Source organism: Pseudomonas sp. MNR3A, assembly GCF_009650575.1.
Taxonomy (GTDB): domain Bacteria; phylum Pseudomonadota; class Gammaproteobacteria; order Pseudomonadales; family Pseudomonadaceae; genus Aquipseudomonas; species Aquipseudomonas machongensis.
On record NZ_VZZS01000008.1, the window covers coordinates 341,026 to 397,473 of the forward strand.

At 63.1% G+C, this 56,448-nt stretch carries 48 protein-coding genes and 1 pseudogene (1 of these 49 only partly in view); 17 read left to right on the forward strand and 32 right to left on the reverse strand.

Translation table 11 applies throughout. The features are described from left to right. From F6X62_RS06840 to tssB, 19 genes and pseudogenes are all read right to left on the reverse strand, one after another. Positions 1 to 614, reverse strand: the 5' portion of a protein-coding gene (locus F6X62_RS06840; RefSeq protein WP_153773040.1) for a DsbA family protein. 73 nt of this gene lie to the left of the window's left edge; 614 of the gene's 687 nt are visible here — the first part of the coding sequence; its start codon is at positions 612 to 614; the stop codon falls past the left edge of the window. Beyond that, on the reverse strand, positions 599 to 853 hold the full coding sequence (locus F6X62_RS25600) for a hypothetical protein (protein ID WP_153773041.1): 255 nt from the start codon (positions 851 to 853) through the stop codon (positions 599 to 601). The genes F6X62_RS06840 and F6X62_RS25600 overlap by 16 nt, the downstream gene beginning before the upstream one ends. 9 nt (positions 854 to 862) lie before the next feature. Then, positions 863 to 1,164 (reverse strand): annotated as a pseudogene (locus F6X62_RS25605) (conjugative transfer ATPase); the annotation flags it as partial. A gap of 272 nt (positions 1,165 to 1,436) precedes the next feature. Continuing rightward, complete coding sequence (locus tag F6X62_RS06850) at positions 1,437 to 1,922, reverse strand: autoinducer binding domain-containing protein (RefSeq protein WP_153773042.1); 486 nt, start codon at positions 1,920 to 1,922, stop codon at positions 1,437 to 1,439. 608 nt (positions 1,923 to 2,530) lie between these two features. Beyond that, positions 2,531 to 2,788: a PAAR domain-containing protein gene (locus F6X62_RS06855; protein ID WP_153773043.1), complete on the reverse strand. Its 258-nt coding sequence runs from the start codon at positions 2,786 to 2,788 to the stop codon at positions 2,531 to 2,533. Further along, positions 2,785 to 3,678, reverse strand: a complete 894-nt coding sequence (locus F6X62_RS06860; protein WP_153773044.1) for a hypothetical protein — start codon at positions 3,676 to 3,678, stop codon at positions 2,785 to 2,787. Before F6X62_RS06860 ends, F6X62_RS06855 begins: the two co-directional genes overlap by 4 nt. A gap of 1 nt (position 3,679) precedes the next feature. Further along, positions 3,680 to 6,670 (reverse strand): T6SS effector BTH_I2691 family protein, encoded by a 2,991-nt coding sequence (locus F6X62_RS06865; protein ID WP_153773045.1) that lies wholly within the window; start codon positions 6,668 to 6,670, stop codon positions 3,680 to 3,682. After that, a complete protein-coding gene (locus F6X62_RS06870; protein WP_232233456.1) occupies positions 6,663 to 7,586 on the reverse strand; it encodes a DUF4123 domain-containing protein in 924 nt (307 codons plus the stop codon). The genes F6X62_RS06865 and F6X62_RS06870 overlap by 8 nt, the downstream gene beginning before the upstream one ends. Continuing rightward, on the reverse strand, positions 7,583 to 9,751 hold the full coding sequence (locus tag F6X62_RS06875; protein ID WP_153773046.1) for a type VI secretion system Vgr family protein: 2,169 nt from the start codon (positions 9,749 to 9,751) through the stop codon (positions 7,583 to 7,585). The genes F6X62_RS06870 and F6X62_RS06875 overlap by 4 nt, the downstream gene beginning before the upstream one ends. Before the next feature lie 74 nt (positions 9,752 to 9,825). Then, a complete protein-coding gene (locus tag F6X62_RS06880) occupies positions 9,826 to 10,341 on the reverse strand; it encodes an Hcp family type VI secretion system effector (protein ID WP_153773047.1) in 516 nt (171 codons plus the stop codon). 132 nt (positions 10,342 to 10,473) lie between these two features. Continuing rightward, positions 10,474 to 11,322, reverse strand: a complete 849-nt coding sequence (gene icmH, locus F6X62_RS06885) for a type IVB secretion system protein IcmH/DotU (RefSeq protein WP_153773048.1) — start codon at positions 11,320 to 11,322, stop codon at positions 10,474 to 10,476. A 1-nt stretch (position 11,323) separates the two neighbouring features. Then, the gene (gene tssK / locus F6X62_RS06890) at positions 11,324 to 12,661 is read right to left on the reverse strand and encodes a type VI secretion system baseplate subunit TssK (RefSeq protein WP_153773049.1); all 1,338 of its coding nucleotides are present in this window, start codon (positions 12,659 to 12,661) and stop codon (positions 11,324 to 11,326) included. Positions 12,662 to 12,707: 46 nt separating this feature from the next. Further along, positions 12,708 to 13,502, reverse strand: a complete 795-nt coding sequence (tssJ, locus tag F6X62_RS06895) for a type VI secretion system lipoprotein TssJ (protein WP_153773050.1) — start codon at positions 13,500 to 13,502, stop codon at positions 12,708 to 12,710. Continuing rightward, positions 13,499 to 14,056 carry an FHA domain-containing protein gene (locus tag F6X62_RS06900; RefSeq protein ID WP_153773051.1) on the reverse strand — a complete coding sequence of 186 codons (558 nt, stop codon included), beginning with the start codon at positions 14,054 to 14,056 and terminating at the stop codon, positions 13,499 to 13,501. Before F6X62_RS06900 ends, tssJ begins: the two co-directional genes overlap by 4 nt. Next, complete coding sequence (gene tssG / locus F6X62_RS06905) at positions 14,053 to 15,069, reverse strand: type VI secretion system baseplate subunit TssG (protein WP_153773052.1); 1,017 nt, start codon at positions 15,067 to 15,069, stop codon at positions 14,053 to 14,055. Before tssG ends, F6X62_RS06900 begins: the two co-directional genes overlap by 4 nt. Continuing rightward, positions 15,033 to 16,799: a type VI secretion system baseplate subunit TssF gene (gene tssF / locus F6X62_RS06910; protein WP_153773053.1), complete on the reverse strand. Its 1,767-nt coding sequence runs from the start codon at positions 16,797 to 16,799 to the stop codon at positions 15,033 to 15,035. Before tssF ends, tssG begins: the two co-directional genes overlap by 37 nt. A 3-nt stretch (positions 16,800 to 16,802) precedes the next feature. Beyond that, entirely contained in the window at positions 16,803 to 17,213 is a 411-nt protein-coding gene (gene tssE / locus F6X62_RS06915) for a type VI secretion system baseplate subunit TssE (RefSeq protein WP_153773054.1), read from the reverse strand. Then, a complete protein-coding gene (tssC, locus tag F6X62_RS06920) occupies positions 17,210 to 18,700 on the reverse strand; it encodes a type VI secretion system contractile sheath large subunit (RefSeq protein WP_153773055.1) in 1,491 nt (496 codons plus the stop codon). Before tssC ends, tssE begins: the two co-directional genes overlap by 4 nt. A gap of 16 nt (positions 18,701 to 18,716) precedes the next feature. Further along, a complete protein-coding gene (tssB, locus tag F6X62_RS06925) occupies positions 18,717 to 19,220 on the reverse strand; it encodes a type VI secretion system contractile sheath small subunit (RefSeq protein WP_153773056.1) in 504 nt (167 codons plus the stop codon). Positions 19,221 to 19,580: 360 nt separating this feature from the next. Between tssB and vasI the strand changes: the two genes are divergently transcribed. Genes vasI through tssM form a run of 3 tightly spaced genes read left to right on the forward strand, consistent with a single transcriptional unit; the run spans position 19,581 to position 25,215 of the window. Next, positions 19,581 to 20,156, forward strand: a complete 576-nt coding sequence (vasI, locus tag F6X62_RS06930; protein ID WP_232233457.1) for a type VI secretion system-associated protein VasI — start codon at positions 19,581 to 19,583, stop codon at positions 20,154 to 20,156. After that, on the forward strand, positions 20,144 to 21,607 hold the full coding sequence (tssA, locus tag F6X62_RS06935; RefSeq protein WP_153773058.1) for a type VI secretion system protein TssA: 1,464 nt from the start codon (positions 20,144 to 20,146) through the stop codon (positions 21,605 to 21,607). Before vasI ends, tssA begins: the two co-directional genes overlap by 13 nt. After that, positions 21,607 to 25,215, forward strand: a complete 3,609-nt coding sequence (gene tssM / locus F6X62_RS06940; protein ID WP_153773059.1) for a type VI secretion system membrane subunit TssM — start codon at positions 21,607 to 21,609, stop codon at positions 25,213 to 25,215. Before tssA ends, tssM begins: the two co-directional genes overlap by 1 nt. 142 nt (positions 25,216 to 25,357) lie before the next feature. On the opposite strand, the gene F6X62_RS06945 is transcribed toward tssM, so the two are convergent. Together F6X62_RS06945 and F6X62_RS06950 are read right to left on the reverse strand one after the other, a co-directional pair. Next, positions 25,358 to 25,579, reverse strand: a complete 222-nt coding sequence (locus F6X62_RS06945) for a hypothetical protein (protein ID WP_178117527.1) — start codon at positions 25,577 to 25,579, stop codon at positions 25,358 to 25,360. Positions 25,580 to 25,601: 22 nt separating this feature from the next. Next, complete coding sequence (locus tag F6X62_RS06950) at positions 25,602 to 26,069, reverse strand: hypothetical protein (RefSeq protein WP_256673957.1); 468 nt, start codon at positions 26,067 to 26,069, stop codon at positions 25,602 to 25,604. Positions 26,070 to 26,215: 146 nt separating this feature from the next. Here F6X62_RS06950 and F6X62_RS06955 point away from each other — a divergent pair, with 146 nt between their 5' ends. Further along, on the forward strand, positions 26,216 to 27,292 hold the full coding sequence (locus tag F6X62_RS06955; protein WP_065864301.1) for a sigma-54-dependent Fis family transcriptional regulator: 1,077 nt from the start codon (positions 26,216 to 26,218) through the stop codon (positions 27,290 to 27,292). Here F6X62_RS06955 and F6X62_RS06960 read toward each other — a convergent pair. The 7 genes from F6X62_RS06960 to F6X62_RS06990 all read right to left on the reverse strand — a co-directional run bounded on the left by F6X62_RS06960 (position 27,270) and on the right by F6X62_RS06990 (position 36,235). Beyond that, on the reverse strand, positions 27,270 to 28,394 hold the full coding sequence (locus F6X62_RS06960; protein ID WP_054892722.1) for an LLM class flavin-dependent oxidoreductase: 1,125 nt from the start codon (positions 28,392 to 28,394) through the stop codon (positions 27,270 to 27,272). The two genes, F6X62_RS06955 and F6X62_RS06960, sit on opposite strands and share 23 nt — an antisense overlap. A gap of 1 nt (position 28,395) precedes the next feature. Then, a complete protein-coding gene (locus F6X62_RS06965; RefSeq protein WP_153773061.1) occupies positions 28,396 to 29,391 on the reverse strand; it encodes an LLM class flavin-dependent oxidoreductase in 996 nt (331 codons plus the stop codon). 36 nt (positions 29,392 to 29,427) lie between these two features. Then, on the reverse strand, positions 29,428 to 30,459 hold the full coding sequence (locus F6X62_RS06970) for an LLM class flavin-dependent oxidoreductase (RefSeq protein ID WP_153773062.1): 1,032 nt from the start codon (positions 30,457 to 30,459) through the stop codon (positions 29,428 to 29,430). Next, positions 30,456 to 31,469, reverse strand: coding sequence for an LLM class flavin-dependent oxidoreductase (locus tag F6X62_RS06975; protein WP_153773063.1), 1,014 nt, complete (start codon positions 31,467 to 31,469; stop codon positions 30,456 to 30,458). Before F6X62_RS06975 ends, F6X62_RS06970 begins: the two co-directional genes overlap by 4 nt. Continuing rightward, positions 31,466 to 32,404 (reverse strand): 5'/3'-nucleotidase SurE, encoded by a 939-nt coding sequence (surE, locus tag F6X62_RS06980; protein WP_153773064.1) that lies wholly within the window; start codon positions 32,402 to 32,404, stop codon positions 31,466 to 31,468. The genes F6X62_RS06975 and surE overlap by 4 nt, the downstream gene beginning before the upstream one ends. Then, positions 32,401 to 33,738 (reverse strand): LLM class flavin-dependent oxidoreductase, encoded by a 1,338-nt coding sequence (locus tag F6X62_RS06985; protein ID WP_054892727.1) that lies wholly within the window; start codon positions 33,736 to 33,738, stop codon positions 32,401 to 32,403. Before F6X62_RS06985 ends, surE begins: the two co-directional genes overlap by 4 nt. A 61-nt stretch (positions 33,739 to 33,799) precedes the next feature. Then, positions 33,800 to 36,235 carry a TonB-dependent siderophore receptor gene (locus tag F6X62_RS06990; protein ID WP_153773065.1) on the reverse strand — a complete coding sequence of 812 codons (2,436 nt, stop codon included), beginning with the start codon at positions 36,233 to 36,235 and terminating at the stop codon, positions 33,800 to 33,802. A 362-nt stretch (positions 36,236 to 36,597) separates the two neighbouring features. On the opposite strand from F6X62_RS06990, the gene F6X62_RS06995 reads away from it, so the two are divergent. Next, positions 36,598 to 37,596: a P1 family peptidase gene (locus F6X62_RS06995; protein ID WP_153773066.1), complete on the forward strand. Its 999-nt coding sequence runs from the start codon at positions 36,598 to 36,600 to the stop codon at positions 37,594 to 37,596. 52 nt (positions 37,597 to 37,648) lie between these two features. Here the strand turns inward: F6X62_RS06995 and F6X62_RS07000 are convergent, their stop codons facing one another. Next, a complete protein-coding gene (locus tag F6X62_RS07000; protein ID WP_153773067.1) occupies positions 37,649 to 39,013 on the reverse strand; it encodes a tetratricopeptide repeat protein in 1,365 nt (454 codons plus the stop codon). 300 nt (positions 39,014 to 39,313) lie between these two features. On the opposite strand from F6X62_RS07000, the gene F6X62_RS07005 reads away from it, so the two are divergent. The 9 genes from F6X62_RS07005 (at position 39,314) to F6X62_RS07045 (ending at position 50,773) form a co-directional block, all read left to right on the forward strand. Then, entirely contained in the window at positions 39,314 to 40,930 is a 1,617-nt protein-coding gene (locus tag F6X62_RS07005; RefSeq protein WP_153773068.1) for an ABC transporter substrate-binding protein, read from the forward strand. Next, the gene (locus tag F6X62_RS07010) at positions 40,927 to 41,919 is read left to right on the forward strand and encodes an ABC transporter permease (protein ID WP_153773069.1); all 993 of its coding nucleotides are present in this window, start codon (positions 40,927 to 40,929) and stop codon (positions 41,917 to 41,919) included. Before F6X62_RS07005 ends, F6X62_RS07010 begins: the two co-directional genes overlap by 4 nt. Next, positions 41,916 to 42,764, forward strand: coding sequence for an ABC transporter permease (locus F6X62_RS07015; RefSeq protein ID WP_153773070.1), 849 nt, complete (start codon positions 41,916 to 41,918; stop codon positions 42,762 to 42,764). The genes F6X62_RS07010 and F6X62_RS07015 overlap by 4 nt, the downstream gene beginning before the upstream one ends. Continuing rightward, positions 42,761 to 44,380, forward strand: coding sequence for an ABC transporter ATP-binding protein (locus F6X62_RS07020; protein WP_153773071.1), 1,620 nt, complete (start codon positions 42,761 to 42,763; stop codon positions 44,378 to 44,380). The genes F6X62_RS07015 and F6X62_RS07020 overlap by 4 nt, the downstream gene beginning before the upstream one ends. Positions 44,381 to 44,388: 8 nt before the next feature. Beyond that, positions 44,389 to 45,600 (forward strand): LLM class flavin-dependent oxidoreductase, encoded by a 1,212-nt coding sequence (locus F6X62_RS07025; RefSeq protein WP_153773072.1) that lies wholly within the window; start codon positions 44,389 to 44,391, stop codon positions 45,598 to 45,600. Beyond that, positions 45,593 to 46,471 (forward strand): alpha/beta fold hydrolase, encoded by an 879-nt coding sequence (locus F6X62_RS07030; protein ID WP_153773073.1) that lies wholly within the window; start codon positions 45,593 to 45,595, stop codon positions 46,469 to 46,471. Before F6X62_RS07025 ends, F6X62_RS07030 begins: the two co-directional genes overlap by 8 nt. Positions 46,472 to 46,554: 83 nt before the next feature. Continuing rightward, the gene (locus F6X62_RS07035; protein ID WP_153773074.1) at positions 46,555 to 47,064 is read left to right on the forward strand and encodes a sigma-70 family RNA polymerase sigma factor; all 510 of its coding nucleotides are present in this window, start codon (positions 46,555 to 46,557) and stop codon (positions 47,062 to 47,064) included. After that, positions 47,061 to 48,002, forward strand: a complete 942-nt coding sequence (locus F6X62_RS07040) for a DUF4880 domain-containing protein (RefSeq protein ID WP_153773075.1) — start codon at positions 47,061 to 47,063, stop codon at positions 48,000 to 48,002. The genes F6X62_RS07035 and F6X62_RS07040 overlap by 4 nt, the downstream gene beginning before the upstream one ends. Positions 48,003 to 48,097: 95 nt before the next feature. Further along, positions 48,098 to 50,773: a TonB-dependent receptor gene (locus F6X62_RS07045; protein WP_153773076.1), complete on the forward strand. Its 2,676-nt coding sequence runs from the start codon at positions 48,098 to 48,100 to the stop codon at positions 50,771 to 50,773. Between the two features lie 33 nt (positions 50,774 to 50,806). On the opposite strand, the gene F6X62_RS07050 is transcribed toward F6X62_RS07045, so the two are convergent. Both F6X62_RS07050 and F6X62_RS07055 read right to left on the reverse strand, forming a co-directional pair. After that, the gene (locus F6X62_RS07050; protein WP_112897971.1) at positions 50,807 to 51,295 is read right to left on the reverse strand and encodes a DUF1097 domain-containing protein; all 489 of its coding nucleotides are present in this window, start codon (positions 51,293 to 51,295) and stop codon (positions 50,807 to 50,809) included. Positions 51,296 to 51,445: 150 nt separating this feature from the next. Continuing rightward, positions 51,446 to 52,903 (reverse strand): PLP-dependent aminotransferase family protein, encoded by a 1,458-nt coding sequence (locus F6X62_RS07055; RefSeq protein ID WP_153773077.1) that lies wholly within the window; start codon positions 52,901 to 52,903, stop codon positions 51,446 to 51,448. 93 nt (positions 52,904 to 52,996) lie between these two features. Here F6X62_RS07055 and F6X62_RS07060 point away from each other — a divergent pair, with 93 nt between their 5' ends. The 3 genes from F6X62_RS07060 to F6X62_RS07070 all read left to right on the forward strand — a co-directional run bounded on the left by F6X62_RS07060 (position 52,997) and on the right by F6X62_RS07070 (position 55,146). Continuing rightward, positions 52,997 to 53,428: a GNAT family N-acetyltransferase gene (locus F6X62_RS07060; RefSeq protein ID WP_153773078.1), complete on the forward strand. Its 432-nt coding sequence runs from the start codon at positions 52,997 to 52,999 to the stop codon at positions 53,426 to 53,428. Between the two features lie 90 nt (positions 53,429 to 53,518). After that, on the forward strand, positions 53,519 to 54,136 hold the full coding sequence (locus F6X62_RS07065; protein WP_153773079.1) for an FMN-dependent NADH-azoreductase: 618 nt from the start codon (positions 53,519 to 53,521) through the stop codon (positions 54,134 to 54,136). Continuing rightward, positions 54,133 to 55,146: a hypothetical protein gene (locus tag F6X62_RS07070; protein WP_218572547.1), complete on the forward strand. Its 1,014-nt coding sequence runs from the start codon at positions 54,133 to 54,135 to the stop codon at positions 55,144 to 55,146. The genes F6X62_RS07065 and F6X62_RS07070 overlap by 4 nt, the downstream gene beginning before the upstream one ends. 15 nt (positions 55,147 to 55,161) lie before the next feature. On the opposite strand, the gene F6X62_RS07075 is transcribed toward F6X62_RS07070, so the two are convergent. Beyond that, complete coding sequence (locus F6X62_RS07075; protein WP_153773080.1) at positions 55,162 to 56,283, reverse strand: mechanosensitive ion channel family protein; 1,122 nt, start codon at positions 56,281 to 56,283, stop codon at positions 55,162 to 55,164. Positions 56,284 to 56,448 lie beyond the last annotated feature (165 nt).

Consider the following 56,448-nt stretch of genomic DNA (forward strand, 5'->3'; position numbering starts at 1 on the left):
ATTGCCGAAAGCAGGGCATCGGGCTCGACGGTACCGCGCAAGGTCAGGATCCGCTGGCTGTGATTGTCGATCAGGCGCAGGGCAGGGGTGACATTCAATCCGTAGCGCTGCGCATCCCTTTTGTGCGCTTGCACCACCTGAGTTACTTCCTGACCGTCCAGACAGGCCTGCAGGGCGGCGGAGTGCTTGGGGTACTTCGTGCCGCTGGGCAGGCCAAGGCCATTGCCCTGGGTGTGCAGGAACACCCACACCACCGCGCCCCAGAACGCTTCGCGCCCCTCCAGTTGACCTACGCACTCGGCCAGCGCGGCCTCGTGGCTGGCGGCAGGCTCGTGCTGGGGGAGTGGCAGATGATGCCAGGCCAGGTTGACGTGATCGTTGGTCACGACCCAGCGCTGCAACTGGGGCAGGTACACCTGGCAATGGGGGCATTCCAGGTCGGCGTAGAGCGCCACGGTAAAGCGGGCCTCGGGATTGCCGTAGATCCAGGGTGGGCCGTCGGGCTTGTCGGTCATCTGCGCGTGAAACGGCTGCCACAGCAGTACCACAAGGACGATCAGGGCACACCAGCCCAGTGCCCATTGGGTGTTGGTCTTGCTCATCCGTTTGAGCATGGTGCCTCTCCTGGCAGGTCGAAGTGCAGAGGTTCGGTGCCGCGGGCCTGGTCGATCTGCTGGGTCATGCGTATAGCCGCGTCCAGCTCACAGAGCCCGTGTTGCTGCATCAAGGTATGACGTGTGGCTTTTTCCTTGGGTTCCGTAGTTGCAAGGGCGAGATAAAGGCAGGGTGAAGAGGTGCGCAACAGCAGCTCCATCGACTTACGCAGCGCATTGCGAACGTCTCCGGTCAGCACGCTGCGCTACTCGACTGAACAGCTATGAGCGGCATCGAGGATGCACTGTCGAATCAGACTGCGGTCGGTTCGGCTTCAGTTCGCCGAGAGATTTGCGCTGCTTGCCGCCCTCGGCCAGTCCAACCAAGCTATCGGCGTCGAGGGTCTGCACTTGACCACGGGTGGGCGACCATTCGTCGGGCGTCGGCGAAGAGGCCAGGGAGGCGCCGGCACCTGCTGACAGTTTGACCCGTTCATGCTCAAGCCCAGACGCCAGTGAAGTCGCCGAACAGGCCGAACGAGTTGCCTGCTTCGACGATGAACAGCCGGGGGATCGATCGCGGTGAGGCCAGGCACCTTATTACGGCGCTTGAAACAGAGAACGCAGCGTTGCTCGGAGAGGCCGCCGCCGGAGCGTTGGGTAAAGAGCTTACAACGAGTTTCTTGCGTTCCTGAGCTGCTCGGCACGTTGATGAGGATTGCACATAGCAATAGGGCTTCGTGTTCACCCCTCATCTCAAGTCCAGGTGACGAGCGTCGTTGCCCGCCTTGGGAGACGTTGTGGTTTCCTGTCGCCGTTACCTTGCTTGTGTATGCGCTGTCTTCAAACGCACCCGCGATTAGGCTTGAGCGCTGCATCACTTTGCGATGCCGTGCGGTGGAGGAATTCAGCCAGCCACAGCGCTGTTGCTGCGTTCTGATAATGCTCTGCAGTAGACACGCTGACGTGAGGCCGCAATAGCGCCAGGCAGCTGTGGGCAGCGCCTTCATGCAAAGGCTGTAGCCAGCCGTGACGAAGACCGAGACGCTGGGCCTGGGCCCACAGCGAGGGCGCTGTAGCGAAGGCCTTGGGCTCCCATATCAACGGGATGTTTGAGCCCTGCAGGTGATGGGGTCGCAAATCCAGCGCGGCCTGAATAATCGCTTCCGAGCCCGATAACAAATTGCCTGCGGTGGCCGCATGCGTGCAGCTTGCAAAGCTGAAACTGTAGTAGCGGAACCCCAGTTGGCCAACGAGCGCGGGCAGCGCTTCGAGTAGCGTCGGGAGGTGGCCCAGGCGTTGCCAGTCCTCCGCTGTTCGGTCGAGCATCGAACCTCCTTGTAGGATTGCTCCTGATTGGCGCTACTGCGGGCAGTGGGTGGAACCGCAGCCCAAATTCCTAGGGTATCGCTCAACTATAGTGTGGAAACATGCGCTGCGAAGTAAACATAACGTTTACTTCCGTTTTTCGGTTTTTCCTGATTTCTTTTTTGACGGCTCGGCATTGGGGCGTCTCGGTGCCTCGCAAGCGGTAGACCTTTGGTGCATAAAACAGCGGCGCGTCTTCGTTGGTCTCCCAGTCTTGTTTGCTTGAGCGCATGGATGAATGTCCGCAGAAGCCGAGTCCTCTGACACTAGGCTCTGTATGAAAAGCCTTGAGACGAAGGTCAGGCAAGGCGAAAACAGCCGAGGAACGGCCGGGGTCGCGCTCGACTTCGCGGGCTGTAAATGAGCATTCCGACCGGGCTGGCGCACCAGGCTGTTTTCAACGCAGCATCACCGAGTATCAAGGTTTTTCATACAGAGCCTAGCCTGTGAAAACTCCCCACGAGTGGGTGCGGATGCCTCGAGCATCGGCGACACGGCGCGGGTGTGGCATACAATCCGGTGGGCAGGCGAAATGCAGGGCCGATTGGCCTGATATCCGCTCCCTAAAGCTAGTCAACAAGCCAACTTGAATCCCCCTCGACCAGAGTCCCACCGTGACTGGTAGTGTCTCCTTCCCTGGCTGCTGGTTGGCCCTCGATGAGCGTGCAGTTTGCGCCGCTTTCGATCACAGCCCCGCAACTGATCCGGTCGCCTACGCGTGCGACGGCTCTGCCATCCACGAATGTTGCGCTTGCGCCGGTTTCTACCGTCCCTGCGCCATGAAGTGGGCAGTCATGAGCGTGGCCGACGAGGACGATGGGTTTCATTTGCGCTTCCTTTTGTATGGCTGCGCAGGTGCTTCCTCGAACGCCTCTGGCGGTGGCGGCGCAGCCCGGACGTTGAACAGCCGGCAGACGCCATACCAGCAGATGGCGACTGTAAGGTTGTAGGGGAACAGCACGGCCCAGAATGGCAGTTGCCAGTTTTTCTTGCCTTGGAGTTCACCGGGCTCCCCGGTTCGCCAGGGGGCGTAATGACGCCAGGCTTCTGCCGGGGTCAGGCAGATGGCGTGCAGTGGCCGGTGCCACCAGTTAGGTTCACCAGGTGGTGGTAGTTTATCTGGGCCGTGGTCCATGAAATGGCGCAGGTATTCCCAGACTTCAGCGACGTACCTGATGTCGGGGTCGGTGGGTTCATTGCTGTCGACCCACAGACAGTCCTTCTGGTGGAGGCTGCCGTCTGCTCGGCGGGGAGCGAAGGCGAGTGCATAGCTGGTGGTGAAGGATGAGCCGCCGGATTCGGTGCGTTTGAAAAGGCCACCGCCAGTGTTGTGCCACTCAAAGACTAATGTCTTGCTCAAGCGTTTGTAATAGATTTTTTGGGTGGAGCGATTAAAACAAAAGCTTGATAAGCCTTTGATGAACCATATTCTGTAAATAAGGAATGGAAAGAAGATAAAAGGCGCAAGTATCATTCCGATTAAGAGTAAGGGGTCGCGAGAAAGGTTGGTCCACGTGCCGCCGGAAAGTAAGAATGGGTAAAATCCGATTATTAAGCTGGCTGTGATTGCGCAATACAGCTTTCCCATAAATACTGAGTCGGAAACCCAAGGATTTATTAGGCATAATGTAGTTTTTGATGTGCGTGATACCTGTCCTTTAATGGCGGGTTTGTAGTTGGAGTCTGAAGATGGATCGAACACCCAGAAAGTTGACATGTTATCGCTCGAGTTGAAAAATTGAAGTGGTCGTGGTGTCTTCTTCTAATCCTTGATTACTGCTGTAGGATAGGGATAGTGAGACTTGGTTACGGTGTGGGAGTGTCTTTTTGATATGCAAGATTAAGCCGGCTTTTGTGATATAGCTGGTAGGGGAGATTGGATATACGTCAACTCCCTTGTCGTCTCGAAGAATGCTTAAGCTTCCCGACCACTCGCTGACTCCTATCGCAAAGCCAGGGAGTAATACTGCGAACTCAGCGACTGGCTGAGGTGTTACTACTGAGTTGCTAGTGATGGCTGTCCAGTTTGGTGGTGCCCAATTGTTGTCCTGATGCCACTTGGTGTCTATGCCGGTTAGACCAAGTGAAAGAGCTTGCTCTGCCGAAATTAGCTTTGGTTCATAATGCTCAACATGCCAGGCTCTGATTTCTGCTTGCAATGAGGGGAATTCTGGAAGCTTTTTCTCATTGTCCAAAATTATATTAGGATGAGCTTCGCCATCGTTTATACGATTGCCAAAAACGCTGCGTGCTACCCAAAGCTCAATCGGGCGATGAAGGCGTTCGTGTGCCTTGGCATGAAAATACATGCCTCCAGCAATGATCGCTGCGCCTGCGAGCACCAATGCAGCTGCGGCCCATCCGGCGAAAGGAATTATCGACGTAGCCCCTGCCACTGCTAGCCCGGCCTCCAGCACGACGACTGAGCCAATAGCCATGCTTACTCCGCCGGCTAGCGTATATCGGGCTGCAGTTAAATCGCCGTTATCGGACTGACGTTCCGCTTTAACTAAATCAGAAAACAGTCCAAACGCTATTGCAGGGTATCCCGCTAGTCGCGCGAAAAGATTACTTCCCAAGAATTTCACAAGGCCGTTGCCAAATGCCATCCCCGGCGCTGTCGGACTCAATCTCAGCATCACGGCCTTCTGCGTCGCCCGGACGCTAACCAACGTCGCCGCAGCCGCGCCGATCACACCAAATATTGACGATGCAAACCCCAGTGTGTACTCCGGGGCAGAACTCTTCTGCAGGCTGTTATAAGCTGTTTTCAGTGAAATCACGTTGAACCACAGCATCCCTGCGTTCAACGCTCCGCCACTACCCGACGTAAGCAACCCAATAAAGTTGGGTTTCATATGCGCAGTGGTGGTCAACTCGATCGCTACCGTGCGGCTGCCCGAGATGCGCAGTTGCTTCATCTCTTCAACCTGGGCCATGCCCTTGTTCAAGTACTGTTCTACGGCTTGGCTGAACGGGTTATCCCGAATGGCCTGATCGGTGATCTGGTAGCGCGCCGCCAACAATCCCAATACCTTCTCGGCATTGGCTTCACGCGCTGCCGCCAGCACTTGCTGGCGCAGACCATGGCTGGTGTCCCAGCGGGTAGTGCCACGCAGCCGCTTGAGCACCACGGTGCTGACCGACTGTGCGGTGAGTTCGGTGATGCCGGCGCTTGCCGGGAAGCGGTCGGCCAATCCTTCGATTACGTTGTCGGCGGCGCCCAACAGGCCGCCGACCGCATCGGCTTTGTCCTTGAACGGGTTGAACGGTGCCAGGGCGGTGTACAGCGGGCTGTCGTGCTGATCGAGCCACTGCTCCAGGCGCCTGAACCGTGGGTCCTGATCTTCGCTCCCGGGGGTTGGCTGGCTCATGGGCAGAATCAGCAACGCCAGGATGATTTCCAGCCCGCGGGCGGAAGTGCGATCGTCGCGGTCATAGCAGGCCAGGGCGGCAGCCAGGCTATAAGGGTCATCGATGTGCTCGGCCTCTGCAGTGGCCAGCCAGGTGTCGTGATCATGGCTGGCTTGCAGTGCCAGGTCACGCAGGTGCGCCATGCGCTGATCAAGCGCATCGCGCTCGTCGAGGAACCGCAGGTATTTTTCAGTATCGATGCGCAGGCCCAGGCGTGCCCCGTTGGCGGAGTAATCTTCGTGGGTGAGGGCCAGGTAGCGTGCCGCGGCGGGTGAGTGGGCAGGGTTGTCGCGGGTTGGCTTCAACCTAAAACCGACCAACTGCGGCGAAGGCGCATCTGCCGGGTACAGGCTCTCCAACGTCTTGTTCAGCAGCATGGCCACCAAGTTGCGATGGTGAAAGTCGCGGCTCTGAGGGCTCACTTGCTCCACGTCCAGCTTGAAGCAGGACGGTAACCGCTGTTGCTCTGGGCTTTGCGCGGGTTGTGTGTGTTCCAGTTGCTCGGCAGGCATCAGGTCGCGCAATTGGTGCTGGTACGCCGAAACCGACAGGCTCAGGTCCAGGGCCATGCCTTCGGCGTCAGCGAGTGCCACCACCACCGGTACTTTTGGCTGCGACCACGGATAATGCCGAGCCGCTGCGCTGAGCGTGCCGACCGGCAAGGTATCGGCGACTGGGTGGCTGCTCCAGGTCAGGGGCATGCGCCGATTGGCCTGTTTGAAGTCTTCGACCCAGTTCTGCAATGCGCTGAGGGGCAATATATGGGGCTGGGAGGAGGGGGCCTGATTGCCGGCCACCAGCTCGGCCATGTCCAGCAGGCGCATGTGCCGTTTACGCAGGGCGGGCGAAGCGCTGATGCGGGCGGTGGTAGCGTTGGTCCACAAGTGGGGGCTGTAACCGATCCACACTTCCCTGGCTGACTCCTGGCAGGTATCTGCCCAAACCCAAGCCATGGTTTTGCCGGAACGATAGCGGTTGCGGCGGTGGTATTTCTCTAATCCCTGGTAGCCCAACTCTTTGTAATTCCCTTCTCCGTCGTATTCATGAATGACAAGCTTTTCGCCCAGAGAGCCTTTCATGAACACGTAGACGTATCCTGGGCGCAGGGCCCGCAGCGTATAGGCGCAATGCCGTAGCGGGGGCAGGCCCTGCTCCAGCTTGAAGCCTGCATCGGTATACAGGTAGGCAGGAGTGTCGGCGGCACGGGGCACGATCGCGTAGCGCACCGGCAGGATTGGAACGCGCGGGCTGCAGGCGGGGCCGGCAGTGGCACTGCTAACCGAAGCGTCAGTCATGAAGGGGCTCCTTGCTGTCAATCAGCGCTTGCAGTTGCCGAAGGCGCCCTTGGGGCGATTCTTCGAGGTTGGTGTAGATCTCCCCGGCCTGGTCATCGCTGATGATGGACATGTGTTTGGCCGTCATCCGGATGAACTGGCCGGCAACGTCCTCGTCACGAAAATTGAGCGCTTTGAGTTGCGGGAGCAGGGTTTCTATCCAGCGGCGGATTTCGGGCAAGGTACGGGTCGTGTAGGTCGGCATGGCCAATACCTCGTGTGCCAATGAGAGGACGAAGTGCTCGTGCAGGCCTGCCTGCAGCCGCTCCAGTTCATGTGCGCCAAGGGTCAATGCCGGGTCGGATATCGAGCGTGCAGCCGTCGGTCGGCGTTCGAGCGCCTGCCACTGGTGGGCGGGGCCCCAGTTGGTTCGCCATGCCAGCCGAGAGATGGGCCCCAGCCAGAGCTCGCGGTTGCGTTCATCCAGCGCACCCAGCCAGGCTGAGAGATGATCGGGTTTGAGATGAAACAGGGCGGCGCCCTGGTCCGGGAGCGTGACTTGCACAAGGCTGGTGAGGTGGCCAATCAGCACTTCGAGGTCAACTTCAGCGTCCAGCGCGATGGCACCGCCGATGGGCATCCAGGTCTCCATGGCATAGGTGCGGAGCTCAGGTGCTTTTGAGGTGTTTACCAGCAGAGGGCCGAAATCGTGCTGGTTATCTAGCGCGCTGCGCTTCCATGGCCATGCGTGCGGGGTATTTCGGCTGATGTTATGGATGAGGTCGAGTACCGAAGGGGCATAGGCGGGCATCCATTCGCCTTCCTGGGGAATGGGGCGATACGCCCAGTCTTCGAGTGTACTGGTCATGAGCAGCAAAAATTGGCAGTCGCAGGCGACATTGCCGTTGCCGTGTGGCTGCAGAAGCGCGGTGCTCATTGGCTTGGCCTTTTGATGCAGCGGCAATCGGGCAAGGGGCACGTGCCATCTGCGCGGCGTCCGCATAGGCGCTCGAGCGGTTTGCCGCTGACGAAGTCGCTGGCGATGGAGAAGGGATTTGTGTTGCCGCCTGGCGATTTGATTAGTTGTCCGTTGATATGGATGGTCGAGCCGTCCAGGGTGATGCCTGTCTCGTCAATTCGGAAGGAGCCACCAGGCCCTTGAATGAGCACAGTTTCCGTTGAACGCAGATCGTAGCGACGGGTGCGTCTGCGAATTTCAAGACTGGCCTCCAGCTCGGCGTGCCCTTCAACTTGCTGCTCCAGGTTGCCGCCGATGCGGGTGTGATGATTGGCAGTGATCTGTTGGTGGCAATGATTGCCGATGGTTTCAACACGGTCCTTGGCAACGGTGATTGTCTGGTTACGACCGACTTTCAGAAAAGCGTCATTGCCAATTGTGGCTCGCTCGTCGTTACCGACGGTCTTGTCGCGATGGTTGCCGATCAGGATGGACTCGTCGTTTTCGACCTGCTCCTTGCGGTCGTTGCCAATCTGTGTCGTCTCATCGTGCTTGACCACATTGTTCTGATCCCTCTCGGCATGAATGAACACCTCCTGCCGCCCCAACTCATCCTCGAAGCGCAGCTCGTTGAAACCATCCCCCTTGTGGGTCTGGCTCTTGATAGTCATGCGGGTCTTGTTGTCGGGCAGGTCGTACGGTGGCAGTTGATCGCCACAGTAAGTGCGCCCGGTAATCATGGGTTGGTCGGGGTCACCGTTGACGTACTGGATGATCACATCCTGACCGATCCGCGGAATGGCCATCGAGCCCCAACTACCACCGGCCCATCCCTGAGAGACGCGTACCCAGCAGGAGCTGAACTCGTTGTTCTCGCTCTCGCGATCCCAAGGGAAACTGACCTTGACCCGCCCCCACTCATCGCAATAGATCTCTTCGCCTTTCGGCCCGACCACGGTAGCCATATGCGGGCCGTCGATCCGCGGCTTTGCCAGAGGGGCAGGGCGCCATTCGGTGCGGCCGGGGATCAGCACGGCGGTCTGCTCGTACCGTGTGGTTTGATCGATACTGGTGGCCTCTTCCTGCAGGCTGGTGAGCTGGGTGCCTTCGTGAATGACCGTATTCACTCGCCAGTGCGCATTGAGGTCGGCTCGTGGGTGTCCGGTCAGCGTGAAGCTCAAGCCCGGTTGCAGGCGTACGTCATCACCTTCGACTTGCGCCAGTCGGACATCGTGACGCAGGGCCGTGATGCGGTTTTCAGTGAACGGTTTACCTACGACATCGCGCTTGTAGCGGCCTGGATAGTCGAAGTACTCGTACTCGCTGGACTGATGCTCCAGGAAGGGGCCAGAGGCGCGGTGTTCCTGGCGGTAGGCCGGGTTGGTGAAGGTGTGGTCGCGTTGCACCTGGCGTGCCGTGCGCACCTGTTCGCTGTAGTTCAAGCGGCGCAGACAGGGAATTGGCTGGTCGCCACCGCTGCTGGATTGATAGAGGACGGTGTTGGGATCTACCGGCTCATCGTCTTCGTAGAAACCTTCGTCTTCATCCTCGGCCTTGATGGCGCCATGACTGATCAACCCCAGCGATTGCAACCGATCAGTGATGATCAGCTTGTGCAGCTTTTCACTGTGGGCGAAGCGATAGACGAAGCCTTCTTCAGCAGCAAGGCGAGCGATGAACGCGAGGTCTGTCTCGCCGGCCTGAACACAGAATTCACGGACCTGGTGGTCCATGCTGCTGCGCAGTTCGTACTGGGCGATGCCCTGACGCTTGAGCATCAGTTCAAGAATTTGCGGCACGGTCTTTTGTTGGAAGATACGCCAGTTCGAACGCAAGTCGGCGCGGGCCAGTTGTGGCTCGACCAGCGCGTGATAGTAAGTGCGGTAGAAGCCGCTTTCAGCTTGGCTGAAACGGCTGACCAGGCCGTGCACGTAGCGCACGGGACGTTCGCCATTCCAGATGGTGAACAGCACCGGCTTGTCGAGCAACTGGCCGAAGTCAATGTCGTTTTCGTAGCTGATCAGCTGAAGTTCGAGCGTGAACGGCTGGCTGATACCTTCCTTGAGTGTGAACGAAACCACTTCGAATTCTGCTTTGCCCACGAGTGGCTGGAAGCTGTAACGCAAGTCAGATTGGCTAGGCATAGAAAATCCTTGTCCGCCGTCTGAATGAACGCAAAGCCCGGACAGGCATCACCTGCCCGGAGCATTCGCATGGATCAGGCGGCAGGCGCACGCCAGTCATCAGAGCCTTCGGTATTGGCCACATCGTGTGACCAGGTGATTTTCCGGTAGGCCAGCGCAACCTCGATCAGCTGCGTATAGTTTTCGTTCTCCTTGTCCTGGGCGTGCGGGAGCTCCGTGTTGATACTGACGATGGTCGCGTCTTCGAGTTTGGTGGTGAAGAAGTGCTCCTGTTTGCCCTCCACCGAGGTGCGATACCAGTTGATCTCAACGGTGGTCAGCATCTCACCGGTGGCCAGCGCCTGATACATCAGCGGCGTGGCCTTGTTCAGCGCGCTGGTGAAAATCAGCGGCTTGTGTACTCGTTGCCCGCTGGGTTGGCCGCTCTGGGGATCGGTAGGCGTGGTTACCTCGTGCTTGATTTCCTGCACCAGAATTTCATCTTCATGGCCTTGCTGGAAAACGTTGCCGACTGAATCAGCGGTGAATGCGCCAGCGGTGATGTTGCCTTGGGTTTTACCAATGATCTTGATGTAAGCGGGTGTTGGCATGGCAGTATCTCCTGCATCCATGTGGATAAAGCACGCGCACCTAGGTGGCGTGGCCATCGGGTACGATGGGCTTGTCAACGAGGCAGATGCCTCGCCAATTCGTTGAATTCCGTTGCCACGGGTGTCGGCGATCTACTGCTGCAAGATGCCGTTGAGCGACGCCAGCACCTCGGTGGTAATCAGGTGCAGGCGGTAGCTGTAGATGCCGTAGGCCACCGCCATGACTGCGGCGCAAATCACCAACGGGCTCCACCACGGCCATTGCCGGTTCATGCGGAAATTTCGCGGGGCGACGTTGGTGTAGGGATCACTGATCGATTCCGGTACGGGGCCGCGCAGCTCGCGGATGATTCCGTGAAGCTGGTGAATGAGCCCGTTGAGCGATTCTTCGCCTTTGGGCGCGACGGCGTACTTGCCTTTCAGGCCCAGGGACAGCGCGAAGTACATGAACTCCAGTGCGTCCTGATAACGCTTGGGTTCCTGCATAAGGCGCGAGAGCACGGTGAAGAACTTTTCCCCACCCCAGGTTTCGTCGTGGAAGATGCTGAGCAGGGGTTCCTGGCTCCAGCAGCTGGCTTTGCCCCAAGGCCGCTCCATGACCGCTTCATCGATGTAAAGGCACAGCCCGTAGGAGTACGCGAGCAACTGGCCATGCTCGTAGCCGTGCTGACGCATCTCTTCCCTGATGTTGTCGATCTGGTTGCGTACCTGTTGATGCACTTCCTTGATGTTGGGCAATGAATCCAGCGTGCGCAGGCGCATCACCAGGCCGAACAGGGGGGCGGCGGCGTCCAGCATCAAGTTTGAGAAGCCGCCCCGCAGTTGGAAGTCAGGGTCGGCGAGGTAGCCTTGAAAAGCAGGTTGTGCCTGCGCATGCGTGGCGGTGTCGGCGGAGGATTTTTTAGCTTCCTTACCTGCCGTGGCTATCGTATCGAAGAGGCCCCCGTTGCCATCCTGACTGTCGTGAATAGCATCCTTCATCTCATTCACTCCTGATTGCCCAGAACTGCAGTTCAAGCCCTGGAAACTCGCCGGCGACATGAATGCCGAAGCCACTGGACGTCTTCATGCCAGCCCAGGATGGGGCTCGACGGTCCAGTTCGAAGTAGGTGAACCCTGCGTGGAAGGGCAGGTCACGGGGCGCCACGGGCAGCGGCACCAGTGGAATACCCGGAAGTTGCAATGGCACAGCTTCGTTCAACGATTCCAGCGAGACGACTTTGGCCTTCTGCACGAACATCTGGCGCAACGTGTGCGGTGGCAGATTGGCGCGTACCGCCAGGATGAAGTCGGCCTGGTCGATCAGGCGTCGGTCTTCCAGGGTGGTCGTCATCACGCCGTACTCCAGCATTTGCAATGGCAACGAGACGGCTCGGGGTTGCAGCACCGTGCTCAGTGCCCGGCGCAGGGTGTCTTCCAGCGGTTTGAACGACGTGCGCAGCGCGGTGTGGTGATAGGTGGGGTACTCCTGTGGCAGCCGCGTCTCGTCGGTGAAGGTGACGAACTCGCCACAGGCCTGGCTCATGCACAGGTACAACTGCTCGGGATGGGTCTGGCCTTGCCTGGCCAGATGCTGGAAGCACGGCCACCAGCGGTTCATGGCCTGCAGCAGGTTGAAGTCGCGGATGTCGGCGATGCCCGACTGCCCAGAGGCACCGATGCGGGCGGCCAAGTTGCGTGCGCGTTCGCGCAGGGTGTTGGTGATCTCTTCAAGGAAGCGCTGCAGCGCCGGTACGGCGCGCACCGAAACGCTGGTGGGGTAGAACCCTTCGTCCAGTTGCAGGCTGCCATCGGGGCGCCGTTCCAGAATACGAGTAACGGCCAGGCGGGTGTAGGCGCTGCTGTCTTCGGCCTTGCGCTTGAGCTGCAGGTTGGGTACTGCCAGGTCGACCTGTACCAGGTCACCGTCTGCGCTGTGGGTGTCCTTGATTTCCTCGGCCTGGGCGCTGTAACGGAAGTTGGCGGCGTTGTCGGGCCAACTCACCTCCCGGCCGCCTTCGGTGCGCAGTGGCAGGCACAGGTAGATCTCGCTGTCTTTCGTCCCGTCGTCCTCGATCTCCAGTGGTGGAGGTGGCGGCAGGTCGGCGGGGATATCGAACACTGTGCCATCTGGCATGATGCCTCGCGCACGGGTGATGGCGATCTTGCCCAGGCTCAAGTACTCGTCGTTCAACTGCAGTTCGCTGAACCCATAGAACGCCGCATTGAGGCTGCCCAGGCGTTGGTGCAGGGCTGCTTCGCTGGCTCGGGCCGCCTGTTGAAAATGCTGCGGTTTGACGAACAGGCCTTCAGGCCAGAGGACGGGGTTGCGTGAACTCATGAGCGCTCCGTGTCAGCGTGAGTAGGTGAGGTAGTCTGGCGTGGCATCAGTCTTCCTCCTTGAGCTGGACCTGTGTGTCGTTGAGCAACACCGACAGGATGACCTGGTGGCCGCGAGGGGGAATGCGCAGCACTTGGCTCCAGGTGGCGTTTTCCTGATTGCGGTAGTCGGCGATCACCGCGATGAAGCGGGTTTCGGGATCGATGGGCGCAAAGGGAATGAACTTGAACTGGCCAGGTCGCAGCAGGTAGTCGTCATCGCGGATGTAGGTGCTGCGCAATGCCTTGGGCGGGTCTTTGTCCAGCAGTTCGTAAACGCTGTTGCGCAGTAGCGAGTCATCACGCAGCTGCAGGATCTTGATCGCCATGGGCGTAGCGACAGGCTTGGCGGCCACGGTGGTGGTGTGGGGTAAGGTGAGGATCACGGTCGGGTCGTCATAGCTGCCGGGGGTGCTCTCTTCCATGGGCGAGCGCAGTAGGTCATCGTCCTCGTCCTCTGGCATCGCGACCGGCGACATGGCGGGGAACTGTTGCTGGAGGTATTCGAGCAGGGTCCCGACTTTTTCGGTCAAGGCGTAAGGGTCACCCGCGCTCAAGCTGACGGCGTAGGGGCTCGGTTCCAGGGCGCCAGGCTGCTCGACGGGTACTTCGACGCTGTGAGCGTTGCCGTTGAGCGTTGGGCTGGCGTTGATGCTGAACGCGACTTGGGTGGGGTGTTCCTTGGGCGGGCCGACGGGCACCGAGGGGTCCACGATGACTTGGCCGATCTTGCTCAGAGACGTGCAGCCTGAGAGTCCGATCACTGCCATCAGCACAGCGGCTGCGAATGAGTAACGGGTCATGGGTGTTTTCCTGCAATCAGGCTTTCCAACGGGTTCTGCTGCGCAGGTCCTGTCACAGTGTCCAGCGCCGCCAAGGGGTCGCTGCCAACCCCTGGTTCGAAGGCCGAGCAGATTTCAATGGCGGCCTCGCGCGTGGCGCAAACCGATTGCCAGCTCTGAGCGGGTACATCGAGCAGCCATTGATCAAGGGTTCTCTGCTCAGGGCTGAACAGATCCTCCAAAGAGCGCACATCCGTATGCGAAAGCTGAGCCAGCAGTCTGAGAGCGCCAATGCGCAGTCGGTCATCGTCGAGCAGTCGCCTGGCGGTGAGCGATTCCAGGCTGTCGAGACTGTCGTTCAGATAGGTGCGCTGACAGAGGTCGATGACACAGAAGCTGCCTTCGAGCCAGCGAATCTCGCAGTGGATTGGTGCGACGCTCCCTTCGCGATCATTGATCCGCCAGGTGGCCTCTGCGCTGCCGATGGTGCCGCCAGCGCAATCGAACTGGTGTCGAACCGTGACGTCGTGCGGCAACTGTTCAAGGTTGATGATGCTCAAGGTCAAGGTGCTCATGAGCGCCCCCGAAACCGCACAACCGGGGCGATCTGACCGTGGCGATCATCGACGAAACTGGTCCAGCCCAGGTAGGCGCCTTGGCTGGCGTGCAGGCAAAAGGGCGATAGGGCGTTCTGCTTGAGGCGCAGCTCCAGGTCGTAGGCCAGGCCGTCGCGCAGCAGGAAGTCGATCAGTGCACGCAGGCGATTGAAGTTGATGCCGCTGGGCAACAGGTCGCGCAGCTGATCCTGGTCGAGTTCACTGATCACGATGGTGAACTTGCTGCTGCGAGTACGCGTGCGGCTGCCGACCATAAAGGAGCTGCCGAGCTCGCCATTGCTGCGGCCCAGGCTCACCAGTTGCTGGGCCGTGGTGGGAACCAGGCGGGTTTCGAACTCGCGGATCTGCACCTGCTTGAGGTCGAAGCAGTGGGCGATGATGCCGGCGACGGTACCGGGCGCACGGCTGCGGCTGGCGATGACGCCGGCGAAGCTGAGCAGCCGGCTCCAGGGCAGCGCCGTGTCGCCGCGCAGTTGTTTGTCATTCAACCCGAGCAGGGCAAAGATGTACTGGGAGAAGCCATCGCTGGCACCCGGCTGGAAACGAATGTAATAGCGGTACTTGCGCCAGATGCGGTGCAGCAGGCTGAGCAGGTAGTGGTTGAAGAAATCGAAGAACGCAGGCCGCACACCGATGCCGTGCGCATGCTCATACGCCACTTGCTCCAGGTAGTAGGAGGGCAGGGGTGAGTCGGTGCCATGCAGCCCCATGAACGTGGTGCACACACGATAGCGGTCTGCTTCTCCAGGGATGCGTTCAGCTTTGTACACATCGGATAGCGGAAAGGTCAGCCGTGGATCACAACCCAGCCGCACACGTAGCCGAGTGGCTTCGTCCGGCCAACGCGGTTCCAGGTCATCCCCGTGCAGGCCATGCAGGCGCTCCAGCAGCTGGAAGAAGTTGTATTGGTGCGCATCGGCGAGCAACTTGTCGGCTAGATCAGCGGTTGCTTGCCGGTCTGGATTGGCCATGTGTAGTGCTCGTTGTTGGTGGTGTTGATCACTTCCAGTTGATGGAAGGAATTGATGCTGGCGTACAGGGCGAAGAAGTGCGCGAGCACGCAACCGAACAGATACAGGTCGCCCTCGCAGAGAAATGCCGCCTGATCCAGCTTCAGCCGTGTGCGTAGCCCTCGAATGGGTTGGCCCTTGATCAGCCAGTCCAGAGGTTGCGTCTGAACATCCCGGATCCCTTCGAGGCGCTTGTGGGTGGTGCGCGTCTGCTGCAGGTCGTGCAAGGCCACGAAGTCATAGGCGCGAATGACCGCTTTCAGCGGTTCGGATGAAAGCAGCGACAGGTAGTTGAGCGACATGTTGGAAATCAGAGCCCACTGCAGCTGGCCGTCCAGTACCGGTCGATAGGGGCGAGTGGGCACGCAGATATTGGTGTACGTCGCCAGCGGTGGTGTTGCTTCAGTGAGGGCATTGATGTCATCGATGCCTAGCGCCAGTGGCAGGTTGCGGTTGGTGCAAGTCAGGTCGATGGATGCAGTTTCCAGCTCACCGATGTAAGCGTTGGCATCCGCTCGCACGAAGGCGATGCGATGAGTCACGCCGTCGCCCAGCAGGGACTCTTCAAGTGTGTAGCGGTAGTACAGCGCTGTGCGCCCTTGAACATGCTCGATCTCGTGGGCGAACGACTCGAAGGGACGGAAGGTACGTAGGTGTTCGCCGGTACTTCCGTCGGTGGTCGTGCGAGTGCTGATCACCCGATCGACACTGAATATTTCATAGGCGTGCCGCTCTTCACCTCTGGGAATGAGATCAAAAGGGGCGTGCTGGTTGGATAGGTCGATAGGTTCGGCGCTGTGGCTGAACAGGTTTACAGCGGGGGTGCAGAATAGGCTGAAATCCCCTTTGCCGATGCGCAACGAGTCAGGTAGCTGGCGGGTGAAATGAAGTTCAAGGCCCACCTGCCGAGTGGCTTGATCGGGCCAGACCTTTTCCAGCCCGGTTATGCTGAAAAAGTGGAAGCGCTTGGGAAATACAAAGTACTCCTGCAAGATCCGATAGCCGTCGAAAACGTTCTGCGGGTAAGGCAGCAACCCTTCGTTTGAGCTGAAGCCTGGGAAGATGATGCTGCTGGCTGGCAGCCGACGGACCTCGCCATTGATCGTCACTGCGGCATGCTTGAGGTACTGCGCGATCCAGAGGTACAGCGTGCGGGCAGTTTCGGTGTCGCCGCTCAGGTGGAAGTCCAGGCTGTCGCAGCCGAGAGTACTCAACGGTCGCTCGACCAAGGTGCTTAGGTCGATGCGCACCACCGAACTGTCGAGCGTCTGGGTGGCGTTCACTGCTTCGATCTCGAAGGGATGGATGTCCACCGCCATGCAGGTGCGAAATTCGCAGGACACCCCATCCACAGCTCTGGAAAACAGCCGCGAGCTCCTCGGGATCCGCTGGGACTGACTCAGTGCCTGCTTGCGTGGCGTGAATTGGATGATCGTGGCGCTCGGCAGCGGCCGCAGGTAATTGGGCCACAGCAGTTGCAGCATGGGGTGCGTCAGTTCAGGGAGGTCGTCTTCCAGCTTGAGCCGCAGCTTGGCGGTGAGGAAGGCAAAGGCCTCCATCAAACGCTCGACATCCGGGTCGCTACCACCCTTGCCGAGCAGTCGGGCAAGCTGTGGGTTGTCTTCGGCGAAGTCGTTCCCCAGCTCATGCAGGTAACGCAGCTCTTCGCTGAATCTTTCCTTGAGCGACATAGGTCACCTCACTCGGGTGTGGCGGTTATGGCCGTTGACCAGCAGTTCCAGTTGCAGCTGTTCCGTGTGGTTGTTGACCTGCACGTGACAGTCCAGCCTGAAATGCAGCTCCAGCGGGGCGTGACAATCGGGCACGGCTTTGAGCGAGCGCACTTGCACGCGTGGCTCGAAGCGCTGGATGGTGCGGCGGATGTCTGCGCTCACTTGCTGCAGCAGGTCGCCACTACTTGCGTCGTGCCCATTGAAGTCACGCAGGCCCAGCTCAGGGCTGCTCTGTGAGCAACCCTGGCGAGCGTTGAGCAGTGTTTCCAAGTGACGCTTGATGGCCGCGAACTTCTGGGTCGCGTTTTCTTGCCTGGAGGGCTTGCGGTTTGCGAGCTGATCGGCCACCAGTCGGTCAAAAAATCCGCTCATTGGGTATCAAGCCGTCCGACCAGGGAGATTTCGAAGTTCGCCCCCATGTACTTGAAGTGCGGGCGCACGGCGAGCGACACCTGGTACCAACCCGGATCACCGGGGACGTCCGATACCTCGACTCTAGCGGCTCGCAGAGGCCGACGGCTGCGCACATCGGCCGAGGGATTCTCCTGGTCGGCGACGTACTGCTTGATCCACTTGTTGAGCTCGGACTCAAGGTCACGGCGCTCCTTCCAGCTACCGATCTGCTCGCGCTGCAATACTTTGATGTAATGGGCCAGGCGGTTGACGATGAACAGATAGGGCAGTTGGGTACCGAGCTTGTAGTTGGTCTGCGCTTGCTGCCCTTCCGGGGTCTTGGGGAAGTTCTTCGGCTTTTGTACCGAGTTGGCGGAGAAGAATGCTGCGTTGTCGCTGTCCTTGCGCATGGTCAAGGCGATGAAGCCTTCTTCGGCCAGCTCGAACTCCTTGCGGTCGGAAATCAGCACTTCGGTGGGGATCTTGGCCTGCAGTTGGCCCAGGGACTCGTACAGGTGCACCGGCAGGTCCTCGACGGCGCCGCCCGACTGCGGGCCGATGATGTTCGGGCACCAGCGGTAGCGGGCAAAGCTGTCGTTGATGCAACTGGCCAGTAGGAACGCCGAATTGCCCCACAGGTAGTTGTCGTGCTTCCCGTCGATATTCTCGTGGTAGTGATAGCTCTGGACGGGGTTTTCCTGCGGATGATAGGCCGAGCGGAGCATGAAGCGCGGACCGGTCAGCGCCGTGTGGCGGGCATCTTCGCTTTCACGGAACGCACGCCACTTGGCATGCCGCGGGCCGGCGAAAATGTCCTTGATCTCTTTCAGGTTGGGTAGCTCTTCGAAGCTGCTCAGGTTGAAGAAGTCGGGGGACGGGGCTGCGAGGAAAGGGGCGTGCGACATGGCACCGACGGAGGCCATGTAGCTCAGCAGTTTGATATCGGGGGAAGAGGGGCCGAAGTTGTAGTTGCCCACCATCGCTGCAACCGGCTCGCCGCCAAACTGACCGTAACCCGCGGTGTAAACGTGTTTGTACATTCCGCTGCAGGTGATATCGGCAGCATTCTCGAAATCATCGAGCAAGTCTTCCTTGCTGACATGCAGGACTTCGAGCTTGATGTTCTCGCGGAAGTCTGTGCGATCAACCAGAAGTTTGAGGCTGCGCCACGAAGACTCAAGTTGCTGGAATTCAGGCTGGTGCAGGATCGCATCCATCTGTTTGCTGAGTACCCGATCCACTTCGGCAATCATCTGATCGACACGGTGTTTGTTGATTAATTGATCTGGGTCATTGCTTTTAAGGATTTCAGCAATAAAAGCCGAGACCCCTTGTTTGGCGACTTGATAACCCTCTTGTGCCGGAACCAGTTGAGTCTCTGCCATGATCTGGTCGAGCAAACTGGCTGTGCCCAATGTGTCGATAGTTGCCTCAACGGTCACGGTAGTACTGTTTTGCTTAGGCATGGGACGCTCCGCTGTCTCAGTCTTCTTTTGGTGCTTCGAGCACCAGATCCAGTTCCTGGGCGAGCTGCTTTCGGGCGTGCTCGTTGCTCAGCAGGTGCTGTAGTTGCTTGCGAAACGCAGGCACATTGCCCAACGGCCCTTTGAGGGCAACCAAGGCTTCGCGCAGCTCCAGCAGCTTGTTCAGCTCCGGTACCTGGCGGGCGATCCGGTCTGGCCCGAAGTCGTTGATCGACCGAAACTGCAACTGCACGGCGAGCTCTGTGCCTGGTGCTGCGTTGAGCATGGAAGGTACGGACATGCCCAGGCTTACGTCGGCGTCGTTCAGCACGTTGTTGAAGGTGTGTTTATGGATGCGCATGACTGGACGGTCTTCCAGCGCACGGTTGTCATCCAAGCCGAAATCGCCCATGACCAACATCTTGTGGGGAAGCTCTATTTCGGCCTGTTCATCTCCAGTGGCCGGAACATATTTGATATTTATACGTTCCTTGGGCGCGACTGAACCAATATTTTTAGCCATATGATCTGTCCTTAGTCTGTAGGAAGTTTCCGTGATTACTGAAATTTCCTACATTGTCTTGTGGGAAAGTTCTTTCTGGAATGCGCGGATTTTTACTGTGTTGTTAGGAGGGGATTCCATCTATAAAAACCTTGCATCGCATGGAGTTATTTGGTCGAGCGAGAATTTGTAACATAATATTTGTTTGTTATTTGTCGTGCTTATGGCCTACGATTTCGCCAGTTTCCAGGTGGGTTTAAATATTGAGTTGTGCGTAAGCCTGGTTTTGGATAATTAAGAATCTAGCGCGAGAAGTTGCTTGCAGTGATTAACCGGATTACATGCGGTGTAGGAGTATTCCTGCTGTTTGGTTGTATGCCGATGGACGCATACGCTGATCAAGATTGCCCGCGGATCGTGTCTAACCTCGAGCGCCTGGCATGCTTTGACAAGTCCGCCGGAACACCGCCTCGCGTTGAGCCGGTGGAGTGGTCCGCGCCAGAGCAGGACTCACCCACGGTACGCCGCGTGTTGACTCACGAAGCAAGCCGGCCGCCAGAGGACCTGACGTTTCGCCTCAACGCTCAAGCGGAGGGCTTGCTGATTTCCGCGCCCGCCATCGCATCGGCAACGCCGGCTCCGTACCTGGTCATCAGCTGTGTGCAGAACATCTCCAGGTTGCAGTTGGTGCTCGGCCGCCCTGTCGATGTGGGACGGGTGAACGTGCGGTTGCAGGGTGAGCAGCGCGCGACCCAAGCGACGCCATGGCAGGTGATGGAAAACGGTCAGGTACTCGACGCTGGTCGAGGTTTACCGGGAATCGAGCAGATCAAGCAACTGATCGGCGCTCACCGCATCCACGTCCAGAGCGACAACCCGGCCGTCGATGGCTTGATCTTTGACGCCCAGGGACTTGACCCGCTCATCAATGAGGCGCGCAAGACATGTCGCTGGTAGCACAGGTTTCGGCTGAAGAGATCGCCCGGCTGCTTGCGCCGATCGACCCACAGACACCCGCTGGCCTGTTTGATGTGGAGGACGAGACGTACCAGGCCATAGACCAGGAGATGGTCAAGCTGGGTGGGCTGCAGGAAACCTCGATCGACTGGGTCTACATCGAAGAGGCGTCCCGGCAGTACCTGAGCGAGCAGTGCAAGCACTTGCGGATCGTTGCCCACCTGAGTGCGGCATGGCTGCGCAATGGTTGCTGGGAGCGCTGGGGGTTCACCTTGGCATTGTTGGCGGGCGTTGTTGAGCGCTATTGGGAAACCGCTCATCCAAAGCCCGGCCCCAAGGGCTACCTGGGCAAGCGCAAGTTGGTCGGGATGATGGTCACCCGCTTGATCGAGGCGCTGCCGCAGCTGGACCGCTTTACCTACAACGCCTCTCATGCCGCAATGGCTGAGGACGGATTGAAGCGTCTGCAGCAGCAACAACACACCGCGCTGCTGGATGCCGCTGCTCTGGACGAGCTCGAGTGCTTGTTACGCAAACACCTGGAGCTGGCCATCGGGGCTGGCGAGCCTATCGCGCCTGCGGCTTCTACACCCAGCACCAAACCTGCATCCCTGGCGCAAGTCATCGCCACGCCAGTGCCGCGGGTGTCGCTGGGCAATGAGCGAGAAACGCGGCGTGCGGTATTGAGCATGGCCGAGCTCATCAATCAACAGGACCCCTATGACCCTACCGGCTACCAGTTACGCAGATTCGGCCTGTGGGCACACATTCAGGTTGCGCCGCAGACCAGGCAGGGCAATCGGACGGAGCTGATGGCCGTTCCGCAGGATATCGCCGGTGATTATGAAGAGGCTATCGCGGGTACGACGATTGACGCGGCGTTGCTGCAGCGGATCGAAAAGAGCGTAACGGCTTGCCCTTACTGGATTCGCGGCAGCTTCCTCGCGGCAACTGCCGCAACCCGGTTGGCCATGGGCGAAGTGGCGGAGGCCATTCGCGCTGCCACCGCACGGTTCGTGCTGCGCATGCCAGCGTTGCAGCAATTGTGCTTCAGCGACGGCCGGGTATTCGTGGATGACCAATGCCTGGCCTGGCTCAAGGGCTCCCAGGGGCAATCCGATCAGGACGCCGGCGCGCAGGAGTTTGCAAGCCTGCGCGAAGAGTTGACCGGCCAACTGGAAACCGCTGGCGTCGAACCGGTTCTGCTCAGACTGCAGGGAATGCAGGCGGATTTGCGAACGCCTCGGGAGCGCTGCCATACCACGGTGATCGCTGCTGACTTGCTGGCGGCGCGGGGAGTGTCCTGGCTGGCGCAGGACCTGTGCGCAAGCGTTGCCCGGACGATGCAGCACACCACCGCCAGCGCCTGGGAGCCAGAGGTCTTTCAGCGGCTTCAGCAGTATGCCGCCCCCCAGTTGCTGGTTGAACGGAGCAAGGAGCAGGAGTCTTGATGAAGCAATTATGGACGCAACTCAAAGGCTGGGGCTTGCCGCTGGTAACGCGTATTGGTCTGGCGATGCCGTTGCTGCTTGCGCTGGGTGCTGTGCTGATGCTCGTTACCATCTGGTGGCTCGGTCCGCAATGGACGTGGCGTGAACAGCAACCGTTGGCCAGTGTGGCTCATCGAGGGCTGGCAAGCCTGGTGCTTGTGCTGGTGCCACTGCTGTGCTGGCTGGTTGTGCTGCGCGGGCGTAATCGCCGCCTGCAGGCAGAGCGCAATCAGGCTGTGGCCGCGGAGCTGGATCAAACGTTGCCGTTCGTTCAAGCGCAAGAGAAGGCATTGGACCAAGGGCTTTCGCGATTTCTGCACAATGCCGGTGGGCGACGCGCCTTGTACCGATTGCCCTGGTACCTGGTGGTGGGTGACCAGCACGCGGGTAAAACCAGCTTCATCGACCGTACCGAACAGAGTTTCTCTCTGACTCGCATCGACAAGGCGCAGGCGCGTGGCCGACAAGTGCAAGCGCTGGCGTACCCGATCGGTTGGTGGGTGAGCAACGATGCGGTGATCATTGATCCGCCGGGCGCCTTCATCAGTCAAGAGTCGCGATCGGTTTCGCCGGGCGAAGCGGCAGAGGCACCGGCAGTACCGCCTGGTACCCCGGCCAGGTTGTGGCAGCACCTATTGGGTTGGCTGGTACGCAACCGCAGCCAGAGAGCTCTCAACGGCGTGGTGCTGGTTGTCGACCTGCCTGCGCTACTGCACGGCACGCCAGAGCAGCGCGTTGCACTGGCACATGTCTTGCGCACCCGCTTGTATGAGTTGAGTAGCCAATTGGGCTCGCGCCTGCCGCTGTATGTGGTGCTGAGCAAGTTCGATCTGTTGGATGGTTTTGACCAGCTTTACGCAGGGGTTCCCGCTGCCTCCCGGGAAAAGATGCTGGGCTTCACCTTCAAGCTCGATGCGGCTACGACCTTCGACGCCTGGTTGGACGAGTATGGCGACTACTACGATCAATTGATCAGCCAATTGTTCGAGCAGGTGGTGGATCGCCTCGATACGTTGGGCGGCGCGTCACTGCGCGCGCGTCTGTTCTCATTGCACGCTCAGTTGGTCGGGCTGCGTCCCATACTGCTGGGCTTCCTGAAAGAAACGCTGGCAAGCGATCGCTTCACCACGCCGGCCCTGGTGCGCGGCGTGTACTGGTCTTCGGTCGTACAACAAGGCGACATGCTCAATGCGTTCGTTCGTGAGGCGGCACAGCCCTACAAAACGACGCCTCCGCTACTTGAAGGCAAGACCCAGGGCAAGGCGCTGGCCTATTTCATCCAGCACGCGTTCAGGCGGGTCATCTATCAGGAGGCCGGGCTTGCCGGCGACAACATCAGAGTGGCGCGCGGCAAGCGGCAGTTGCTCTGGGTTGGAACGGGTGTCGGTGCACTGGCTGTTTTCGTCTCAATAGCCAGCTGGCAACGCTACTTCGATATCAATGGCGCCAAGGCTGCCAACGTGCTCGCCAAAAGCCAGGAATACAGTCATCACCAAGTGGATCAGCGCCTGGATCCGACCGGGCGCAACCTATTGGAACCGCTGGACCAGATTCGCGACGCTGTGTCGGTGTTTGGCGACTATCGTGCCGCGTGGCCGGGTGTGGCTGATCTAGGTTTGTATCAGGGACGTGCTATCGGACCCCGCGTCGATGAGGCCTACCTCAGTTTGCTCTCGAAACGTTTTCTGCCGGCCTTGGCCAGTGGGGTAATTGAGGCCATGGATGCAGCGTCCCCAGGCAGTGAGCAGCAAATGGCAGCGCTCAGGGTTTACCGGATGCTAGAGGACCGGCGCAATCGCCGACCCGAATGGGTCGAGGACTGGATGGCCCGCCAGTGGCAGCAAAAGTTTCCCGGCCAAGGGCAACTGCAACGTGACCTTATGCGGCACCTGAAGTACGCCATGGCCTATGCCGATACCGAACTGCCGCAGTACAAACAGCGTATCGCCGAGGTGCAGCAGACCTTGCGCAGGGTGCCACTGCCAGAGCGAGTCTATGCGAGCCTCAAGCAGCAGGCAGGGGAGCAGTTGCATGCAGGTCTGGACCTGCGTCATCAGGTTGGGCCAGCGTTCGATGTGGTGTATCAGCCCGCTGTCGGTGCCAGGCAGGGTGAAGGGCTGTTGCTGGCACCAATGCTTACCGCCAAGGGCTTCAAGGAATACTTCGAGCCGCGCAGCCAGCGCTTCGCCGAATTGGCGATGGTCGACGAATGGGCGCTGGGTGAGCGCGGCCAGCTTGATTACTCGGATGCCGACCGAGAGGCGCTGGGAGAAAGGCTGCGCAGCTTGTACAGCGCTGATTTCATCGACAGTTGGCGGCGGGCCTTGAATGCCTTCTCGGTGGCTGACTTCCGCGATCTGGATCATGGGGTTGAGGTGCTGCAGCAGTTCATCGGTCCAGCCGCACCCCTGCATCGACTGTTGGAGACTGTAAAGGACAACACTTCGCTTTCAGCCGCTGTGGGCATTGAGATCTCTGAGGATGCTGAGGCGTTGCGGCCGAGAGTCGGCAAACCAGAGCAACAACAGGCGTGGGCAATCCAGCGTACTTTTGCAGGGCTGAGCACCCTGCTGCGGGCATCGGGCGATAAGCCCAGCTACTACGATGAAACCCTGGGCGCCATTGCGGCTGTCCATGACTATGCCAAGGCGGTGCAGGACAGTCCGGACAGAGGTAAGGCTGCACTTCGGGCCGTGCATCAACGTTTCGCAATGACAGGGCAAGATCCAATCAGCACCTTGCAACGAGTCGCCACCGGCTTGCCCGAGCCGATCAACCACCAGGTCAGGAAAGTGGCCGATCAAACGGCACAGGTGCTGAACGTCGAAGCGCTGCGCGAACTGGAGCGGCGCTGGGATGCCGAGGTGTATAGCTTCTTCCAGCAGCGTCTGGCCGGACGCTATCCCTTCGTGGTACGAGCGCCCGATGCTTCCCTGGACGACTTCGAAGCGTTCTTCGGACCGAAGGGGCGGCTGCAGCAGTTCAATGATCAATATCTCAAGGTCTTCCTGAAGGATAACCTCGAAGCCTTGCAGGCCGGCGAGCAAGGGCACCCGCTGATTCGCAGCGACGTGATTGAACAGCTGGAGTTGGCAGATCGCATCCGTGAAACCTTCTTCGATCAGCGCGGCAACCTGAGCGTGCAGTTCAGCATCGAGCCGCTGGGGCTCAGCGCCAACCAGCGCACCAGTCTGCTGGATCTTGATGGGCAGCTTATTTCATACACCCATGGTCCACGCCAGATCACCGGTATCGTCTGGCCCAACACCTTGGGGCAGCACGTGCGTAGCAACCTGACTTTGCTCAGACAGAACGGCAATAGCAGTAGTTTGGAATACCGCGGCCCCTGGTCGATGTTTCGTTTGCTCAGCCGCGGATCGCTCAATGGGCGCACGGCGACCAGTGTGGACCTGAGCTTCAGGACCGGCGATGGCGTGATGCGTTATCGGCTAAGCGCTGAGAAGGCTTTCAATCCCATTACTCAACAGCCGTTCAAAGGTTTCCGGCTGCCGCGTGGACTGTTGCAGCAATCGCCCAGGTTGGCGCCAACCACGCAGGCTGGCCTATAAGCGATGTAAGGGACTCGCTCATGCAAATGCATGAGCGAGTGAGACCTTTGAAATGCTGTGCGCAGGCCATAGGACAGCTGGAAAGGGGCATGTACAAGGTGCGTAAGGACAGGTCGGGATATCCGGTGTGCTCATCAAGCAGCTACCCATGGAAATGCGGTAGTACGAAGGTTCCCAACTCCTCCAGTGTCTCGTCCAGCGGGCGGCAGGCGTGGCGCAAATGCAGACCAATATGCGCCACGCCTGCCGCGCGCATGGCCTCGAGTTCGGCAATCAACCCCTTGCGCCCGACCTTGCAGCCGAAGCGGTGGCGCTCCAGCCGCGCCTCGGGATTCTCATCCAGGTCCAGGTGAATGAACGACACGTATGGCTTGTCTCCCGCCACCTCACGCCACACTGCAGCGCGATGCATGTGTTCGGTCGGGGTGCCAGGGTAGGCCAGCCAGCCGTCCAAGTGCTCGCCGACCCAAGCGGGGCTCTGTTGCGCCAGGCCTGCCATCAGTAGCGGGAAAGACCGCTGCGGCCTTGGTAGCACTTCGACGCCACTGGTCGCTGGCGGTCGGCAGGCCCAGTGCATCGCCGTAGATCATGGTCGGACAGAACGCGATGGCCCGGATGCCCAGCTCCACGTCGGCATTGCGCACGCGTTGGTTGATCGCGACACGGTCGCGACGAATGTCCATCGGCTCGAACGGCGTCTCGTCGGTGAAGATCGCCTCCCGTTCATAGGCACCCCACGCGTCGTCGCCGACCACGCTGGAGCCGGAGGTGTGGATGAACGCTTTACCACTGCCGCGCAGGGCGTTGATGAAGGTCTCGACGCTGGCAAGGTGGTCCGAGTCGGCGGTGTGCACCAAAAATCATGTGTCCAAGACAGCCGGGACTCGACGCTCAGAAATAAAAGTTTTGTGGTAATGCTTTTTAAATATTTCTGGTTATAACCGCGGCTCGCTAAAGTAGCGTCACCTTCCGATCGCCACCTACGCTGGAACTCCTTGCCATGAGCGGCCCCCAGGGACATTCGAGCCCGATCCTGACCTTCCCCCAAGGTGAAAAGGATCCCCTGTCGATTCGGGCCAAGGCCCTGGTCTTCGCCGATCCGCGTTCGCGCCAACTGCTGGAGTTTCTGCAAAGGGTCGGGCCCAGTGAAGTGCCCGTGCTGATCAACGGTGAGACCGGCACCGGCAAGGAGCTGGTCGCCCGTTACCTGCATGCGGCCAGCGGCCGTCGTGGCGCCTTCGTGGCGGTCAATTGCGGGGCGATCAGCGAAACGCTCGCCGAAAGCGAATTCTTCGGCCATGAGGCCGGGGCCTTTTCCGGCGCCACGGGCCGTCGTGCCGGCTGGTTCGAGGAGGCTGACGGCGGCACCCTGTTTCTCGACGAGATTGGCGATCTGCCGCTAGCGCTGCAGGTCAAGCTGTTGCGTGTGCTGCAGGAGCAGGAGGTGGTGCGGGTCGGCTCGCGCAAGCCCGTGAAGATCGACATCCGCCTGGTAACCGCCACCAACGTTGACCTGGAGCAGGCGGTGGAGGCGGGCAACTTTCGCCTGGACCTCTTCTATCGCATCAACGTCGCTCAGGTCGCCGTGTTGCCATTGCGCGAAAGGCCCCTCGACATCCTGCCGTTGGTGGAGCACTTTCGGCGGATCTACAGCGCGCGCTTGAACATCAGTGAACCGATGCTCTCCGAGTCGGCGACCCAGGCACTGCTCGACTATCCCTGGCCGGGCAATATCCGTGAGCTGGAAAACGTTGTGCACCTGGCACTGCTGGTGGCCGGCGACAAGCCGATCCGCCCGGAGCACCTGAAGTTTTCCGCTGGGCTGAGTGTGGCCAGGGCCAGTGCGGGCAACGTGCACACGCTGCCCCAGGAGGTGATGCGCGAACAGTTGCTGCGCTTGTTCGAGGTCCCTGGAGAGGCGTTGCTGCACGACATCGAAGACCTGATCGTGCGCGAAGCGTTTGCCTATTGCGGCTTCAACCAGCTGCGCACGGCGGCGTTGCTGGGCATCACCCGCAATGCCATGCGCACCTTGCTGGTCAATCACGGCATGCTCAAGGGCCGCACGCCGGGCTGATCCGCCGCAACAACGGCACCAGCTCGGCCCCCAGGTGAATTGCCTCTTCCAGATGCGGGAAGCCCGACAGCACGAAACACTCCACGCCCAGTTGGCTGTAGGCTTCGATCCGGTCGGCGACCTGCTGGTAGCTGCCCACCAGTGCAGTGCCCGCGCCGCCCCGGACCAGCCCGACCCCGGCCCAGAGGTTGGGTGAAACCTCCAGCTCACGCGCCCGTCGTCCACGGCCCTTGACCAGCCCGGTCTGGCGCGACTGGCCGACCGACTCGTAGGCGGCCATCTGCAGTTGCGCCTGCTCGATGGCTTCCTTGGGGATCTCCTCCAGCAACCGCTCCACATGCGCCCAGGCTTGCTCATCGGTGGGAGCGGCGAACACGTGCAAACGCAAGCCGAAGCGCAAGGTGCGTCCGCGAGTTGCGGCCAGCTCGCGCATGCGCAGGATGCGTTCGGCGATCATCTGCGGCGGTTCGCACCACATGAGGTAGGTCTGCGCATGGGCTGCGCCCACCTGTTCGGCGGCGTTGGATGCGCCGCCGAAATAGATCGCCGGTGCTGCTGCCTGAGGTGCGATCGGGCTGCCGCCCCCGCTGCGGTAGTAGCGTCCGTGATGGGGTTGACCGTGTCCGCTCCAGACGGCCTGGAACACCTGGAGGAACTCGGCAGTGCGTGCATAGCGCTCGTCATGCTCGAGAAAATCCCCCAGCGAGCGTTGCTCGAAGCGGCTCGATCCGCTGACCACATGCAGGTCCAGGCGCCCGTTGCTGAGCAACTGCAGGGTCGCGGCGCGGTGGGCGCTGTAGGCGGGCAGTTCGAGCCCCGGACGCACCGTCAGCAGGAAGCGCAGGCGCTGTACCTCCTGGGCCAGCACGGCCGTGATCAGCCAGGGGTCTTCGAAACCGCTGGCGGTGGGCACCATGATGCCGTCGAAGTTGCCGAGCTCGGCGGCGCGTACCACCTGGCGCAAATAGTCGAGGGTCGGCGCGCGTTCACCCTGCTGGAACAGGCCGACCTTGGGCAGGCCGCTGCTGGTCAGGTGACGGCCGTCGCCATTGGTGGGCAGGAACCAGTCGATCTCGATCGGCCTGTGCGCGGGCTTGTACATCTCAGACGCTCTCCTTGCGGGTCAGCAGGGGCAGGACTTGCTCGCCGAAGCGCAGCACCTCGCTGACCGTCGGCTGGCCCTGGATGACGATATGCTCGATCCCTACGCCGTGCAGCTCTTGCAGGCGGGTGGCGAGTTGCTGCGCGGTGCCGACCAGGTACAGCGGTTGATCGGGGGCCTGCTGCAGCAGGTTGGGGTGCACCTCGAAGCGGCGTAGCGGGTGGCCATCGCGTTGCAACCGCGTCACGCTGTCAGCGCGGTCGGCGGGTGGTGCAGGCAGTTGGCGGGCGGCGGCTTCCCAGGCTTGCGCCTCGGTGTCGGCGAGTATCAGGCCGAGGGTGCAGGCGAACGTCGGTGCCAACGCCGGTTCGGGGCTGGCGTCGCGCTGTCGGGCAATGGCCTGGCGCAGCCAGGCGGGTGGCGCCGGGCGCAGCAGGCAGGCCTGGGCGTGGCTGGCGATCAGCGCAGGGCTTTGGCTGTCGTCGAGGACGATGGGCGGTGCGGGCAGGTCGCGCCAGGCGAAGCCTGCGTTCTCCAGCTGAAAATAGCGACCGTTGTAGGTGAAGCCCGGGTCGCTGCCGCGCAGCAGGCGCCCGAGGATTTCCAGGTATTCGCCAATACGCTCGTTGCGCTGGTCGCGGTTGAGCCAGTCGCCGAACGCCTGGCGCAGGCTGTTCTGTTCGCCGTCTGGCAGGTGCAGGCGCACGCGGTTGGCGCTGATCGACTGCAGGCTCTGCACTGTACTGGCCAGCGCTGCTGGCAGCATCACTTGCGGCGGTATGCTGACGGTCAAGCGCACATGGCGGGTGTGTGCACACAGCGCTGCGGCTATGCCCAGGCTGTCGAGGCACTGCGCGCCACCGGGAATCCACAGGCCATCGAGCCCGGCATATTCGACCGCCTGGGCCAGTTGAATCCAGTGCCCAGGGCCTGTCACGCCGCCGTGCGCCGCAGCCGGGCCGCAGAGCGGCAGTTGCCAGCTGAATTCAAGGGCCATGACCACGCTCCGTCGGGCGGCAGAAAGAGGTCACCATCATCCCACCGTCGCCTGCGGCTGAGTAGCCAGCCCGTGCTTCGCTCGCCAGCCGAGCGCGGGTGCGATGTCTTCGGCGATGATGCGCAGGCGTTCGAGCACCTGGGCCTGGGTCGAGCTTTCGGCCTGGGTGACCACGATCAGGTAGTCGACGTAGCCCAGCAGCGCCGGGTCCTGGCGCAGGCTGTGGACGATGTCGTCGGGGGCGCCGTGGTGCACGTTCATCAGGCGCAGATGCGCGTCCAGGTCCAGCGCCTCGTCGATCAACCCCTCACGGCGCAGGCGCGGTACATGCCGTTCGATGTCGATGGCCAGTTCCGCCTGGGCACTGGCCCGGTCGTGTGCGGGAAACACCGCACGGACCACGCCGATACGTGGCGCTCGGGTTGTATCGCGCCAGGCATGCAGGTAGGCGTCGGCCAGGGGTTTCTGCACGGTCAGCGGGTCGTGGGTGGCGGTGCCGAGCAGCAGGCCGTTGCCTTGCCGGGCGGCATACGCGGCACCCGCGACGCTGCCGTGGGAGTGCCAGAGGCGCTGGCGCAAGCCGCAGGCGGGCGGTTGCAGGCTTAGGTCGGCGTGCAGGGTCGCGCCTTCGAGCAGTTGCTGCAACTGCTGTTGCTGGGCTTCGAAGTGCGCCTGGCGTTGTGCTGGATCCAGCCCGAAGGCGGTGAAGTTGTCGAGGTTGGCGCCGCCGCTGCCCAGCCCCAGTTGCACCCGCTGGCCGCTGAGGCTGTCCAGCACGCTGGCGTCTTCGGCCAGGCGGATCGGGTCTTCGAAGGGCAGCACGATGACGCCGGTGCCCAGCTCGATCTGTCGCGTGCGCTCGGCTACCGCGGCCAGCAACACCAGGGGCGAAGGCAGTTGGCCGAAGCCGCTGCTCAGGTGGTGCTGGGCGATCCAGCCGCCGTCGAAGCCCAGGGCCTCGGCCACTTCGAATTGCTCCAGCAGGTCACGATAGGCCTGCCGTGGGTCCTCGCCGAAGGCGTGGCTGAGAAAGCCCAGCTTGAAGGGTTTTTGCGGGGATAAGGTCATGCTTGCACGGGCTCCACGAGAGGTCGGTTAATGGCGACGCCAGGGCGCCAGCCGAGCGCCGGTGCGATGTGCTGGCGCAGGATTTCCAGGGCCCGGATCGCTTCGCGCAGCGGTGTACTGGTGGTCTGCACCTGCACCACCAGTTGGTCGTGCACACCCAGCTGTGGGCCACGGCGCAGCCCCTCGACGATCTGCGTCGAGCTGCCATGCAGCACGCCGAGGCGTTCGAGCACTGCACCCAGATCGCCGCCCAGGGAGGCGTCGAGCACACCGATGGCCTGCTGGCGGCGCACATAGGCCTGGATGTCCTGGCGCAGCGCGGTGTCGTCGCCACCCTCGGGGAACACCGCTTGCACCCGCACCACGCGCGGGGCCGTGAGGTGATCACTGCGCCAGCCCTGGCGATAGCGCTGCACCAGCTCCACGCCGGCCTCGACCGGCAGGTGCGGGTTGGGCGCCATGATCAGGCCGTTGCCACGTGCGGCCACCTGCTCCACCCGTGAAGTGGCCTCCCACAGACGCTGGCCAAGCCCGCGAGCCGCAGGGCGCAGTTGCAGCCCTTGGTCGTTGAGCGCGGCGTTGCCGAGGGCATCGTGCAAGCGTTGCAGGTGGTCTTCGTAGCGCCCGTGGCGCTGCTCGGGGTTCAGCCCGAAGGCGCTGAACGTGTCTGGGTCAAAGCCGGCACCCAGGCCCAATTCCACGCGCCCGTCGGCCAGCAGGTCGAGTACGGCGGCATCTTCGGCCAGGCGCAGCGGCGGCTCCTGGGGCAGGACGATGATCGCCGTGCCCAGCCGGATTCTCCGGGTGCGCTGGGCGATGGCCGATAGCAGCACCAGCGGCGAGGGCAGGCGCCCCTGTTCGCTGGCGAAATGGTGCTGGGCCACCCAGCCACTGTCGAAGCCGAGCTCCTCGGCAACGCGAAACAGCTCCAGGGTGTCGCGGTAGACCTTGGCGTCGAACCGCGGCTGGTAGACGCGGGTGAGAAAACCCAGTGAAAAACCACCGCTCATGGTGTCTGTCCTCGGTCGGGGGCGGGCAGGGCGCTGAGCCGTTGCAGGGCGGGTGTGGCGACAGGTGACTGCAGCAGGCCGCTGAAGGGGCTGATGGTCAGGTAACCTTTGGCCAGCCACACGGCTTCGTCGTCCTGCTCGGTGTCGTTGGCAGGTGCACTGCGGGAAAAGCCGATGCCGGGTTTGCCGGAAAGCGCTGCGCCGAAACTGCCCAGGTCGTCGGTGTATTGCGTGTCGAAACCCACGTAGCGGCCGATGCGAGTCAGGCGGATGCCCTTGACCTCGCTGCCGGCGGGCAGATTGATGTTGAGGCCGATGCCAGCGGGCAGCAGCTTGCCGTCGGCCGGGCGCTGTTGCTCCAGCGCCTGCACCAGGCGCTGCACGAAGCGTGCGGTGCGCTGAGGGTCGTGATCCTTGAGGTCGGTACTTACCGCCAGGGTCGGCACGCCGGTCTGCAGCGCCGCACTGGCGGCGTTGAAGGTGCCCGAGGCGAGGTTGATCGCGCCAACATTGTTGCCGGGGTTGGGGCCGACGATCACCAGGTCCGGATCGGGCATGACCTTCTTCAGGCCCATGAGCACGGCCATCACCGGTGTTGCGCTGATCTCGATGCTGACGCTCTGGCCGGCACAGATCGGGCTGGTGCAGGGGCCTTGCTCGTGGGTGGAGAGAAAGTAGCTGTCGGGGTAGGCGGGGTCGTCGTCGCGCCCGATGCTGACTTCGCGTCCGTAGTAGAAGGCACCGCCGCGCGCACTTTGCTCGCTCTTGGGAGCGGCGATGCGCACGGCGTGTCCGGCGGCCTTGAGGGTGCTGTACAGCGCGCGGATGTTCGGATGCTGGTAGCCGTCGTCGTTGCTCAGCAGGATATTCAGGGCCAGGGCAGGCGATGCACTGATCACGCCCGCCGCCAGCACCAGGCCGGCCAGGGCCTTCATGCCGGGGCCCGCGTGCTGAAGCGGTTGGCCGGGCGCGGCAGGCCCAGGTGTTCGCGCAGGGTGCTGCCGGCATAGTCGAGGCGGAACAGTCCACGTTGCTGCAGCACCGGGATCACCTGGTCGACGAAGGTGTCGATGGCGCCGGGAAAGTAGGGGAAGAACACATTGAAACCGTCGCAGGCTCGGGCCTGGAACCACTGCTCGAAGCTGTCGGCGATATCGCTCGGCGTGCCGATCACCGGGTTGCCACCAGCCAGGCGCAGGTACAGCTGGCGGATGCTGAGATTGTCGCGCCGGGCCAGTTGCAGCACCTGGTCTCGGCGGCTGCCGCGCTGGCCGGGCGGGGTGTCGGGCAACGGGCCGTCGAGGTCGTGGCCGGAGAGGTCGATGTCTTCACCCAGGGTGTCGGCCAGCAGGCGCAGGCCCAGCACCGGGTCGATCAGGGCCTGGAACTGTTCGAACAACTGCTGGGCCTGTTCGCGGGTATCGGCGATGAAAGGGGTGACGCCAGGCAGGATCTTGATGTGCTCGGGATCGCGGCCCAGGGCTGCAGCACGCTGCTTGATGTCCTGGTAGAAGGCCTGGGCGGCGGGCAACTCGTGGTGTGCGGCGAAGATCACTTCGGCCACCCGCGCCGCCAGGGCCTTGCCGGCTTCCGAGGCGCCGGCCTGCACCAGCACCGGGTGCCCCTGGGGTGGGCGAGCTACGTTCAGTGGGCCACGCACCGAGAAGTGTGCGCCCTTGTGGTTCAGGGTGTGCAGCTTGTCCGGGTCGAAGTAGCGGCCGCTGGCCTTGTCGCGGACGAAGGCATCGTCGTCCCAACTGTCCCACAGGCCCTTGACCACGTCATGGAACTCTTCGGCGCGCTGGTAGCGGTCAGTGTGGTCGATGTGCTGCTCGCGGCCGAAGTTCCAGGCTTCGTCGGCAACCACCGAAGTCACCAGGTTCCAGGCGGCGCGCCCCTTGGACAGGTGATCGAGGGAGGCGAACTTGCGGGCGATATGGTACGGCTCGTTGTAGCTGGTGGTGGCGGTGGCGATCAGGCCGATGCGCTCGGTGACCGCCGCCAGTGCCGACATCAACGTCAGCGGCTCGAAGTGCTCGGCACGCGCGGTGCGGCTCAGGGCATCGAGGTGATGGCCCCAGAGCGCCACCACATCGGCAATGAACAGTGCATCGAACTTGCCCCGTTCGGCGCTGCGGGCGATGGCCTTGAAATGTTCGAAGTCCTGGCTGGCGTCAGCCTGGGCCAGGGGGTGGCGCCAGGCGGCCACATGGTGACCGCTGTTGGCGAGAAATGCGCCCAGCTTGAGCTGGTCGGTGCGACGGGTCATGACAGCCTCCGGGCAAGCGTTCGGCAGGGCCCTGCCGCCTGCGGGGCGACAGGGCGGTGGGTCAGAAGTTGTAGGTCAGGCCGGTGTACCAGTAGCCGCCGGTGGTGCCATAGGGCGAGAAGTTGCCATAGGGGAAGGCGCCGGAGCTGCTGGGCAGGTGGGTACGTTCCGGGTAGACGTTGAACAGGTTGTTGGCGCCTGCGGTCAGGGTCAGGCTGGAGGTGAGGTGATAGTCCAGGTTCAGGTCGGTGATCCAGGTCGGCGAGAAGGTGCGGTCGAAGGCTTCGGTAGTCCCGTACTGGGTGTACTCGCCGTAGCGGGTCAGGTTCAGGCCGATCTCGAACTTGTCGATGGTCCAGGTGGCGCCCAGCAGCAGCTTGGATTCGGGCAGGCCGTGCTTGAGGTTGCCCTGACGCTGACGGTCATAGCCACCGGTAGGCCCGAGGGCCTGCTGGGCCACCGGCGAGGCGTGGATATCGTCGATCTCGGTGGTGTTCCAGTTGAAGCCCAGGGTGTAGCGCACACTGCCGTAGGCGCCCAGCGCCTGACGGTAGTCGCCGACCAGGTCGATGCCGCGGGTAGTGGTGTCCAGGGCATTGGTGAAGTAGGTCACCGACTGGTTGGTGGGCAGTCCGGCCGCGGCGAGGATCGCGGTGATCTGCGGGGTGCCGCCAAGGTAGCCGGTCTGGGCGATGCGGTCCTTGATCTTGATCTGGTAGGCATCGAGGGTGATGCTGATGGCATCGGTCGGCTGCAGGGTCAGGCCCAGGCCGAAGTTGGTGGATTTCTCGGGCTTGAGGGTGCTGGCCCCCAGTGCCTTGGCCACGGCCGAATCGACCGCGACGTTGCGGTAGTCGAACAGGTTGCCGTTGACGTTGCTCTGCGAAGTCGAGCTGTAGATCTGCTGGGCCAGCGAGGGCGCGCGGAAACCGGTGCTGAAACTGCCGCGCACAGCGAGAATCGGCGTCAGCTGGTAGCGGGTGGCGAACTTGCCGTTGGTGGTGGTGCCTGAACCGTCGTTGTAGTGCTCGTAGCGCCCCGCCAGATCGACATGCCATTTGTCGGTCAGGTCCTGGCCGATCTCGCCGTAGCCGGCCAGGCTGGTGCGGCCTTTTTCGGCGGCGTCGGCGGGTGTGGTGCCAGCACCGGAAATGGTGCCCGGTGCGATCGGGTTGCCACTGGCGCCGGTGGTGAATGGGCCGCTGGCGTAGGAGGCGTAGTCGCCCTTGCCGATCTTGTAGTTCTCGTAGCGCTGTTCAAGCCCCCAGGAAATCTGCGTCGGCTTGGCCAGGCCGAGGTCGAAGGCGCGGGTCAGGTCGAGGTTGTTGGTCCACTGGCTGAAGGTCTTCACGCCAGTGTCCACCGAGGTGGGCGAGTCGAGGCCGTAGCTCAGGTTGTAGGTATGGCGCAGGGTCGCTTCGGCGTGGTCCTGGCCGTAGGTGCTCGACAGGTCGTAGTCCCAGCCGGCGACGTTGCCCTTGCCGCCGAAGGCCACCTGGAAGTCGTTTTCGATGAAGCGCAGGGTGTCTTCGATGCCTTCGGGGAAGGGCGTGGCGATGCCGTCGAAGGTCGATGGCTGGTGGAAGGCCAGGGGCTTTTCCGAGTTGCGCCGGGTGTAGGTGGAGAACGAGTACAGCGTCAGCGCATCGCTCACGGGGAGTTCGGCGTTGTAGCCCAGGCTGAAGTTGCGCGCTTCGGGCAACCCCGTGCCGTAGTAGGTGTGCTGCAGGCTGGTGTTGCCGGCGCTGTCGGTGTAGGGCGCATTGTCGGAACGGTCGGAAATCTTCTGGTGCTTGATGTCCACGCCCAGGTTGATGAAGCCGTCGTTGGGCAGGGCCAGGCCGACGTTGCCGGTCTGGCGTACGGTTTCGCCGTCACCGTTCTCGTAGTTCTGACCATAGCTGGTGCTCAGGCTGCCGCCGTGGTCGGTCTGCTTGAGCACGATGTTGACCACGCCACCGATAGCGTCCGACCCGTATTGCGCCGAGGCACCGTCGCGCAGGATTTCGACGTGGTCGACCAGGGCGGTGGGGATCATGTCGAGATCGACCGGCTGCGAGCCAGAGTTGAGGTAGGTCCCGTTATTGAGCAAGGCGCTGTTGTGGCGACGCTTGCCGTTGACCAGCACCAGCACCTGGTCGCCGTTCAGGCCACGCAGGCTGATGGGGCGCACCACCGAGGTGGAGCCGAAGCCGGACGATGCAGGCTGGTTGAGCGAGGGCAGCACGCGGCTCAGGGCGCGGGTCAGGTCAGGCTGCCCGGTGGCCAGCAGTTGCTTGGACGAGATGACATCCACCGGTGCCGGGCTTTCGGCCAGGGTGCGCGCCTGGCCGCGGTTGCCGACCACCACCACGGTGTCCAGCGGGTTGTCGCTCTTGCTCTCGGCGGCCAGCAATGGGCTGCCGGCGCCAGCGGCCTCGCACAGGGCGAGGAACAGCAGGCTGTGGGCGAAGGTCTTGCGCGGCCGGCGCAAACCGGTAAGGCGTGAAGAAGTCATGTACGAAGGCTCCAGTGTGTTCCCCGGTTCGCGCCCTGCTGGGTGGCCAACCTTGTCGAGTAAGGCGACGTCTCTGCGTCGCGAAAAGATCAGAGGCGGCTTGTTGCCGACTGCGCGTGGCTCCGGTCTCAAGCTCTGGTGGCGGAGCCTGGAGCAAGGGCTGTGCCAGGCTGAAAAGGCCTTTCTGGACAAGGGTTTGAGATCAGGGCGAGGCGTGGACTGGTGTTTTTGTAGCAGTGTCTGGCCAAGGTGTTGGTTTTTGCGCAGTGACGTCGTCCTTGCCATGGGACGCCAGGCAGCACCGCCGGCATTGGCACACCACTTGCTCCGGGGCACGAACCCTCTTTCAAGGAATTCATTCGATGCCACGCCCCGGACCGCGCAACTTGCTCACCGACATCCCTGGCCTGCTGGTCGGCCACGCCCTCGATGAGCGTGTCGCCACTGGCGTCACGGTGATTCGTACCGAACGCCCATGGACGGCGAGCGTCGATATTCGGGGTGGCGGCCCGGGTGGGCGTGAAACCGCGGCGCTGGAACCGGAAAACATGGTGGGGCAGTTGCATGCCCTGGTGTTTGCCGGCGGCTCGGTGTTCGGGCTGGGCGCGGCGGACGGGGTGGCTGCCGCTTTGTCTGCGCAGGGTGTGGGCTTGCATCTGAAGGCCGGCGCACCGGCCATTCCCATCGTGCCAGCCGCTGTGCTGCATGACCTGGCCAATGGCGGCGACAAGCGCTGGGGGATGGAGCCGCCTTACCGGCGGCTGGGGATCGAGGCGTTGGGCAACTGCACCGCCGATTTCGCCCTTGGCGCGGCGGGCGCCGGGCGTGGCGCGATGGCAGGTGTGCTCCAGGGTGGCCTGGGTTCGGCATCGCTGGACCTGGGCGATGGCGTGATGGTCGCGGCGCTGGTGGTGGCCAACCCTATCGGTTCGGTGTACATGCCCGATGGCGAAACCTTCTGGGCCTGGCCGTGGGAAATCGAGGGCGAGGCCGGTGGTGTTCGCCCTCGCGCTGATCAGGATTGCAGCGACCCGATGCCCGAACTGTCACGGCTGGACTCGATGGGGCGTCTTCAGGCTGGGGCGAATACCACGCTGGTGGTGATCGCCAGCACTGCACGGATGAGCACTGCCGAGTGCAAGCGTGTGGCGATCATGGGGCAGGATGGCATTGCCATGGCGGTGCGTCCGGCGCACCTGCCATTCGATGGCGACACCGTGTTCGCCCTGGCCAGCGGTGAGGTCGAATTGAGTAGCGGGGCGCGGCGGCAGGTGGATGTCGGCCGCATCGGCGCGGCGGCGGCCAGTTGCGTGGCCCGCGCAATCGCCCGGGGCGTGTACGAGGCGCGGCGCGCGCGGTAGAGGCAGACACCGGCATTGCCGGTGTTCGCGGAGCATGCTTGCCGTCGCCCGGCTAGCGCCCGAGCACCTCCTCGACGCGCGCCACCGCAGCCTGCGCCAGCCCTGGCAACCCCAAGGCTCGATACACCCGCGCCAGCGTTCGATTGGTCGGTACGTCCAGCCCGTCGTAGCGCCGTCGCAGTTCCAGCACCTGCTGCGCCCCGGCCCAATCCTGCGCCCCCAGCCGCGCGTCCAGCTCGATCTGGGCAAACAGATCCCGCTGGGCATGGCTCCCACCAATCTCGTTCAGCCGTGGCAGGGCCACGCCAAGCCGCGCCAACGCCAGCGTATGTTCGCCACGGGCATGGGCCAGCAAACCCTCGGCCAGCGGCACTGTCACCTCGGCCCAGACCGCCCGGCTGAACGGCGGTGCCTCGCGTGCGCGTTCGCGCAGTGCCTGCAGCAGCCTTTGTGCCTCGGGCTTGTCGGCGCGCGCCAGCCCATACAGGTACTGGACACTCAGAAACGGCTGCACCGTGTCGTCGTGGCGCTGTTGCAGGTAGGGCGCCAACGCTTGCCAGCGCTCGCCCACGTCGACGCCCGCCAGTTCCAGCCGGGCCAGCAACGACACGGCGCCGACCTGGTCCTGCGAGTAGGCGGGCAGCACACCCCACACATGCCGGTCATAGATCTCCAGCACCCGCGCCTGGTCGCCACGCCCGAGGTAGAACAGCGCCAGGTGCCACCAGTTGTGGGTGTACATGAACGAATTGAGCCCTTGCCAATGCGGGCTGACGCGCTCAAGAAAGGCGATACCTTCCTCGATTCGCCCCTGGGTCAGCATCACATGGGCCAGCGCATGCTGCGCCCAGGGTTCGTCGTGCTGCAATGCCAGGGCCTGGCGTGCGCTGGCCTCGGCTTCCTCGAGCAAATGACACTGCTCGTAGGCGAAGGCCAGCATGCCGTGGCTCTGGGCGACATCCCCGCAGCCATCGACCGCCTTGAGCGCGATGCGCAGCAAGGCCGGCCAGTTGCCGCGATTGAACTGCACATACTGGTTGAGCTTGGCGGCGAACAGGTCGCGTGGGTAGTGCTCGAGCAGGGTTTCGCTGAGCTGCAGCACCTGGTCCAGGTCCTCGTCCATCCAGGCCTGCAGCAGCGCGAGGTACAACGCCGCCCGCGGATGCGGTGCGTTCACCCGAGCGGCGACCTGCCGATAGCGCTCGGCGAGGGCCGGGCCTTCGGGCGATTCGCTGAACATCAGCAGGATGCCGGCCAGGGCATTGCTCAGCGCTGATTCGGGGTGGCGCTCGGCGCTGGCGAGGATGGCTTCGGCGCGCGGGTGGTAGCCGAGAAAGCCACCGATGAAATCGTCCAGCGCCTTGCGGGCCTGGGGGTGTTCGGTATCGAGAGGGTTGCCGAGGTAGTCCTGTGACATGGGTCGAGTGTCCGGTGGATTGTCGATCTGACAAGCAGGGCAAGGGCTGTGCCAGTTGGCTTGCGCGCACCTCATGCGCGGTGCGGCGCGGCTGGACGCAGCCGTGGAAAGCGATGCATCGCCGGGCACACTGTTGCTTTTTCCACACTCACGCCGCGCGCTGTGGATTTTTCATCAGTGAAGTTGCGTCACGAGCCCCTGCGGTGCCCGTGGGCAGGCGTTGCGCGCAGTGGCACACCCCTTGCAAAAATGCCCTCCAGAGGGGCCTGTGCCCCGTGCAATCATCGCCAAGGAGTCCGCATGCCCCATCAAGCCCACCGCCGTCCGCCTCACCCCGGGCCGCTGCGTCTTGCCCTGAAACGCCTGGGCCTGCTGGCCGGTGCCGCGCTTCTTGCCGCCAGCGTCCATGCCGCGCCGCGCGACGGTGGCGTGCTGAACCTGATCGCCCAACCTGAGCCGCCGTCGCTGATGCACGGGGTGGTCACCCACGTTTCCACCCAGTACGTCAGCGGCAAGATCCTGCAAGGGTTGTTGACCTTCGACACCACGCTCAAGCCCCAACCGGTATTGGCGCGTAGCTGGAGCGTTACGCCGGATGGCCTGACCTACCGCTTCACGCTACAACCCGATGTGCACTGGCATGATGGCCAACCGTTCACGGCGGCCGATGTGAAGTTCAGCTTTGGCACCTTCTACCCGGAAGTCGACAAGCGCGTCGGCAGCGTGTTCGCCGAGTACGTCGACAGCATCGACGCCAGTGATCCGCAACAGGTGGTCTTTCACCTGAAGAAGCCTTTCGCTCCGTTCCTTTCGTTGCTCGGCAGCGGCCTGCGCCCGGTGGTGCCCGAGCACCTGTATGCCGGCACCGACTTTCGCAGCAACCCTTATAACCTCAAGCCCGTGGGCACCGGGCCCTTCGTGTTCCAGGAGTGGAAGCGAGGCGCCTACATCAAGCTGGTGAAAAACCCCGACTACTGGAAAAAGGGCCTGCCGCACCTGGATGCCATCGTCTTCCACGTGATCCCCGATGGCTCATCGCGCGCGGCCGCTTTCGAGCGCGATGACGTGCAGGTGCTGCGCAGCGGCGATGCCGACTATGCCGACCTCAAACGTCTCGCAGCGTTACCGGGGGTACACGCCTCCGAGCAGGGCTGGGAGCTGTATTCGGGCCTGGCCTTCCTGCAGTTCAACACGCGCAAAGCGCCACTGGACAACCCCAAGGTGCGCCAGGCGATCCTCTATGCCTTGAACCGCCCGTTCATCGTCGACAACATTTTCTTCGGTGCCGGCAAGGTCGCGCCGGGCGCCTTCGCTTCGAGTTCGCCTTACCACGACCCGCAACCGCCGCAGTACGGCTACGACCTTGCCAAGGCCAAGGCGCTGATCGCCGAGTCCGGGGTGGATGTGGGCGCCGTGCGGATCCGCCTGCTCAACGGCGAGAAGGGCGGGGCCTGGGAACGGCTTGCCGAATACACCCGTCAGGCCTTGCAGCCGCTGGGCTTCAAGGTGCAGGTGGTGACCTCCGATGCGGCCACCTGGTTCCAGCGTGTCAGCGATTGGGACTTCGACCTGACCTACAATTTCATTTTCCAGATCGGCGATCCCTATCTGGTCAATGCCTACCTGTACCGCTCCGACTACATCGTCAAGACGTCGCCCTTCGCCAACGTCGGCGGCTACCGCAATGCCGATGCCGACCGCTTGTGGAACCAGGTCGCCGATACGCCCGAGGGCGCGGAGCGCACCCGGCTGTACAGCCAGCTTGAGCACTTGCTCAACGACGAGCTGCCGGTCGCGCCGATCTTCGAGATGCGCTACCCGACGCTGTTCCACAGCCAGGTGAAGAACCTGCTGCAGACGGCCACCAGCCTCAACGAAGACTATGAGAGCGTCTACCTGGACGCCCCGGCGCCATGAGCGGCTTGAGGTCTTTCGGTGGGCGTCTGGGGCGTGCGCTGCTGATGATCCTTGGGGTGCTGGTATTGAGCTTTCTGCTGGTGCGCCTGGCGCCTGGCGACCCGGCATTGCTGATGGCCGGCGAGGCCGGGATCGACGATGTCGAGTACGTTGCCAAGCTGCGCAGCGACATGGGCCTGGACCAGCCACTGCCACAGCAGTTGTGGCGTTACCTGGGCCAGGTGGCGCACCTGGACCTGGGTTATTCCTACCGCAACCAGGCACCGGTGTGGGACCTGCTCGCCGAGCGCCTGCCCGCCACCCTGAGCCTGATGGGTGCTGCGTTCCTCGTCTCGTCGGTGCTCGGGGTCGGCCTGGGCGCGCTGGCAGCGTTCAACCGCCAGCGCCGACCCTGGCTGGACGGGCTGATCGCCAATGGTGCGTTGCTGTTGTTCGCCACGCCGCCGTTCTGGCTGGCGATGCTGCTGATCCTGTTGTTCTCGGTCCACCTCGACTGGCTGCCGGCGTTCGGCATGCAGACCGTTGCCCGCGACCTGCATGGCGTCCCCTGGCTGGCGGACCGGCTGCGTCACCTGGTGCTGCCATGCCTGTCGCTGAGCTTTCTGTTCCTCGCCCTCTACGTGCACCTGACCCGCGCGTCCACCCTTGAAGCACTGCGCCAGGAGCATGTCTATACGGCGCGCGCCAAGGGCCTGCATCCGGCGCGCATCGTCTTCGCCCATGTGCTGCGCAACGCGCTGCTGCCGGTGGTGACCTTCGCCGGGCTGCAACTGGGGCAACTGGCAAGCGGCGCCTTGCTGATCGAGGTGGTGTATTCCTGGCCGGGCATCGGCCGACTGATGTACGACGCCCTGTCCCAGCGCGACTATGGTGTGTTGCTGGGCGGCTTTCTGCTGATCTCGATCCTGGTGGTCGGCTTCAACCTGCTCACTGACCTGGCCTGCCGTCTGCTCGACCCGCGGATCGCAGCGGGAGGGGCAGCACGATGAGGGATTCAAGCGTGTGGCAACGTTTTCTCGGGCAACCCGCGGCACTGGCCGGCGCGGTATTCCTGCTGCTGTTGGGGCTGCTGGCCCTGGCGGCGCCCTGGATCGGCCTGGGGTCTCCCTGGGAAATGAACACCACGCCGATGCTCGCGCCCTTCACGCAAGCCCAGCACTGGTTGGGCAGCGACCTGCTGGGGCGCGATTTGGGCACGGGGCTGCTGTATGGCGCCCGGGTGTCACTGGCGGTGGGGGCGCTGGCGAGCCTGGCCACGTTGCTTGTCGGCTTGCTGGTCGGTGCTCTCGCGGGTTACTTCGGCGGTTGGCTGGATGCGCTGTTGATGCGCGTGGCCGAGTTCTTCCAGATCATTCCGCAGTTGGTGCTGGCGGTGATCCTGGTGGCGGTACTGGAGCCGTCGCTGGGCACCATCGTGCTGGCCATCGCCCTGGTCGCCTGGCCGGGTGTGGCGCGCCTGGTGCGCAGCGAATTCCTCAGCCTGCGCCAGCGTGAGTTCGTCCAGGCTGCGCGGGTGCTGGGGCAGTCGCCGCTGGCGATCGTGTTCCGGCAGATCCTGCCCAATGCCCTGGCGCCGCTGCTGGTGACGCTCAGCTTCGTCATGGCCACGGCGATTCTCACCGAGGCGGCGTTGGCGTTTCTCGGTCTGGGCGATCCAGAGGCGATGAGCTGGGGCTACATGATCAACGCCTCGCGTGGTGTATTGCGCGAGGCCTGGTGGATGAGCCTGTTGCCGGGGCTGGCGATCCTGCTCAGCGTGCTGGCGGTCAACCGCGTCGGTGAAGGCCTGCGTATCGCATTCGAACCTGCCCGCCGAACAGGAGTGTCGTCATGAGCCAGCCGATCCTGCTCGATATCGAGCACCTGCGTATCGCACTGCCAGCAGGCGGTGATCGCAGCCATGCGCTTCACGACCTGTCGTTGCAGGTGCGCGAAGGCGAATGCCTGTGCGTGGTAGGCGAGTCCGGCTCGGGCAAGTCGATGCTGGCCAAGGCCCTGCTGCGCCTGCTGCCGACGCCTGTGCAGGTGGAGCAGGGCACGCTGCGCTGGCGCGGCGATGACCTTGCGACACTGGACGATGCGGCCATGCGCGCGCTGCGCGGGCACGACATCAGCATGGTCTTCCAGGAGCCGATGAGTGCACTCAATCCGCTGCTCGGCGTGGGCCGACAGATCGACGAGACACTCCAGGCCCACGGCATGAAGAACGCTGCCCAGCGTCGCGCGCGGGTTATCGAGCTGCTGGGCTATGTGGGGCTGCCCGATCCCGCGCGCTTGCGTCATGCCTACCCCTTCGAGTTGTCTGGCGGGCAGCGCCAGCGAGTGGTGATTGCCATGGCCCTGGCGTTCGCGCCGAAGCTGCTGATCGCCGATGAGCCGACCTCGGCGCTGGATGTGACCACGCAGCGGCAGATCCTCGACCTGCTGCGCCGTATCCAGCGCGAGCACGGCATGGCCATGCTGTTCATCACCCACGACTTTGCCGTGGTCGAGGCCATCGCCGATCGCGTGCTGGTGCTGCAGCAGGGCCATGTGGTGGAACAAGGCAGCTGTACCCAGGTGCTGAGCGCGCCGCAGCAGCGTTATACCCGACAACTGATCGCTGCCGCCGGTGCCGTGCCGGCCCATCCACGGCCGCCGTTGGGGCAAGGGGCGCTGGCGTTGCAGGCACGACAACTGGAAAAACACTTCAGCCGCCGCATCGGCTGGTGGGGCCGACGCACGACCCAGGCGTTGGCGGGTGTCGACCTGCAATTGGGCGAGGGCGAAACCCTGGGGATCGTCGGCGAGTCCGGCTCGGGCAAGTCGACCCTGGGCCGCTGCCTGGTGCGCCTGCTGCGCAGCGATGCTGGCAGCCTGCAGTGGCACGGACGTGATGTGACAGGGTTGCCCGAGACGCAGCTACGGCCTTTGCGTGGCCAGGTGCAGATGATCTTCCAGGATCCCTTCGCCTCGCTCAATCCACGCCAGCGTATCGGCACGCAATTGATGACCGGGCCGTTGGCCCAGGGGCGCAGCCAGGCAGAGGCGGCGCAGAAGGCGCGCGAAGTGTTGGCCCTGGTCGGGCTGCCGGCCACCGCGCTGGCACGCTACCCCGATGAATTCTCCGGTGGTCAGCGCCAGCGTATCGGCATTGCCCGGGCGCTGGCGGTGGAGCCAAAGGTGCTGATTGCCGATGAGTGTGTGTCGGCACTCGATGCGCTGATCCAGGTGCAGATCATCGAACTGCTCGAAGACCTGCAGCGGCGCCTTAAGCTGAGCATCGTCTTCATCACCCACGACCTGCGGGTGGCGGCGCGGCTGTGCGACCGCATCGCGGTGATGCAGGCTGGCCAGGTGGTGGAGCAGGGCGCGACCCGCAACGTGCTCGAACGGCCAGCGCATCCCTACACGCGCAGGCTGTTGCAGGACTTCGCGGTGCAGGCGCCAGTGGCCGAGGCCACCCCATGAGCCGGCGGATGATGAGCCTGAACGCCTTTCTCATGGCCACCGGGCACCATGTCGCGGGCTGGCGTCACCCTGATGCCCAGGCCGATGGCGGGTTGGACTTTGCCCATTACAGGCAGTTGGCACGCACCGCCGAGCGCGGCTGCTTCGATGCCCTGTTCCTCTCCGACACCCTGGCCATGCTGCCGGGCGATCGCGAGGCGTTGAGCCGCATGGCACGCACCGAGCATTTCGAGCCGCTGACCTTGCTGGCAGCGCTGGCGGCGGTCACCGAGCGCATCGGCCTGGTGGCGACGGTCACCACCTCCTACAACCAGGTCGAGACCCTGGCGCAGGCCTTCACCTCGCTCGAGGCCTTGAGTGGACAGCGCAGCGGCTGGAACCTGGTGACTTCGAGCAATGCCCAGGAAGCGTTCAACTTCGGGCGTGACGGGCACTTCGAACACGCCCGGCGCTATGAGCTGGCCCGGCGTTTTCTCGAACAGTTGCAGCGTCATTGGGCAAGCGTTGGGGTGACGCCCGTGCAAGTACTGGCCGGTGCTTCACGGGCGGGGTGCGAGCTGGCGGCAGCCCATGCCGAGGTGGTATTCACCGCACAGCCGGAACTGGTCGGTGCCCAGCGTTTCTATCGCGAACTCAAGGCGCTGCTACCGCGCTTCGGGCGCCGTGCCGAGCAGATGAAAATCATGCCGGGGGTGCTGCCGATCGTGGCCGACTCGCGCGCCGAGGCCCAAGCGTTGTTCGAGCAGTTGCAGGCACTGGTGCAGCCTGAAGTCGGCTTGTCGTTGCTGGCCGATATTGCCGGGGGTGTCGATCTTTCGGCGTATCCTCTCGACGGGCCGTTGCCGGATCTGCCGGGCACCGAGTCCGGCGTCAGCCGCCGTGAGCTGTTGATCCGCGTGGCCCGTGAGGAGGGGCTGAGCATCCGTCAACTGTACTTGCGCATGGCCGCAGCACGTGGCCATCTGGTGCTGGTGGGTGACGCCCGGCAGATTGCCGACCAGATGGAGCAATGGTTTACCGAGGGCGCCGCAGATGGTTTCAATGTGATGCCGGCGTATCTGCCCGATGCCCTGGGGGCCTTCGTCGACAAGGTGGTACCTGAGCTGCAGCGCCGAGGGCTGTTCCGGCGTGCCTATCAGGGCAGCACCTTGCGCGACCACCTGGGCTTGGCCCGTCCCGATTCATTTGCCTGTAAGGAGGCCCTAGGTGCCCATGGCTGACCCGAACCGATTCGCCGACTTGCCGCGGGTGCGCGGCCAACTCATCGAAGTGCGCCCCGGGCGACGGCTGAGCGTGGCTGTACAGCCCGGCAGTCATGAGCCCGACACCGTGGTGTTTCTCGGGCATGGCAGCGGTGGCAACAAGGATCAGTGGCGCGAACTGTGGCCAAGCCTGCGCGAGCAGGGTTACACCCTGGTGGCCTGGGACCTGCTCGGCCACGGCGACAGCGACAAGCCGCATGACACCAGCGCCTATGCCTGGGAGGCGCTGGTGGCCGACCAGGTGGCATTGCTGCAGCGCCATGCCGGGCGGCGCAACCTGTTGGTGGGGCACTCCTATGGCAGCGGCCTGGCCATGAGCACGTTGCTCGAGCTGCCGCGTCAGCTGCCGCGCGTGCGTATCGACGGCGCGTTGTTGCTGGGCAGCCTGTTGCAGCGGCCTGCGGGGCGCGGTGGCTTGCTGGGCCTGCCGACCTGGTTGTTGAAGCTGTTGCGGCCGATCCTGGCCAAGGACTTTCGTGCGCGGGCCTGGCATCCGCTGGCCGACCCGGCGCTGATCGAGTACGAGGAGGGCCTGGCCCAGCGCAACCGCCTGGATGTGTTCAAGGCGCTGATGAACAGCGCGAGCTGGCCTGAGCCCGAGGCGCTTGCCGGGCTCGACCTGCCGGTACAGGTGGTGTCTGGCGACAGTGATGGGTTGACGCCCGCCAGTGGCGGAGAAGCCCTGGCGCGACAGTTGCCGCGCGCACAGTTCCAGGTGCTGGCCCAGTGCGGCCATCAGTTGATGCTGGAGCGTCCGGCACAGGTGCTGGAGGCGTTTGAGCGTCTGTTGAGGGAGGTGAAGCGTGACGACAAGGTGTTTATTTCATAAAGGAATATTTATCTAATTTTATATTCCTTTTTCGGATTTCCACTTTGAGGCACAGTGCCAGCCTTTAGCTTGGCAGGTTGGATATGGATTTGCGGCCGTCATCGACCCAACAGCTGCTCGGGCAGTTGTTCGTGCAGAACTACACCTGGCTCTGCGCTCGCCTGCGCAGCCGCATGGCGTGCCCGCACAGCGCCGAAGACATCGCCTCGGAAGCCTTCGTGCGCATCCTCGGCCTGCCGGATCCGGCGGCCATTCGCGAGCCGCGGGCGATGCTCACGACCATTGCCCAGCGCCTGCTGCAAGAGAGCTGGCGCCGACGCGACCTCGAACGTGCCTATGTGCGCTGGGTCCGCGACTTGCCAGCGCAGGTGCAGCCTTCTCCGGAAGAGGCGCACCTGGTGATCGACAGCCTGCTGCACCTGGACCGTGTGCTCGACGGCTTGCCCGGCCAGGGCAAGGCGGCGTTCATCCACAGTCAGCTCGGTGGCATGACCTACAGCGATATCGCCCATCGGCAGGGTATTTCCGTCAGCCGCGTACAGCAGTACATGAGCGAAGCGTTTCGCCTGTGCTACCAGGCGCTGGACACATGAGCGAGCAGCCCATGGCCCAGGTGATCGACGAGGCGGCGCAGTGGATGGCGCTGCTGAATTCGGGGCACCTGAGCGAGGAGGATGCCGCCGCCTTCCAGCGTTGGCACGACGGCGATGCCATGCATGCCCAGGTATTTCGCCGCATGAGCCAGGGGCTGGGCGAGGCCAAGCGGCCAGGCTTGCAGCGCCTGCCCGAAGAGCAGGTGATCGCGGCATTGCAGCTTCCCTCCGGGCGCCGCCGGTTTCTCAGGAACAGCCTGGGTGCGCTGGGGGGCCTCGGTGTGGCGGCACTGGCAGCCAAGACCGTTGGCGAGCGCATCTGGGCGCCGGGTGATCTGCTGACTTTGACCGCAGAGCGCCGCAGCTTCGTACTCGACGGCGGCAGCCGCCTTACCCTCGATGCGCAGACGCGGGTGAGCCCGCGCCCCCCAAGCACGCTCTACGTGCACCAGGGCGCCTTGCAACTCGAGTGCAGCGGCCCGTCCCTCACCCTGGAGACTGCGCGTGCCGACATCGAGGTGGAGCAGGGCGGCACGCTGCTGCTTGCGCAGCGTTTCGACGGCGAGGTCAGGCTCACCGTGCTTGCGCGCCAGAGCGTGGTGCGCACGCGCCAGGGCGATGCGCTGCGGGTGAGGGCGGGGCAACAGGCGCGGCTGATCGCCGGGCAGGCGCCCTGGCTGGGGCGTGCGGACCCTGCGGCGAGCGCCTGGCTCAGCGGGCTGTACGAGGCGCGCGAGAGTACGCTGGGTGAGGTGGTCGAGGCCTTGCGTGCCTACCGGCACGGCGTGCTCAGGATTACACCCGAGGCGGCGAAGTTGAAGATCAGCGGGTTGTTTCCACTGGATGACAGCGCGCGGGCACTGCGTCTGATCGCCGCCGCCTTGCCGATTCGGCTGGCGAGCGTGGGCGCGCTGTGGGTGAGTATCGACCTCGCGTGATGCATAAGCTAAGCACCAATCGATCCAAGCCTTTTCTGCAGGTTTCGCCCGCTGGTTGCTCATTAGCGCAAACCCCACTGCAGAAAAGGCCCGCCATGCCCAACCCGATTCACGCCACGTTCCGCCACTCCTGCCTTGCCCTCGCCGTCGCCTTGGGCAGTAGCCTGCTGGCGCCTGGCAGCCACGCACTGGCTGCCGAGCCCCTGGTCGACTACGCCCTGCCGGCTGGCGACCTGGGCCAGACCCTGGTGCAGATCTCACGCCAGAGCGGCGTACCGATTGCCTTCGACCCGCAGCATGTCGCCGGCCAGCGCGCACCCTCACTGCAAGGGCGCTACAGCAGTGACCAGGCGCTGGAACAGGTGCTCCAGGGCAGTGGCCTGGAATATCGCCAGGGCGAGGACGGCGTGGTGATTTCCGCTGCACCTGCCGCCTCCGCTGCGGCAGGTAAAGCCCGCGCTCAGGGTGCCAGCCAGGACGTCCGCCTGGAGCAGGTGATCGTCACGGGCACCCGTGCCCAGGAGCGCACGGCCAGCGCGTCGCTGTCGCCGATCGACATCATTTCCGCCGAAAGCCTGGGCGCCACCGGCTCCGAGGAACTGGGCGCAGTGCTGGCGCGGTTGATTCCCTCGATCAGCTTCCCGCGGCCGAGCCTGGTCGACGGTGCCGAGCTGGCGCGGCCGGCGCAATTGCGCGGTCTGTCGCCCGACCAGGTGCTGGTGCTGGTCAACGGCAAGCGCCGGCACAGCGGGGCGTTCGTCAACCTCGGCGGCGCCGCTGGGCGCGGTTCGGCGCCGGTGGACCTCAACGCCATCCCGATCTCGGCGATCGACCATATCGAAGTGCTGCGCGACGGTGCGTCGGCGCGCTACGGGTCCGACGCCATCGCCGGGGTGATCAACGTGATCCTCAAGCACGATGCCAGCGGAGGTTCGGTCAGTACCCGCTTCGGTCAATACAACAAGGGCGATGGCATCCAGCGCCAGGCGTCGGCCAACACCGGTCTTGCGCTGGGCGACAAGGGCTGGCTGAACCTGTCCGCCGAGGGCAGCGACAACGACTACACCAACCGCGCCGGTGATGACCTGCGCCCCGGCAGCCTTGGCTCCACCACCTACGGCCAGCAGGTGTTCCGCCAGGGCGAGCCGGCCAACGACAACCTCAAGTTCTTCCTCAATGGCCAGCTCGACCTCAACGAACAGGCCCAGCTCTATGCCTTTGGCGGCTACCGCAAGACCCACGGCCAGACGGCGGCCTTCTACCGCGCCAGCAACAACTCCGGCAACGTGCAGAGCCTCTACCCGAATGGCTTCCTGCCCTTGATCAACGGCACGCTGGAGGATTCCTCGCTGACCACCGGCCTGCGCGGCGACCTGGGCCAGGACTGGCGCTACGATCTCTCGGCCAGCTACGGTCGCAACGACTACGGCATCAATACCCGCACGCTCAACCGCGCGCTGTTCAACGACACCGGCAGCACCCCGCTGAGTTTCGACAATGGCCGCCTCACCAGCGAGCAGAAACAAGTGACCCTGGACCTGGCCCGCGATGTCGAACTGGGCTGGCTGCCTTATCCGGTGTCGGTGGCGGTGGGGGCCGAGTACCTGCACCAGGGCTACGAGGTCAACGCCGGGGAGCCGGCCTCCTACTACAAGAGCGGCAGCCAGGGCTACGCCGGTTTCCGCGATGCCGATGCCGGGCACTGGACCCGGCAGAACTTCGCCCAGTACCTGGACCTGGAAACCAAGTTCAGCGACAAGCTCGGTGTCTCCGCCGCCGCCCGTCACGAGGACTACAGTGACTTCGGCTCGAACGTCAGTGGCTCGCTCTCGGCGCGCTACGACTTCACCCCGGCGGTGGCGGTGCGCGGTAGCCTGTCCACGGGCTTTCGCGCACCGTCACTGGCCCAGCAGCACTTCGCGTCGACCTCCTCGCAACTGGTCGACGGGGTGATTCAGGAGGCAGGGATCTTCCCGGTGGATGCGCCGGTTTCGCGCCTGCTCGGGGCAGACGAACTGAAGGCGGAAAAGTCGCGTAACTACAGCCTCGGCCTGGTCCTGCGCCCGGCCGACGACCTGCAGATCACCGCCGACGTCTACCGGATCGATATCCGCGACCGCATCACCTTGTCGTCGAACCTGCGCCTGAACCAGACGGCCATCGACTACCTACGGGCCGGTGGTGTGGGCGATATCAACTACACCAGCGCCCGCTACTTCACCAATGGCGCGGATACCCGCACCACCGGCGTGGACCTGGTGGCCAGCTATCGCTACCAGTTCGACAACGGTGTGCGCTGGAACACCACGGCGGGCTACAACTACAACCACACCAAGGTCACCGACACCAAGGAAGACCCGGCCATCCTCGCCCAACTGGGGCTGCCGACCACCTCCTTGCTGGAGCGTCGCGAGCGCCTTGGCCTGCTGGGCGATACCACGCCCGAACACAAGTTGACCCTGGGCAACGACTTCAACCTTGGCAACTGGACATTGCGCAGCAACCTGGTGCGCTATGGCAGCTATACCAGCTACCAGAACGACACCAGCTTCCCGGACCAGACCTTCGCCGCGCAGTGGGTGCTGGACCTGGCGCTGGACTACAGCCATGACAACTGGCTGTTCACCGTGGGCAGCGACAACGTGACCAACCAGGTACCCGAGAAGCTGGATTTCGCCAACAGCTCGGGTGGCAACCTCAAGTACTCGACGTTCTCGCCGTATGGCTACAGCGGGGCCTTCTACTATGCGCGCCTGACCTATGCATGGTGAGGCCTGCCAGCACGAACCCACTGCGGGGTCAGATCAGGCCACGAAGATCTTGCGTGGGCTGTAGTGCGAGATCCAGCCTGCCAGCGAACCGAGGGTACTGGCGCCGGCCATGTGCGCCAGGCTCTCCAGCGAAGGCTCAAGGTGCGCGGCGAACCAGGCCACCAGGCCCAGGAAGTAGCACAGCAGGTTGTTCATCACCGGCAGGCCGCGCAGGCTGACCACGATGACTGCCACCAGGAACACCACCATCGGGATTGCCAGCAATGCACCGACACTGGGTGCGAGCAGGCCCACGCCGGCTGCCGCCAACGCGCCGAAGACCAGGCCGAGCCAGACGCAGCCCAGGTTCTCCAATGTCGAGCGAGTGGTCAGGCCGCGTGTGAAGAAAGCGATCCAGCCGATGAACATGGCCCAGACCGGCACTTGCATGGCCAGGGCTGTGGCGGAGGCGGCGGCGGCGGTGACCGCTGCGACCAGGGTGACGGTCAGGTAGTGGCTGCGGGAAACGGGAAGGTTGCTCATCGTGTGGTTCCTCTGGGGTGGGTTGACGGCCGGATTCTGGTCCGATTCCCCAGCGGGATAATCACCTGAGCAAGAGCTTGTTAATTCCATTTAAATTAACAAAGTAATTGTAATAATTTGTTTGTGTTTTGAAATTGAAACAAAAGATGTTCATTTGTTTCCGCGTGTTTTAGCCGTTGCGGTGTCGTCCAGCGCCTTCCACACCGCTTCCAGCTGGCTTACCGCTGCCATCGCGTCTTCGGCGCAGATGAAGTTAGCAAAGCCCATCAGCAGCCCTTGCTCTGGCGAGGGCTGTGCCCGCCATTCGCTCAGCGCAAGCAGCGCCATGCCCTCGGCTCGAGCGCGAGAGGCGAGCAGGTGCTCGTCGGTTGCATCCAGGATATGCGCCAGCACATGGATGCCTCCGGCCTGCTGTTGCACGCTCAGGCGTGTGCCCAGGCGTTCCTGCAAGGCATCGACCAGGTAGCCGCGGCGGGTGGCGTACAGCTTGCGCATTTTGTTCAGGTGACGGGCGAAGTGGCCTTGCTCCATGAACTGCGCCACGGTCGCCTGCGGCGCGACGGCTCCAGGGCCTGGCAGGTGACAGGCACTGTCGTTGAAGCGCTCGACCTGGGAAATCGGCACCACCAGATAGGCCAGGCGAAGGCCGGGATACAGCACTTTGCTGAAGGTGCCGGTGTAGAGCACGCGCCCTTCGCGGTCCAGGCTCTTGAGCGCAGGCAGGGGGCGGCCGTGATAGCGGAATTCACTGTCGTAGTCGTCCTCCACGATCCAGGCATCGGCGCCCATGGCCCAGTCCAGCAGGTCCAGTCGCCGCTGCAGGCTGAGTGCCACGCCCATCGGGCTCTGGTGGGTCGGTGTGACCACCGCGAACCGCGCCTGCGCCGCCAGGCGCCGACCTTGCGCGACATCCAGGCCGTCGCGGTCCACCGCCACCGGTTGCAGGCGCATGCCGAGGTGCTCCAGACACTGGCGCGCGTGCAGGTAGCCTGGGTCTTCGTACCAGCCCAGGTCGCCGGGGCGCAGCAGGGTTCGGCATACCAGGTCGAGCGCGCCACGGTAGCCATTGGTGACGAACACCTGCTCATGGCTGCAGTTGATGCCGCGGGAAATGCCCAGGTAGGTGGCGATGGCACGCCGCAAGTGCGTATGGCCGGCGGGCGGTGGTGTGGTCATGGCCGGATTGTCGAGGCCGCGCAGGTGACGCGCTGCCAGACGTGCCCAGGTCTTGCGTGGGAACGCATCCAAGGCTGGCAACCCGAGGCGAAAGGGCGGCAGCTCGGTGCGTGGGTCCTGTTTCTGCTGCGGCGAGGGTGCAGCCTGCTCGAGGTTGACCTGGGCGCCGCCGGACAGTTTGCATAGCCCTGGCGCAACCACCGTGCCCGCCGCTCCGCGGGTGATGAAATAGCCTTCGCCGACCAGCATCTGGTAAGCCATCTCCACCGTGCCCCGGGCCAGATTCAGCTCACTGGCCAGGCTGCGCACCGAGGGCACCCGGTCACCCGCTCGCAGCTTGCCTTTGGCAATCGCTTCGCGATAGCGCTGGTAGAGCTGCAGGTAGATGGGCGCGGTGTGTTCGCGGCTGGGTTTGAGCTGTTGCAGGTCCATGGGGCATGTCCCATTCAATTGAGCGATTCTTGCACCTGTGAGGTAGGTCATGATCTTCCTAGAGTGGCGGCCAGACCTCAAGAGACACATGCCATGAATACCTTTCGCCTGGCCCACGCCGAAACCGACGCGCAGTTGCAAGCCTGCTTTGCAGTGATGAGCGAACTGCGACCTCATCTTGCCGATGCCGCCGCGTTCATCGACCAGGTGCGCCGCCAGGCCGGCCAGAACTATCGCCTGCTGGCGGCCTGGCAGGGCGAGGAGGCCAAGGCGCTGGCCGGTTACCGGTTGCAGGAGAACCTGCTCTACGGACGCTTCCTGTATGTCGATGACCTGGTCGCCAGCGCCGAGGCCCGCAGCCACGGCCTGGGCGCGGCCCTGATCGATGCCTTGCGCGAGGAGGCCCGGGCACAGGGCTGCGCGCACCTGGTGCTCGATACCGCGCTGGGCAACGCCCTGGGTCAGCGTTTCTATTTCCGCCAGGGCCTGCTGGCCAAGGCCTTGCACTTCAGCCAGGCCCTGTAGCCCGGCGTTTCGCTTTTCCCTCTCCCGGAGACTACCGATGAGCCCGTGTCCACTGGCCTGCATCCGCAAGCCCCTGTTCGGAACCCTCGCATGAATATTCTGCATATCGATTGCAGCACCAGGGCCGGCTCCTACAGCCGGGCGCTTTCGGCAGCGCTTGTCGCCCATTTGTCGGAAGACATGTCCCAGGTGCGGGTGACTCGCCGTGATCTGGGCCTGACGCCCATCGCCCATGCGTCGGCAGCCTACGCCGACGGCCTGCAGTCACCCCAGGCGCTGCAGGAGGCACTGGCCGGCTCGGCCATGACGCTGTCCGAACAACTGATCGCGGAAATCGAGCACGCCGACGTGCTGGTGATCGGCACGCCGATGCACAATTTCACCGTGCCATCGGTGTTCAAGGCCTGGCTCGACCAGGTAATGCGCGTCGGACGCACCATCGGTCGTACAGCCGAGGGGCGCAAGACCGGCCTGCTCGCCGATCGTCCGGTGCATGTGGCGATCGCAGCCGGTGGTTTTTTCAGTGGCGAGCGTCCCGGCCAGCCGGACTTTCTCACCCCCTACCTGAGCGCCGCCTTTGCCTGCATCGGCCTGCGCTCGGTGCATTACTTGGCTTTGCAGGGCACCGCGGTACTCGAGCCTGCGCAACTGCGCGTTGAGCATGAGCGGCTGCTGGACAGCCTGGCTGAGGGGAGGGCGCGTCCATGACCCTTATCGAACAACCCGCACCGCTGGCGCTCGAGCGCTTGGGCAGCCGCAGTCCGCTGGCCGTACCGCTGGTGGCGGTGCTGGTGTATCCGTTTCTGTTGATGCTGTTCCACGCCTATGTCAGCGAGCCGAGCGGCCTGGATGGCATCGGCGCGGTGATTGCGCTTGCGCTGGCCTTTGCCGTGCCGATTCCGGGGTTGCTGGTGGCCGGGCGTGCCGATGTGTCGGTGGGCGTGCGCCGATTCGCCTATGCCTGCGTGGCTGCGCCGACCCTGTATGTGTTTCTCGGCGTGGTGCAGGCGCTGCTGGGCAGCACGCTGCCCGATCCGCTGGTGTGGTGCGTGCTGTGGCTGGGATTGGCTGCGCTTGCGCTGCTGAGCGGGCGGCAGCAGGCGGCGGCGTCCGTCACCGGGGGCCTGGGTCGTTGGCGCGTGGCCCACGGTGTGAGTGGGGCGATCCTGTGCCTGTACGTGCTGTTCCACCTGGCCAATCACCTGACCGGGCTGGTCGGGCCTGAGTTGCACGCTCAGGTCATGGACCTCGGCCGTACCGTCTACCGGGCAGGCTTCATCGAACCGCTGCTGGTGCTGGCCTTCGTCTTCCAGGTGGTCAGCGGCCTGCACCTGGCCTGGCGCTGGAGCGCGCGGGTACAGGATCGGCTGCGCACCTTGCAGGTGGCGTCCGGGGTGTTCCTGTCGTTGTTCGTGCTTGGGCACATGAACTCGGTGTTCATCTACGCTCGCACCTACCTGGGCATTCCCACCGAATGGAATTTCGCCACCGGCGCGCCCACCGGCCTGTTGTTCGATCCCTGGAACATCCGCCTGGTGCCGCACTACACCCTGGGTGTGTTCCTGGTCCTGGTGCACCTGCTGCTGGGGCTGCGCGTGGTGATGCAGGCGCACGGTGTGCGGGAGCGGACCGTGCGTCTGATCTGGCGCAGTGGCTTGCTCGCCTGCGCAGCCATTGCGCTGGCGATCATTGCCGGGATGTGCGGCGTGAGGCTGTAGCGCCGGGGGCGGCGTTCAGTTCCCCTGCGAGTCCCGGCCCCTGACCTGCGTGAACTGGTTCGAGGCTTCCGGCAAGCCCGTCACCTTGATCGACCGCGCGCCGACGGCAAACTTGGCGCCGACCTTGGAGAAGCGCTCGAGCAACTGGAAGTTGATCGCCTGCTGGATATCCATGTACAGGTTGTAGCCGGGGTCGAGGACGATGTAGACGGCCTCGAACTCCAGCGCTTCCTTGCCGAAGCCGCGCAGGTGGGCGCGGTCGAAGCGCACCTGGCCCTGGGCCTTGATCGACTCCTCGACGATCGCCGGGGCCTTTTTCACCGCCTCCGTGGGCGTGTCGTACGACAGGCCGAACTCGAAGACGATGCGTCGCTCCTGCAGGCGCTTGTAGTTCTGGATGGTGCTGCTGATCATGCCGGCGTTGGCCATGACGATCTGCTCGCCGCCGAGGCTGCGGATGCGCGTGGTCTTCAGGCCGATGTTCTCCACGGTGCCGGCGAGCGAGCCGATGACGATGAAGTCGCCGACCTCGAACGGTTTGTCGACGGCAATCGACAGCGAGGCGAACAGGTCGCCCAGCACGTTCTGCACCGCCAGGGCCACGGCGATGCCGCCGACGCCAAGACTGGCGACGAAGGCGGTGATGTTCACGCCCAGGTTCGACAGCATCGCCAGCAGCACCACCGACCACAGCAGCACCCGCGCGCCCCAGCCCGACAGGGTCGCCAGCGCGCTGCCACGATAGGCATTGCCGGTGTCGTGGCGGGCGAAGTAGCGGGTCAGGCCAATGGCGATGGCGCGGTTGGCCCACAGGCCGATCTGCAAGGCTGCGACCACGAACCACAGGCTGCCGACCCGGTCCAGCCAGCGTTCCGGCAGGTCCAGCACGCCAAGGCCGACCAGCAGCGAGGCGAGCATCAGCAGGAAGTTGCTGGTGCCTTCGAGTACCTGGGTGATGACCTTGCTGAGCTGCCCGTCATGGCTGGACCACTGGCGGGCGCGGCGCTTGAGGAAACTCAGCGCCCAGCGCGTCACGAGGAAGGTGATCACGGTCACCGTCAGGGCCAGCAGCAGGTTGAGGATGGAGATGCCGAATACCGTGGTGGTGGTCAGCAACTGCAGAAATCGTTCGTCCATCGGGTCCCCCTCCGAGGTGGTGTTGATTGCAGGGTGTGCCGTGGGGCACAAACTGTTTAGAAGGGAGAGGTAGGTGAGGGTTTAATCGGATTTCGCCGGTGGCTCTTGCCGCCGCTTCGCAGGCGGATCAGAGCAGAGCACCTTGGCGAGCGAATGAGAAATAAT

Excerpts from the sequence above, each read along its gene's own strand:
- F6X62_RS06850 (WP_153773042.1), bottom strand. The coding sequence starts at position 1,922 with ATGCTCGACCGAACAGCGGAGGACTGGCAACGCCTGGGCCACCTCCCG.
- F6X62_RS06855 (WP_153773043.1), bottom strand. The coding sequence starts at position 2,788 with ATGAAACCCATCGTCCTCGTCGGCCACGCTCATGACTGCCCACTTCAT.
- F6X62_RS06860 (WP_153773044.1), bottom strand. The coding sequence starts at position 3,678 with ATGTCAACTTTCTGGGTGTTCGATCCATCTTCAGACTCCAACTACAAA.
- F6X62_RS06865 (WP_153773045.1), bottom strand. The coding sequence starts at position 6,670 with ATGACTGACGCTTCGGTTAGCAGTGCCACTGCCGGCCCCGCCTGCAGC.
- F6X62_RS06870 (WP_232233456.1), bottom strand. The coding sequence starts at position 7,586 with ATGAGCACCGCGCTTCTGCAGCCACACGGCAACGGCAATGTCGCCTGC.
- F6X62_RS06875 (WP_153773046.1), bottom strand. The coding sequence starts at position 9,751 with ATGCCTAGCCAATCTGACTTGCGTTACAGCTTCCAGCCACTCGTGGGC.
- F6X62_RS06880 (WP_153773047.1), bottom strand. The coding sequence starts at position 10,341 with ATGCCAACACCCGCTTACATCAAGATCATTGGTAAAACCCAAGGCAAC.
- icmH (WP_153773048.1), bottom strand. The coding sequence starts at position 11,322 with ATGAAGGATGCTATTCACGACAGTCAGGATGGCAACGGGGGCCTCTTC.
- tssK (WP_153773049.1), bottom strand. The coding sequence starts at position 12,661 with ATGAGTTCACGCAACCCCGTCCTCTGGCCTGAAGGCCTGTTCGTCAAA.
- tssJ (WP_153773050.1), bottom strand. The coding sequence starts at position 13,502 with ATGACCCGTTACTCATTCGCAGCCGCTGTGCTGATGGCAGTGATCGGA.
- F6X62_RS06900 (WP_153773051.1), bottom strand. The coding sequence starts at position 14,056 with ATGAGCACCTTGACCTTGAGCATCATCAACCTTGAACAGTTGCCGCAC.
- tssG (WP_153773052.1), bottom strand. The coding sequence starts at position 15,069 with ATGGCCAATCCAGACCGGCAAGCAACCGCTGATCTAGCCGACAAGTTG.
- tssF (WP_153773053.1), bottom strand. The coding sequence starts at position 16,799 with ATGTCGCTCAAGGAAAGATTCAGCGAAGAGCTGCGTTACCTGCATGAG.
- tssE (WP_153773054.1), bottom strand. The coding sequence starts at position 17,213 with ATGAGCGGATTTTTTGACCGACTGGTGGCCGATCAGCTCGCAAACCGC.
- tssC (WP_153773055.1), bottom strand. The coding sequence starts at position 18,700 with ATGCCTAAGCAAAACAGTACTACCGTGACCGTTGAGGCAACTATCGAC.
- tssB (WP_153773056.1), bottom strand. The coding sequence starts at position 19,220 with ATGGCTAAAAATATTGGTTCAGTCGCGCCCAAGGAACGTATAAATATC.
- vasI (WP_232233457.1), top strand. The coding sequence starts at position 19,581 with ATGGACGCATACGCTGATCAAGATTGCCCGCGGATCGTGTCTAACCTC.
- tssA (WP_153773058.1), top strand. The coding sequence starts at position 20,144 with ATGTCGCTGGTAGCACAGGTTTCGGCTGAAGAGATCGCCCGGCTGCTT.
- tssM (WP_153773059.1), top strand. The coding sequence starts at position 21,607 with ATGAAGCAATTATGGACGCAACTCAAAGGCTGGGGCTTGCCGCTGGTA.
- F6X62_RS06955 (WP_065864301.1), top strand. The coding sequence starts at position 26,216 with ATGAGCGGCCCCCAGGGACATTCGAGCCCGATCCTGACCTTCCCCCAA.
- F6X62_RS06960 (WP_054892722.1), bottom strand. The coding sequence starts at position 28,394 with ATGTACAAGCCCGCGCACAGGCCGATCGAGATCGACTGGTTCCTGCCC.
- F6X62_RS06965 (WP_153773061.1), bottom strand. The coding sequence starts at position 29,391 with ATGGCCCTTGAATTCAGCTGGCAACTGCCGCTCTGCGGCCCGGCTGCG.
- F6X62_RS06970 (WP_153773062.1), bottom strand. The coding sequence starts at position 30,459 with ATGACCTTATCCCCGCAAAAACCCTTCAAGCTGGGCTTTCTCAGCCAC.
- F6X62_RS06975 (WP_153773063.1), bottom strand. The coding sequence starts at position 31,469 with ATGAGCGGTGGTTTTTCACTGGGTTTTCTCACCCGCGTCTACCAGCCG.
- surE (WP_153773064.1), bottom strand. The coding sequence starts at position 32,404 with ATGAAGGCCCTGGCCGGCCTGGTGCTGGCGGCGGGCGTGATCAGTGCA.
- F6X62_RS06985 (WP_054892727.1), bottom strand. The coding sequence starts at position 33,738 with ATGACCCGTCGCACCGACCAGCTCAAGCTGGGCGCATTTCTCGCCAAC.
- F6X62_RS06990 (WP_153773065.1), bottom strand. The coding sequence starts at position 36,235 with ATGACTTCTTCACGCCTTACCGGTTTGCGCCGGCCGCGCAAGACCTTC.
- F6X62_RS06995 (WP_153773066.1), top strand. The coding sequence starts at position 36,598 with ATGCCACGCCCCGGACCGCGCAACTTGCTCACCGACATCCCTGGCCTG.
- F6X62_RS07000 (WP_153773067.1), bottom strand. The coding sequence starts at position 39,013 with ATGTCACAGGACTACCTCGGCAACCCTCTCGATACCGAACACCCCCAG.
- F6X62_RS07005 (WP_153773068.1), top strand. The coding sequence starts at position 39,314 with ATGCCCCATCAAGCCCACCGCCGTCCGCCTCACCCCGGGCCGCTGCGT.
- F6X62_RS07010 (WP_153773069.1), top strand. The coding sequence starts at position 40,927 with ATGAGCGGCTTGAGGTCTTTCGGTGGGCGTCTGGGGCGTGCGCTGCTG.
- F6X62_RS07015 (WP_153773070.1), top strand. The coding sequence starts at position 41,916 with ATGAGGGATTCAAGCGTGTGGCAACGTTTTCTCGGGCAACCCGCGGCA.
- F6X62_RS07020 (WP_153773071.1), top strand. The coding sequence starts at position 42,761 with ATGAGCCAGCCGATCCTGCTCGATATCGAGCACCTGCGTATCGCACTG.
- F6X62_RS07025 (WP_153773072.1), top strand. The coding sequence starts at position 44,389 with ATGATGAGCCTGAACGCCTTTCTCATGGCCACCGGGCACCATGTCGCG.
- F6X62_RS07030 (WP_153773073.1), top strand. The coding sequence starts at position 45,593 with ATGGCTGACCCGAACCGATTCGCCGACTTGCCGCGGGTGCGCGGCCAA.
- F6X62_RS07035 (WP_153773074.1), top strand. The coding sequence starts at position 46,555 with ATGGATTTGCGGCCGTCATCGACCCAACAGCTGCTCGGGCAGTTGTTC.
- F6X62_RS07040 (WP_153773075.1), top strand. The coding sequence starts at position 47,061 with ATGAGCGAGCAGCCCATGGCCCAGGTGATCGACGAGGCGGCGCAGTGG.
- F6X62_RS07045 (WP_153773076.1), top strand. The coding sequence starts at position 48,098 with ATGCCCAACCCGATTCACGCCACGTTCCGCCACTCCTGCCTTGCCCTC.
- F6X62_RS07050 (WP_112897971.1), bottom strand. The coding sequence starts at position 51,295 with ATGAGCAACCTTCCCGTTTCCCGCAGCCACTACCTGACCGTCACCCTG.
- F6X62_RS07055 (WP_153773077.1), bottom strand. The coding sequence starts at position 52,903 with ATGGACCTGCAACAGCTCAAACCCAGCCGCGAACACACCGCGCCCATC.
- F6X62_RS07060 (WP_153773078.1), top strand. The coding sequence starts at position 52,997 with ATGAATACCTTTCGCCTGGCCCACGCCGAAACCGACGCGCAGTTGCAA.
- F6X62_RS07065 (WP_153773079.1), top strand. The coding sequence starts at position 53,519 with ATGAATATTCTGCATATCGATTGCAGCACCAGGGCCGGCTCCTACAGC.
- F6X62_RS07070 (WP_218572547.1), top strand. The coding sequence starts at position 54,133 with ATGACCCTTATCGAACAACCCGCACCGCTGGCGCTCGAGCGCTTGGGC.
- F6X62_RS07075 (WP_153773080.1), bottom strand. The coding sequence starts at position 56,283 with ATGGACGAACGATTTCTGCAGTTGCTGACCACCACCACGGTATTCGGC.